This is a genomic window from Streptomyces sp. NPDC005794 (assembly GCF_042871445.1).
Lineage (GTDB): Bacteria > Actinomycetota > Actinomycetes > Streptomycetales > Streptomycetaceae > Streptomyces.
The window spans coordinates 340785-398219 of the sequence record NZ_JBIAIN010000003.1 but is presented as its reverse complement, the minus strand read 5'-3'; the positions used below and the strand labels follow the sequence as shown (position 1 = coordinate 398219).

Annotated in this window: 50 protein-coding genes and 1 pseudogene (2 of these 51 running past the window's edge); 11 read left to right on the top strand and 40 right to left on the bottom strand. The window is 70.2% G+C overall.

The window, feature by feature from the left end; all coding sequences use genetic code 11:
• The 4 genes from ACFYQ5_RS06500 to ACFYQ5_RS06485 form a co-directional block, all read right to left on the bottom strand.
• Positions 1 to 912, bottom strand: partial view of an ABC transporter permease gene (locus ACFYQ5_RS06500; RefSeq protein ID WP_389193978.1) — the 5' portion only. Its footprint begins 69 nt before the window's first position; only the first 912 of its 981 coding nucleotides appear in the window; its start codon is at positions 910 to 912; the stop codon falls past the left edge of the window.
• Positions 909 to 1964 carry an ABC transporter ATP-binding protein gene (locus ACFYQ5_RS06495; RefSeq protein WP_389193975.1) on the bottom strand — a complete coding sequence of 352 codons (1056 nt, stop codon included), beginning with the start codon at positions 1962 to 1964 and terminating at the stop codon, positions 909 to 911. The genes ACFYQ5_RS06500 and ACFYQ5_RS06495 overlap by 4 nt, the downstream gene beginning before the upstream one ends.
• Positions 1965 to 2097: 133 nt before the next feature.
• Positions 2098 to 3777 (bottom strand): ABC transporter substrate-binding protein, encoded by a 1680-nt coding sequence (locus ACFYQ5_RS06490; protein ID WP_389193972.1) that lies wholly within the window; start codon positions 3775 to 3777, stop codon positions 2098 to 2100.
• A gap of 126 nt (positions 3778 to 3903) precedes the next feature.
• The gene (locus tag ACFYQ5_RS06485; RefSeq protein ID WP_389193969.1) at positions 3904 to 4878 is read right to left on the bottom strand and encodes a LacI family DNA-binding transcriptional regulator; all 975 of its coding nucleotides are present in this window, start codon (positions 4876 to 4878) and stop codon (positions 3904 to 3906) included.
• Positions 4879 to 5157: 279 nt separating this feature from the next.
• Here ACFYQ5_RS06485 and ACFYQ5_RS06480 point away from each other — a divergent pair, with 279 nt between their 5' ends.
• Positions 5158 to 7026 (top strand): ricin-type beta-trefoil lectin domain protein, encoded by a 1869-nt coding sequence (locus ACFYQ5_RS06480; RefSeq protein ID WP_389193966.1) that lies wholly within the window; start codon positions 5158 to 5160, stop codon positions 7024 to 7026.
• A 15-nt stretch (positions 7027 to 7041) separates the two neighbouring features.
• Here ACFYQ5_RS06480 and ACFYQ5_RS06475 read toward each other — a convergent pair whose 3' ends face one another.
• The 8 genes and pseudogenes from ACFYQ5_RS06475 to ACFYQ5_RS06440 all read right to left on the bottom strand — a co-directional run bounded on the left by ACFYQ5_RS06475 (position 7042) and on the right by ACFYQ5_RS06440 (position 14161).
• Positions 7042 to 7464 carry a hypothetical protein gene (locus tag ACFYQ5_RS06475; protein WP_389193963.1) on the bottom strand — a complete coding sequence of 141 codons (423 nt, stop codon included), beginning with the start codon at positions 7462 to 7464 and terminating at the stop codon, positions 7042 to 7044.
• A 215-nt stretch (positions 7465 to 7679) separates the two neighbouring features.
• Positions 7680 to 9287, bottom strand: a complete 1608-nt coding sequence (gene cimA / locus ACFYQ5_RS06470) for a citramalate synthase (RefSeq protein WP_389193960.1) — start codon at positions 9285 to 9287, stop codon at positions 7680 to 7682.
• A gap of 278 nt (positions 9288 to 9565) precedes the next feature.
• Positions 9566 to 10210, bottom strand: coding sequence for a TetR family transcriptional regulator C-terminal domain-containing protein (locus ACFYQ5_RS06465; protein WP_389193956.1), 645 nt, complete (start codon positions 10208 to 10210; stop codon positions 9566 to 9568).
• Between the two features lie 4 nt (positions 10211 to 10214).
• Positions 10215 to 10367, bottom strand: a pseudogene (locus tag ACFYQ5_RS06460) (agmatine deiminase family protein); the annotation flags it as partial.
• A gap of 227 nt (positions 10368 to 10594) precedes the next feature.
• Positions 10595 to 11698, bottom strand: a complete 1104-nt coding sequence (locus tag ACFYQ5_RS06455; protein ID WP_389193953.1) for a branched-chain amino acid aminotransferase — start codon at positions 11696 to 11698, stop codon at positions 10595 to 10597.
• A gap of 293 nt (positions 11699 to 11991) precedes the next feature.
• On the bottom strand, positions 11992 to 13035 hold the full coding sequence (locus ACFYQ5_RS06450) for a 3-isopropylmalate dehydrogenase (protein WP_389193950.1): 1044 nt from the start codon (positions 13033 to 13035) through the stop codon (positions 11992 to 11994).
• Positions 13036 to 13139: 104 nt separating this feature from the next.
• A complete protein-coding gene (locus tag ACFYQ5_RS06445) occupies positions 13140 to 13268 on the bottom strand; it encodes a hypothetical protein (protein WP_387400250.1) in 129 nt (42 codons plus the stop codon).
• Between the two features lie 293 nt (positions 13269 to 13561).
• Positions 13562 to 14161, bottom strand: coding sequence for a TetR/AcrR family transcriptional regulator (locus tag ACFYQ5_RS06440; RefSeq protein WP_389193948.1), 600 nt, complete (start codon positions 14159 to 14161; stop codon positions 13562 to 13564).
• Between the two features lie 142 nt (positions 14162 to 14303).
• Here ACFYQ5_RS06440 and ACFYQ5_RS06435 point away from each other — a divergent pair, with 142 nt between their 5' ends.
• Positions 14304 to 16595 carry a glycoside hydrolase family 3 N-terminal domain-containing protein gene (locus ACFYQ5_RS06435; protein ID WP_389193945.1) on the top strand — a complete coding sequence of 764 codons (2292 nt, stop codon included), beginning with the start codon at positions 14304 to 14306 and terminating at the stop codon, positions 16593 to 16595.
• Positions 16596 to 16716: 121 nt separating this feature from the next.
• Here ACFYQ5_RS06435 and pruA read toward each other — a convergent pair whose 3' ends face one another.
• Together pruA and ACFYQ5_RS06425 are read right to left on the bottom strand one after the other, a co-directional pair.
• Positions 16717 to 18348 carry an L-glutamate gamma-semialdehyde dehydrogenase gene (gene pruA / locus ACFYQ5_RS06430; protein ID WP_389193942.1) on the bottom strand — a complete coding sequence of 544 codons (1632 nt, stop codon included), beginning with the start codon at positions 18346 to 18348 and terminating at the stop codon, positions 16717 to 16719.
• A gap of 45 nt (positions 18349 to 18393) precedes the next feature.
• The gene (locus ACFYQ5_RS06425) at positions 18394 to 19320 is read right to left on the bottom strand and encodes a proline dehydrogenase family protein (RefSeq protein WP_389193940.1); all 927 of its coding nucleotides are present in this window, start codon (positions 19318 to 19320) and stop codon (positions 18394 to 18396) included.
• Positions 19321 to 19497: 177 nt separating this feature from the next.
• Between ACFYQ5_RS06425 and ACFYQ5_RS06420 the strand changes: the two genes are divergently transcribed.
• On the top strand, positions 19498 to 20637 hold the full coding sequence (locus ACFYQ5_RS06420; RefSeq protein WP_389193938.1) for a PucR family transcriptional regulator: 1140 nt from the start codon (positions 19498 to 19500) through the stop codon (positions 20635 to 20637).
• Between the two features lie 87 nt (positions 20638 to 20724).
• On the opposite strand, the gene serA is transcribed toward ACFYQ5_RS06420, so the two are convergent.
• From serA to ACFYQ5_RS06390, 6 genes are all read right to left on the bottom strand, one after another.
• A complete protein-coding gene (gene serA / locus ACFYQ5_RS06415; RefSeq protein WP_389193936.1) occupies positions 20725 to 22317 on the bottom strand; it encodes a phosphoglycerate dehydrogenase in 1593 nt (530 codons plus the stop codon).
• A gap of 299 nt (positions 22318 to 22616) precedes the next feature.
• A complete protein-coding gene (ilvC, locus tag ACFYQ5_RS06410) occupies positions 22617 to 23618 on the bottom strand; it encodes a ketol-acid reductoisomerase (protein ID WP_389193933.1) in 1002 nt (333 codons plus the stop codon).
• 103 nt (positions 23619 to 23721) lie between these two features.
• Entirely contained in the window at positions 23722 to 24249 is a 528-nt protein-coding gene (gene ilvN / locus ACFYQ5_RS06405) for an acetolactate synthase small subunit (protein ID WP_031091631.1), read from the bottom strand.
• Positions 24250 to 24271: 22 nt separating this feature from the next.
• The gene (locus ACFYQ5_RS06400) at positions 24272 to 26128 is read right to left on the bottom strand and encodes an acetolactate synthase large subunit (RefSeq protein WP_389193930.1); all 1857 of its coding nucleotides are present in this window, start codon (positions 26126 to 26128) and stop codon (positions 24272 to 24274) included.
• A gap of 217 nt (positions 26129 to 26345) precedes the next feature.
• Positions 26346 to 29177: a putative bifunctional diguanylate cyclase/phosphodiesterase gene (locus ACFYQ5_RS06395; protein ID WP_389193927.1), complete on the bottom strand. Its 2832-nt coding sequence runs from the start codon at positions 29175 to 29177 to the stop codon at positions 26346 to 26348.
• 264 nt (positions 29178 to 29441) lie between these two features.
• The gene (locus tag ACFYQ5_RS06390) at positions 29442 to 30392 is read right to left on the bottom strand and encodes a 2-hydroxyacid dehydrogenase (protein ID WP_389193925.1); all 951 of its coding nucleotides are present in this window, start codon (positions 30390 to 30392) and stop codon (positions 29442 to 29444) included.
• 130 nt (positions 30393 to 30522) lie between these two features.
• On the opposite strand from ACFYQ5_RS06390, the gene ACFYQ5_RS06385 reads away from it, so the two are divergent.
• From ACFYQ5_RS06385 to ACFYQ5_RS06375, 3 genes are all read left to right on the top strand, one after another.
• On the top strand, positions 30523 to 31479 hold the full coding sequence (locus ACFYQ5_RS06385; RefSeq protein ID WP_389194250.1) for an aldo/keto reductase: 957 nt from the start codon (positions 30523 to 30525) through the stop codon (positions 31477 to 31479).
• A 90-nt stretch (positions 31480 to 31569) separates the two neighbouring features.
• Positions 31570 to 32763, top strand: coding sequence for a PQQ-dependent sugar dehydrogenase (locus ACFYQ5_RS06380; protein WP_389193922.1), 1194 nt, complete (start codon positions 31570 to 31572; stop codon positions 32761 to 32763).
• Positions 32764 to 32794: 31 nt separating this feature from the next.
• Positions 32795 to 32992 carry a DUF6191 domain-containing protein gene (locus tag ACFYQ5_RS06375; RefSeq protein ID WP_389193919.1) on the top strand — a complete coding sequence of 66 codons (198 nt, stop codon included), beginning with the start codon at positions 32795 to 32797 and terminating at the stop codon, positions 32990 to 32992.
• Positions 32993 to 33182: 190 nt separating this feature from the next.
• Here ACFYQ5_RS06375 and ACFYQ5_RS06370 read toward each other — a convergent pair whose 3' ends face one another.
• From ACFYQ5_RS06370 to ACFYQ5_RS06310, 13 genes are all read right to left on the bottom strand, one after another.
• A complete protein-coding gene (locus tag ACFYQ5_RS06370) occupies positions 33183 to 33842 on the bottom strand; it encodes a hypothetical protein (RefSeq protein WP_389193916.1) in 660 nt (219 codons plus the stop codon).
• A 50-nt stretch (positions 33843 to 33892) separates the two neighbouring features.
• Positions 33893 to 34447, bottom strand: a complete 555-nt coding sequence (locus ACFYQ5_RS06365) for a GNAT family N-acetyltransferase (RefSeq protein ID WP_389193913.1) — start codon at positions 34445 to 34447, stop codon at positions 33893 to 33895.
• Between the two features lie 28 nt (positions 34448 to 34475).
• The gene (locus ACFYQ5_RS06360; protein WP_389194275.1) at positions 34476 to 34667 is read right to left on the bottom strand and encodes a hypothetical protein; all 192 of its coding nucleotides are present in this window, start codon (positions 34665 to 34667) and stop codon (positions 34476 to 34478) included.
• A gap of 159 nt (positions 34668 to 34826) precedes the next feature.
• Positions 34827 to 36938 carry a phosphocholine-specific phospholipase C gene (locus ACFYQ5_RS06355; RefSeq protein WP_389193910.1) on the bottom strand — a complete coding sequence of 704 codons (2112 nt, stop codon included), beginning with the start codon at positions 36936 to 36938 and terminating at the stop codon, positions 34827 to 34829.
• Between the two features lie 168 nt (positions 36939 to 37106).
• Complete coding sequence (gene gatB, locus ACFYQ5_RS06350; RefSeq protein ID WP_389193904.1) at positions 37107 to 38615, bottom strand: Asp-tRNA(Asn)/Glu-tRNA(Gln) amidotransferase subunit GatB; 1509 nt, start codon at positions 38613 to 38615, stop codon at positions 37107 to 37109.
• 16 nt (positions 38616 to 38631) lie between these two features.
• Complete coding sequence (locus tag ACFYQ5_RS06345; RefSeq protein WP_136329351.1) at positions 38632 to 38874, bottom strand: hypothetical protein; 243 nt, start codon at positions 38872 to 38874, stop codon at positions 38632 to 38634.
• Entirely contained in the window at positions 38871 to 40373 is a 1503-nt protein-coding gene (gene gatA / locus ACFYQ5_RS06340; RefSeq protein ID WP_389193901.1) for an Asp-tRNA(Asn)/Glu-tRNA(Gln) amidotransferase subunit GatA, read from the bottom strand. Before gatA ends, ACFYQ5_RS06345 begins: the two co-directional genes overlap by 4 nt.
• Before the next feature lie 5 nt (positions 40374 to 40378).
• Complete coding sequence (gene gatC, locus ACFYQ5_RS06335; RefSeq protein ID WP_014153935.1) at positions 40379 to 40675, bottom strand: Asp-tRNA(Asn)/Glu-tRNA(Gln) amidotransferase subunit GatC; 297 nt, start codon at positions 40673 to 40675, stop codon at positions 40379 to 40381.
• A gap of 319 nt (positions 40676 to 40994) precedes the next feature.
• Positions 40995 to 43133, bottom strand: a complete 2139-nt coding sequence (locus ACFYQ5_RS06330) for a putative bifunctional diguanylate cyclase/phosphodiesterase (protein ID WP_389193898.1) — start codon at positions 43131 to 43133, stop codon at positions 40995 to 40997.
• Positions 43134 to 43458: 325 nt separating this feature from the next.
• Complete coding sequence (gene ligA / locus ACFYQ5_RS06325; protein ID WP_389193895.1) at positions 43459 to 45654, bottom strand: NAD-dependent DNA ligase LigA; 2196 nt, start codon at positions 45652 to 45654, stop codon at positions 43459 to 43461.
• Positions 45655 to 45711: 57 nt separating this feature from the next.
• Positions 45712 to 46737, bottom strand: coding sequence for a methionine synthase (locus tag ACFYQ5_RS06320; RefSeq protein WP_389193892.1), 1026 nt, complete (start codon positions 46735 to 46737; stop codon positions 45712 to 45714).
• Between the two features lie 33 nt (positions 46738 to 46770).
• Positions 46771 to 47460: an SDR family oxidoreductase gene (locus tag ACFYQ5_RS06315; RefSeq protein WP_389193890.1), complete on the bottom strand. Its 690-nt coding sequence runs from the start codon at positions 47458 to 47460 to the stop codon at positions 46771 to 46773.
• Positions 47461 to 47475: 15 nt separating this feature from the next.
• On the bottom strand, positions 47476 to 48015 hold the full coding sequence (locus ACFYQ5_RS06310; protein WP_389193887.1) for a TIGR00730 family Rossman fold protein: 540 nt from the start codon (positions 48013 to 48015) through the stop codon (positions 47476 to 47478).
• Positions 48016 to 48095: 80 nt separating this feature from the next.
• On the opposite strand from ACFYQ5_RS06310, the gene ACFYQ5_RS06305 reads away from it, so the two are divergent.
• Positions 48096 to 48431, top strand: coding sequence for a DUF427 domain-containing protein (locus tag ACFYQ5_RS06305; RefSeq protein ID WP_389193884.1), 336 nt, complete (start codon positions 48096 to 48098; stop codon positions 48429 to 48431).
• A gap of 61 nt (positions 48432 to 48492) precedes the next feature.
• Entirely contained in the window at positions 48493 to 49293 is an 801-nt protein-coding gene (locus ACFYQ5_RS06300) for an alpha/beta fold hydrolase (protein ID WP_389193881.1), read from the top strand.
• 77 nt (positions 49294 to 49370) lie between these two features.
• Here the strand turns inward: ACFYQ5_RS06300 and ACFYQ5_RS06295 are convergent, their stop codons facing one another.
• The gene (locus ACFYQ5_RS06295; RefSeq protein ID WP_389193879.1) at positions 49371 to 49847 is read right to left on the bottom strand and encodes an ATP-binding protein; all 477 of its coding nucleotides are present in this window, start codon (positions 49845 to 49847) and stop codon (positions 49371 to 49373) included.
• Positions 49848 to 50145: 298 nt separating this feature from the next.
• On the opposite strand from ACFYQ5_RS06295, the gene ACFYQ5_RS06290 reads away from it, so the two are divergent.
• Both ACFYQ5_RS06290 and ACFYQ5_RS06285 read left to right on the top strand, forming a co-directional pair.
• Positions 50146 to 51000, top strand: coding sequence for a helix-turn-helix domain-containing protein (locus tag ACFYQ5_RS06290; RefSeq protein WP_389193877.1), 855 nt, complete (start codon positions 50146 to 50148; stop codon positions 50998 to 51000).
• A gap of 13 nt (positions 51001 to 51013) precedes the next feature.
• A complete protein-coding gene (locus ACFYQ5_RS06285) occupies positions 51014 to 51217 on the top strand; it encodes a DUF397 domain-containing protein (RefSeq protein WP_389193874.1) in 204 nt (67 codons plus the stop codon).
• A 95-nt stretch (positions 51218 to 51312) separates the two neighbouring features.
• On the opposite strand, the gene ACFYQ5_RS06280 is transcribed toward ACFYQ5_RS06285, so the two are convergent.
• From ACFYQ5_RS06280 to mnmA, 4 genes are all read right to left on the bottom strand, one after another.
• Positions 51313 to 51450: a hypothetical protein gene (locus ACFYQ5_RS06280; protein ID WP_389193872.1), complete on the bottom strand. Its 138-nt coding sequence runs from the start codon at positions 51448 to 51450 to the stop codon at positions 51313 to 51315.
• A gap of 12 nt (positions 51451 to 51462) precedes the next feature.
• Complete coding sequence (locus tag ACFYQ5_RS06275; protein WP_389193869.1) at positions 51463 to 52293, bottom strand: RloB family protein; 831 nt, start codon at positions 52291 to 52293, stop codon at positions 51463 to 51465.
• Complete coding sequence (locus ACFYQ5_RS06270) at positions 52290 to 53549, bottom strand: ATP/GTP-binding protein (protein WP_389193867.1); 1260 nt, start codon at positions 53547 to 53549, stop codon at positions 52290 to 52292. The genes ACFYQ5_RS06275 and ACFYQ5_RS06270 overlap by 4 nt, the downstream gene beginning before the upstream one ends.
• Before the next feature lie 110 nt (positions 53550 to 53659).
• Positions 53660 to 54793 carry a tRNA 2-thiouridine(34) synthase MnmA gene (gene mnmA / locus ACFYQ5_RS06265; protein ID WP_389193864.1) on the bottom strand — a complete coding sequence of 378 codons (1134 nt, stop codon included), beginning with the start codon at positions 54791 to 54793 and terminating at the stop codon, positions 53660 to 53662.
• Between the two features lie 61 nt (positions 54794 to 54854).
• Between mnmA and ACFYQ5_RS06260 the strand changes: the two genes are divergently transcribed.
• Positions 54855 to 55547, top strand: a complete 693-nt coding sequence (locus ACFYQ5_RS06260) for an N-acetylmuramoyl-L-alanine amidase (RefSeq protein ID WP_389193861.1) — start codon at positions 54855 to 54857, stop codon at positions 55545 to 55547.
• Here the strand turns inward: ACFYQ5_RS06260 and ACFYQ5_RS06255 are convergent.
• The gene (locus tag ACFYQ5_RS06255) at positions 55540 to 56709 is read right to left on the bottom strand and encodes a cysteine desulfurase family protein (RefSeq protein WP_389193858.1); all 1170 of its coding nucleotides are present in this window, start codon (positions 56707 to 56709) and stop codon (positions 55540 to 55542) included. The two genes, ACFYQ5_RS06260 and ACFYQ5_RS06255, sit on opposite strands and share 8 nt — an antisense overlap.
• A gap of 175 nt (positions 56710 to 56884) precedes the next feature.
• Positions 56885 to 57435 carry the end of a protein kinase gene (locus ACFYQ5_RS06250; protein WP_389193855.1) on the bottom strand. It continues 1288 nt past the right edge of the window, so only the last 551 of its 1839 coding nucleotides appear in the window; its start codon lies off the right edge, out of view — the gene reads right to left on this strand; the stop codon is at positions 56885 to 56887.

Sequence of the window (57435 nt, the reverse complement as noted above, 5' to 3'; positions counted from 1 at the left end):
CACGGAGAGCGTGATGATCAGGAAGACGCCCTGCATCAGCGGGTAGTCCTTGGCTCCGACGGCCTGGAACAGCTGGAAGCCGATGCCCGGGTAGGAGAAGACCATCTCGACCAGCAGGGTGCCGCCGACGATGAAGCCCAGTGAGAGGGCGAAGCCGGAGATGTTGGGCAGGACGGCGTTGCGCGCGGCGTACGAGAACATCACGCGGCGCTCGGACAGCCCCTTGGCCTGCGCCACCATGACGTAGTCCTCGGAGGAGACGGTCACCATCATGTTGCGCATGCCGAGGATCCAGCCGGCGATGGCGCTCAGCACGATCGTCACCCCGGGGAGCACCCCGTGGTACAGCGCGCTGGAGATGAACGGCCAGTCGAAGGCCGGGACCAGGGAGTTGTCGTACCCTCCGGCGGCCGGGAAGATCTGCCACTTCACCGCGAACAGCGCGATGGCGATGAGGCCGAGCCAGAAGTACGGGATGGCCGAGATGAAGGTGGTCACGGGCAGCAGTCCGTCCAGCCAGGATCCGCGCCGCCAGCCGCTGTAGACGCCGATGCCGGTGCCGAGCAGGAAGCTGATCAGGGTGGTGATGCCGACCAGCGCGAGCGTCCAGGGCAACGACGCGGAGATCACCTCACTGACCGGGGTCGGAAAGAAGGTGAAGGACAGGCCGAGGTCGCCGTCGAACAGGTGGGACCAGTAGTCGGTGTACTGCGACCAGACGGACTGCTTCTCGTCGAGCCCGAACAGCGCCTTCAGGGAGGCGATGGCGGTGGTGTCGAGCTGCCCCTGGTAGCGGCTCATCAGGGCCTCGACCGGGTCACCCGGCATCAGGCGCGGGATCAGGAAGTTGATGGTGATGGCGGCCCACGCGGTCACCGCGTAGAAGGCCAGCCGCTGGAGGACGTACTTCACTTCGCTGCTCCCTCGGCGGTGGTGCCGTCGTACAGCCAGCAGGCGGCCCACTGGCCGTCCGCCAGGTCGAAGCGCGGCGGCAGTTCGGTGCGGCAGCGCTCCATGGCCTTCGGGCAGCGGGGGTGGAAGCGGCAGCCGTCCGGCGGGGCGATCAGTGAGGGCGGCTCGCCGCTTCCGGTCTCTTCCTGCGCCTCCTCGTCCGCCACCCGGTCCGGGTCCGGCGCGGAGGCGATCAGCAGCTGGGTGTAGGGGTGCGCGGGGTGCTGGGTGACGGTCTCGCTGTCACCGCCCTCGACGATCCGGCCCGCGTACATCACCAGGGTCGTGTCCGCGAAGTAGCGGGCGGACGCGATGTCGTGGGTGATGTAGAGGATCGCGAGGTGCAGGCGCTCCTTGAGGTCGCGCAGCAGGTTGAGGACGCCGAGCCGGATCGGCACGTCCAGCATCGACACCGGCTCGTCGGCCAGCAGCACCTGAGGGTCGGCGCCGAGCGCGCGCGCGATCGCGACGCGCTGGCGCTGCCCTCCCGACAGCTCGTGCGGGAACTTGTCCAGGAACTGATGAGGAGGTGTCAGCTGGACGCGTTCGAGCAGAGCGGTCAGGTTCTTCGCCAGGTCCGCTTCCCCGTTCCCCGCCCGGTCGTGGATCCTGAGCGCCCGGGTCAGGTGGTAGCGCACGGTGTGCACCGGGTTGAGCGAGGCGAACGGGTCCTGGAAGATCAGCTGGACCTGCTTGACGTATCTGCGGAAGGACCGGCCACGCCCGGCCTTCACCGCCGTGCCGCCCAGGTGTATCTCGCCCTCGGTGAGCGGGTACAGCTGGGCGAGCAGCCGTGCGACGGTGGACTTTCCGGAGCCCGACTCCCCCACCAGCGCCGTGACGGTGCCGCGCCGGAGCTTCAGCGAGACGTCGTCGACGGCATGGACGGTGCGGCGCCTGCGGGCGAGGAGGTCGCCGGCGGTGCGCCGTACGGGGAAGTGCTTGGTCACTCCGCGTGCTTCGAGCACCACGTCGTTCGTGGTGCGCACGTCTGCGGACTGTTCGGTGGTCATGGACGGTACTTCCCCGTACTCAGAGGTCGCGCGGATGGGTGGGGCGGCGTCGCCTGCCGATGGGCAGCGCCTGGCGGCGTCGGCGTCGCTCGACGACGCTCCGGCGACGCCGCCCCCCGGTGGCCGGCCCCTCTCACTTGGCGGGCTTCAGGTTCAGCACGACTTCCAGCGCGTCGGGCTGGGTGTGCTGCGGCGCTGCGTACGGGTCCTGCTCGGTCGGCCAGCCCACCCAGTTCTTCGTGGAGTACTCGGCACCGATGGGGGCGGCGGCCGTCGGGATGATCGGGGCCTGCTCGACCATGATCTTCTGCAGGGCGTTCATGGCCTTGGTGCGCGTGGCGTCGTCCGTGGCGTTGGCGTACTCCTTGAGCGCCGCGGTGGCCTCGGGGCTCTTGAAGCGGCCGAAGTTGCCGAGCTGGGCGCTCTTGCCGATGGGCTGGAGGATCGCCCCGTCCATGATGTTCTGGTACATGTCGTACGGCGTGGCGCCGCTGTTGGTCCAGTGCAGGGTGGCGTCGAAGTTGCCGCTGGCGACGTCGTTGCCCCACGCCTCGGCGGTCTGCGTCTTGACCTTGGCCTCGATGCCGAGCTTCTTGATGTTGTCCTTGATGATGGAGAGCCCGGTGATGTAGTCGTTCCAGCCGGCCGGGTCGGTGAAGGTCAGCTCCACCGGCTTGCCGCCCGGGTCCTTCAGGACGCCGCCGCTGAGCTTGAACCCGGCCTCGTCGAGGATCTTCTTGGCCCCCGCGACATCGGGCTTCGTGGTGGCGTTCTTGTACTCGGGCGCGAGGAACGGGTCACCGGCGGGCAGCGGGATGCCGGTGGGGTTGCTGATCTCCGGGTAGAGGGTCGCCTGGGCCTGCACGTGGATCGCCTTGCGGTCGACGACCATGGCCATCGCCTTGCGCAGGGCCGGGTTGTCGAACGGCTTGCGGGCGGTGTTGAACCACAGGCCGTGGATGCCGAGCCCCGAGGGGAACCACAGCTTGTGGTTCTTCGGGTCCTTGGCGACGTACAGCTGCTTGTAGTTCGGCATGAAGACGAACGACCACTCGAGCTTGCCGTTCGCCAGGGCCGTCGTCGCCGCGCTGTTGTCGTTGTACGCGGAGTAGCGCAGCTCCTTGACCTTGGTCTCGCCCTTCCAGTAGGTGGGCGTGGCGGTCAGCGTGGTGGTCTGCGGGGTGAAGGTCTTCAGCTTGTACGGGCCGGAGCCGACCGGGGTGCGGTTGGGCCAGGTCTCCGGGTTCTCGACCTTCTCCCAGATGTGCTTGGGCACGACGTACGTCGTGATGATCTTGTTCTGGTTGACGAACTGGGACTCCTTGAAGGTCAGTACGACCTTCTCTCCCTCGACCGTGATGCCGTCGTACGGGATGCCGTTGCCGTTGAGCGCCGGGTGCTTCTTGAGCAGTTCGAAGGTGAACGCCACGTCGGCCGCGGTCAGCGGCCTGCCGTCGGCCCACTTGGCCCGCTTGTCGAGCGTGAAGGTGAGCTCGGTGAAGTTGGACTCCCAGTCCCACGCGGTCGCCAGCCACGGGTCCGCCTTGTCGGTGGGACGGATCTGGTTCGTCATCGCCAGCGGCTCGTAGATCATGAACCGGTAGCCGAGCGTGGCGCTCGCCGAGGTCGCGAGGAACGGGTTGCTGTTGTTCGTCTGCGGTCCGTCCGGCTTGCCGAGGGTCAGAACGCCGGAGGCGCCGGCGCCTCCCCCCTTGTTGGCACCCGAGTTGGCGGACGAGCAGCCGGCGGCGAGCGCGACCACGGCGGTGGCGGCTGAGAGCGCTCTCAGGGTGTGACGACGGCGTACGGACATGGCGACTCCAGGAGGACTGCGGGTCTGGGAGATCCGGGGTGTGGCAGCGCGCGCTCGACGCGCCGGGTGCTGGTGCGGCTGGTTTCGGGGAGGGATACGGACGGACGACCGGCGGGGCCGGGTCCGTTACGGCGCCGAGTGGCGCACGACCAGTTCGGTGGGCAGCACGACCGGGCCGTCCGGTACGGCGGTGCCGCCGAGGTGGGAGAGCAGCAGACGGGCCGCCACCTCGCCCATCTGCCGGGCCGGCTGGCGCACGGTGGTCAGCGGCGGTTCGGTGTGTTCGGCCATCGGGATGTCGTCGAAACCGACCACCGCGATGTCGTCGGGCACCCGGCGGCCGGCTGCCCTCAGGGCCCGCAGGACCCCGGCCGCGCTGATGTCGTTGTGGGCGAAGACGGAGTCGAACCGCGTTCCCGCCGCCAGGAGTTCCTCCACGGCGAGACGGCCCTGGCGCTCGGTGAAGTCCCCGTCCACGACCAGCTCGGTGGGCAGGACCGAACGGAAACCCGCGAGCCGGTCACGTACGCAGCCGAAGTGCTGCGGACCGGTGACGACCAGGGGTCTGGTGCGCCCCGCGGCCCGAAGATGCCGGGCGGCGGACGCGCCTCCCTCGTGATTGGTGGTCACGACGGAGGGGAATTCCGGGTGGTGGCCCCTGTCGTCGATCAGGACGATCGGCAGACCGGACCGGTGGAGTGCGGTGAGCTGGTCGAGCGTGTTCTCCGGCTCGACGACGACGAGTCCGTCGAAGGCGCGCGCCGACACCTGTGCGGTGAAGCGCGCGACGGACTCGACGCCCCGGTTGCAGGTGAAGAGCAGCAGCCCGTAATCGGCGGCCTCGACGGTGTCGACGACACCCTGGAGCACTTCGCCCATCCACGGCCAGGTGAGCGAGGGGACCAGCATCCCGACGGTGCGGCTGCTGCCACGGGCCAGCCCGACGGCGCCCGAGCTGGGTACGTAGCCGAGGGCCGCGATCACTTCACGAACGCGGGCGGCCGTCGAACCGTCCACTTCTCCCTTGAAGTTGATGACCCGTGACACGGTCGTCTTGCTGACGCCGGCCTCGCGGGCGACATCGGCGATGGTGACACGCAACGGGGCCTCCAGGGACAAGGCAGGGCAGGGGTGGGAGCGGGGCTTCGGTACCGGTTCCGGAACCGGTACCGGCGTTGCGGCTGGAGTTAACCGCGCCGGAACAGGGGCGTCAATACTTCACGCCGAGATTGGTCCGTACCCATGCTCGAAGCAGGTCCGGGAGCCCTTCCATTCACTTCTTGAACATACGAACCTCTTGACGCGAACACGTAATACCCGTTCACTCACGCTCGTTCGACGGCATTTCCCCCACGCCCCTGCCGAGAAAGGCAGCAGCCCATGATTCGGACAAGCAGAGCGGTGAGAGTCCTCGTCGCGACGGCGCTCGCGACCGCGGGACTGGCCGGACTCTCCTCCGGTACCGCACAGGCCGCCGGTGAGACCGTGAACATCGCGCTGACCACCACGGACGACTCCGGCGGCCGCCATGTCACGCGTGGCCTCGAGGCACAGACACCGGTCGCCTTCGGGGCCGGCAACGGCGGCTCCGGCACGAACATCACCGTCGACGAGAACACCCGCTACCAGACCTTCACCGGCGGCGGCGCCTCGTTCACGGACACCGCGGCCTGGCTCATGAAGGGCAGCGGTGCGCTCAGCCAGGCCACCCGCGACGCGACGATGAAGAAGCTCTTCTCCCCCACGGAGGGCATCGGGCTGTCGTTCGTGCGCAATCCGATGGGCGGGTCCGACCTGGCTCGTTTCGGCTACACGTACGACGACATGCCGGCCGGACAGACGGACCCGGGCCTCGCCAACTTCTCGATCGCACACGATCTGCAGGACGTGCTGCCGCTGACCAAGCAAGCCAAGCAGCTCAACCCCGCGCTGACGACGGTCGCCTCCCCGTGGACCGCGCCCGCCTGGATGAAGGACAACGGGCAGCTCGACGGCGGCTGGCTGAAGGCCGAGAACTACGGGACGTACGCCGACTACTTCGTCAAGTACCTCCAGGCCTGGAAGGACCAGGGCGTCCCGGTCGACTACGTCACCGCGCAGAACGAGCCCACCTGCTGTTCCGGCTATCCCTCCATGAGCTGGAACGGCTCGGGCCTCGCCTACTTCACCAAGAGCGAGCTGCTGCCCGGACTCCGGTCGGCCGGCCTGTCCACCAAGGTCCTGGCGCACGACTGGAACTGGGACACCTACGACGCGTACGCCGCCGAGACGGTCGACGACGCCGCGGTGCGCAGCCATCCGAACTTCGGCGGGGTCGCCTGGCACGGCTACGGCGGTGACGTCGCCAAGCAGACGGCGGTGCACGACCGGTACCCGGAGCTGGACGCCTTCCAGACCGAGCACTCCGGCGGCACCTGGATCGCCGACCAGCAGCGCGAGGACATGCTCAACATCATCGACTACACCCGCAACTGGGCGAAGTCGGTGACCAAGTGGTCGCTGGCCGTCGACCAGAACCGCGGCCCGCACAACGGCGGCTGCGGCACCTGCGACGGGCTGATCACCGTGCACAACGGGGACAGCAGGCACGGCCAGGTCGACTACACCATCGAGTACTACACGATGGGCCACCTGACGAAGTACGTCCGGCCCGGCGCCGCCCGCATCGCCTCCACCGGCAGCTCCACCGTGCCCAACGTGGCCTGGCGCAACCCGGACGGCTCGAAGGCCCTGATCGCCTACAACGGTTCGGCGTCGGCCCAGCAGGTCACCGTCAACTGGGGCGGACAGAAGTTCACCTACTCCCTGCCCGGCCGCACCTCGGCGACGTTCACCTGGTCGGGCAGCCAGTCCGGGTCCTCGGGCAGCAGCGGCGCCCTCGCCGGGAACGGCGGCAAGTGCCTGGACGCCACGGGCAACACCGGCGCCGACGGCACCCCCGTCCAGCTCTGGGACTGCACCGGCGCGGCCAACCAGCGCTGGACGGTCGGCGCGGACGGCTCCGTGAAGACGCTGGGCGCCTGCCTGGACGTCGAATCAGGCGCGACGGCCGACGGAGCAAAGGTCCAGCTGTACACCTGCAACGGCTCCGGGGCGCAACGCTGGACGTACAACGCCTCGACGGGAGACGTGGTCAACACGGCGGCGGACAAGTGTTTGGACGTGGCCGACCGGTCCACGGCCAACGGGGCCCGCGTCCAGCTCTGGACGTGCACCGGAGCCGCCAACCAGAAGTGGCAGCTCCGGTAGGGGCGGGCCGGCCGTTCAGTGGGCCAGGGCGCCCTTGAAGGTGTTGCTGGCGTAGTCCATGGAAACGCTGTACTTTGTGCCGTCCTTGACATCGGTGGCGATCACTCGCCACCGGTTCAGGTCGCTCGACTTGTAGAACTCCTTCCAGGAGTTGCAGGTCGTGCCACCGGAGGCCGGATGGAAGCACACCCGCACGGCCAGCATGCCGGCGTTGCCCCAGCTGGTGAACTTCAGGTTGATGTCGCTGCACCGTGAGGTGGTGGTGTAGGGGCCGAAACGGTGCTCGGACTGGTCCGTTCCCATGTTGAAGGTCTTGCTGACCGCACCGTCGTAACAGGTCGCTGCCGCCGCGGTCGACGCGGTTCCGACCGTGAGCCCTCCGGCTGCCATGACCAGTCCGGCCGCTACCGCCGCCAGCCGCTTCGTCGTCTTCCTCATGTCCCGCTCTCCCTCTGGGTGCCGACACTGCGCGGATCCGCACGAGGCGCCCGGGAGACCGATCTCCCGGGCGCCTGTTCACCGCATCAGCTTCTCCGCTTCGGCCCTGGCCGGCCAGGCTGTTGCGCTCTGCCGCAACAGCCCAGGCCACGAGGGGGTCCTGCGTGCTCCGGATCGAATCCGCGACGCCGCCCCGCGCCCTCGAGACGGTCCGGCTAGTCGGTGGGCTCCACACCGGCCCGCAGCAGGCCGTAGGTGTACGCGTCCTCCAGCGCCTGCCAGGACGCGGCGATGACGTTCTCGGCCACGCCGACCGTCGCCCAGTCACCGGAGCCGTCGCCCGTGGTGATCAGCACCCGGGTGGTGGATTCGGTGCCGGTGCGGCCTTCCAGGATGCGGACCTTGTAGTCGATCAGTTCCAGCTTGGCGAGCTGCGGGTAGATCCGTTCCAGGCCGACGCGCAGCGCCCGGTCCAGGGCGTTGACCGGGCCGTTCCCCTCGGCGGTGGCGACGATCCGCTCCCCCTTGGCCCAGAGCTTCACGGTCGCCTCGTTGGCGTGGGTGCCGTCGGGGCGGTTCTCGGCGATGGCCCGCCAGGACTCGGTGCGGAAGTAACGGCGCGGCCGGCCCTCGACCTCGGCGCGCAGCAGCAGCTCGAAGGAGGCGTCGGCCGCCTCGTAGGTGTAGCCCTTGAGCTCGCGCTCCTTGACCCGCTCGACGACCCGCTGGACGAGCGCGCGGTCGCCTCCCAGGTCGATGCCGAGCTCCTTGCCCTTGAGCTCGATGGAGGCGCGGCCCGCCATGTCGGAGACGAGCATCCGCATGGTGTTGCCGACGCGCTCCGGGTCGATGTGCTGGTAGAGGTCCGGGTCCACCTTGATCGCGGAGGCGTGCAGCCCGGCCTTGTGCGCGAACGCGGAGACACCGACGTACGGCTGGTGGGTGGACGGCGTGAGGTTGACGACCTCGGCGATGGCGTGGGAGATACGGGTCATGTCGGCGAGCGCGCCCTCGTGCAGGACGGTCTTGCCGTACTTGAGCTCCAGCGCGGCGACGACCGGGAAGAGGTTGGCGTTGCCGACCCGCTCGCCGTAGCCGTTGGCGGTGCACTGCACATGGGTGGCGCCCGCGTCCACGGCGGCCAGGGTGTTGGCGACCGCGCAGCCCGTGTCGTCCTGGGCGTGGATGCCGAGCCGGGCGCCGGTGTCGGCGAGGACGGTGGAAACGACCGCCTGCACCTGTGCGGGAAGCATCCCGCCGTTGGTGTCGCAGAGGATGACCACGTCGGCGCCGGCCTCATGGGCGGTGCGCACGACCGACTTGGCGTACTCGGCGTTCGCGCGGTAGCCGTCGAAGAAGTGCTCGCAGTCGACGAAGACCCGGCGGCCCTGTTCCCGGAGGTGGGCGACGGTGTCGCGGACCATCTCGAGGTTCTCCTCCAGGGTGGTGCGCAGGGCGAGCTCCACATGACGGTCGTGGGACTTGGCGACCAGCGTGATCACCGGGGCGCCCGAGTCCAGGAGCGCCTGGACCTGCGGGTCCTCGGCTGCCTTGGCGCCGGCCCTGCGGGTGGCGCCGAAAGCGACGAGCTGGGCGTGCTCGAAGTCGATCTCCTGCTGGGCCCGGGCGAAGAACTCGGTGTCCCGGGGGTTGGCGCCGGGCCAGCCGCCCTCGATGAAGCCCACGCCGAAGTCGTCCAGATGCCGGGCAATGGTCAGCTTGTCCGCGACCGTCAGGTTGATGCCTTCACGCTGCGCACCGTCGCGCAGCGTGGTGTCGAAGACGTGGAAGGTGTCGTCGGGGGCCGTGGCCTTGGTGGTCATGCTGATCTGACTCCTGTCGGGTGAGCGGATCCGGACGAATCGGCTCCACTTGCCCCCATCCTCTCGCGTGCCTCGCTCCGGCCGTGGTGGGGGCCGGAAAACGAAAAAACCCCTCGCGGGTGCGAGAGGTATGCGCGCGGGTCTGGGGCACGTTGTCCGTTCCGTACGTGGTGGTACGGGACGGTCACTGCGGACCGGCGCGCCTGCTGCCGATAATCATGGCGAACGAGGACACGCACGCAGTCTGGCACAGCGGTGCTCCCGGGGCCCGGCCCGTCTCAGGATGCGGGCGTGACGTCCGTCGCACGGGCGGCCGCCCCGGGAGGGGTGAGTGTGTCGTCCGCGTATCCGCGCATCTGGTCCAGGACCTGCTCCCGTCCGGTGCCCGGGACACCGACGGTGACATGGACGCTGAACCCGTCCATCAGGGCCCGCAGGCGGGTCGCGGCCCGGTCGGAGTCGACGCCGCGGAACTCGCCGCGCGCGATGCCGTCGGACAGCAGTTCCACGAGGTCGCGGTGCCAGGCCTCCTCGATGGCGGCCTGCCGGGCGCGGGCATCGTCGTCGGCTTCCCGCGAGCGGTTCCAGACCTCCAGCCGGAGCGTCCAGTGCGGGTCGCGGTGGCCGTCGGGGACGTACAGCGCGATGTAGGCGTCGAGCCGCTCGCGTGCGGTGCCGGGCCCGGTGAGCCTGGCCCGGCGTTCGGCACCGAGCCGTACCTCGCTCCACTCCAGGGTCTGCAGCAGCAGCTCGTCCTTGGTACGGAAGTAGTAGAGGAGGTGTCCGCTGCTCATCTGCACCTCCCGGCCGAGCCCCGCCATGGTGAGCCCGTCGAGTCCGCGCTCGGCGACGGTGGCCATGACGGCGGCGAGCACGTCCTCCCTGGGCGGGGCGATGTTGCGGCGGCGCGGGGTACGGGGCACGGTTTCAGGTCCTGGGCTGTTGCTGCGTGACGCAGTGGATGCCTCCACCACCCGCAAAGATGGTACGGGCGTCGACGGGTGTCACCGTACGGTCCGGGAACAGGTCGCCGGATACGGCGGCCGCCTCCTCGTCCCTCGTGTCGTCGAAGGCGCAGAGGGCCGAGGGTGCCGCAGCCAGTCGGCCTTCTCGGTGCCGAGTCGGGCGTGGATCTCGTCCTCGACGTCAGCCGGTCACGTTCGGTCGGGGTCAGTCGCACGTCGCGGCACCTCCTGGCTGGAGGAGCACTCCAACCAGGTTGTGAGCGGCGCTCAAAACTCGGGACGCGGAACGACGAAGGCCGCGCCCCGGGGAGGGGCGCGGCCTTCTCACGTACGACCGGTGGCTCAGCCGAGCTCGTGCATCCAGCCGTGGGTGTCCTCGGCGATGCCGCGCTGGATGTCCAGCAGGCGCTCGCGCAGCTTGAGGGTGACCTCGCCGGGGGTGCCGTCGCCCTGGGTCCACTCGCCGTCCGCGGACTTCACGGTGCCGACGGGCGTGATGACGGCGGCGGTGCCGCAGGCGAACACCTCGGTGAGGGTGCCGTTCGCGGTGTCGGCGCGCCACTGGTCGATGGAGACGCGGCCCTCCTCGGAGGCGTAACCGAGGTCACGGGCGACGGTGAGCAGGGAGTCGCGGGTGACACCGGCGAGCAGCGAGCCGGTGAGGGAGGGGGTGACGATCCGCTTGCCGCCGTCCTCCTGCTCGTACACGAAGTAGAGGTTCATGCCGCCGAGTTCCTCGACCCACGTGTGCTCGACGGCGTCGAGGTAGGCGACCTGGTCGCAGCCCTGCGCCGCCGCCTCGGCCTGGGCGAGGAGGGAGGCGGCGTAGTTGCCGCCGGTCTTGGCGTCGCCCACGCCGCCGGGGACGGCGCGCACCCGGTCCTGGGAGAGCCAGATCGAGACCGGCTTCACACCGCCGGGGAAGTAGGCACCGGCGGGCGAGGCGATGACGAGGAAGAGGTACTCGTTGGCCGGCCGGACGCCGAGACCCACCTCGGCGGCGATCATGAACGGGCGCAGGTAGAGGGACTCCTCGCCACCGTGCGGCGGGACCCACGCCTGGTCCTGCTGGACCAGGACGTCACAGGCCTCGATGAAGGTCTCGATGGGCAGCTCCGGCATCGCGAGCCGGGCGGCGGACCGCTGGAAGCGGGCGGCGTTGGCCTCGGGGCGGAAGGTGGCGACCGCGCCGTCGGGCTGCCGGTAGGCCTTGAGCCCCTCGAAGATCTCCTGCGCGTAGTGCAGCGTCATGTTGGCCGGGTCGAGCGACAGCGGACCGTACGGCACGAGCTGCGCGTCGTGCCAGCCGCGTCCCTCGGTCCAGCTGATCGTCACCATGTGGTCGGTGAAGTGCCGGCCGAATCCGGGGTTGGCCAGGGCCGCCTCGCGCTCCGCGTCGGACAGCGGGTGCGAGGAGGGCTTGAGCTCGATCGTGGGCGTCGTCATGAGTGCGTGTCCTTCACCGGTCTTGTGTGTGATGGACCGCGCTCACGCCCGCTCCCGCCCGGCAGCGCCGGGCAGGTTGTAGGACGTCCGAGCTCTACGGCGAGCCGCGGTCCCGCGTTCGATTATCTCCCGGGGGCGGCTCTGCACGAAATGACTCGATTGCGGTGACGTTCACGGTATCGCTCGCACGACGCGAAAACGCGGTCCAGGGGTCGATGGTGGCACCCGGAGACCGCGAGGTGAAGCCGCCGGGTGCGGTTGCGACCCGGCGGCTTCCAAGGGGAGTCGTCGGGTCAGCTCGCTACTCGTACCGCGAGCGCGTCGCCGATCTCGTCGGTGGAGCGTGCGGCGGCCCCGTCGCGCTCCGCGAGATCGGCGGAGACGGCCTCCTCGACGCGCACGGCCTCGGTCTCGTAGCCGAGGTGGCGCAGCAGGAGGGCGACGGAGAGGATCGTGGCCGTCGGGTCCGCCTTGCCCTGGCCCGCGATGTCGGGCGCGGTGCCGTGCACCGGCTCGAACATGGACGGGAAGGCGCCCGTCGGGTTGATGTTGCCGGAGGCGGCCAGGCCGATGCCGCCGGTCACGGCCGCGGCGAGGTCGGTGAGGATGTCACCGAAGAGGTTGTCGGTGACGATGACGTCGAAGCGCTCCGGCTGGGTGACGAAGAAGATCGTCGCGGCGTCGACGTGCAGATAGTCGGTGGTGACCTCGGGGAACTCGGCCGCGACCTTGTCGAAGGTGTTCTTCCACAGGTGACCGGCGTACACGAGGACGTTGTTCTTGTGGACCAGCGTCAGCTTCTTGCGGGGACGGGCGGCGGCACGCGCGAAGGCGTCACGCACGACACGCTCCACGCCGTAAGCGGTGTTGACGCTCACCTCGGTGGCGACCTCGTGCTCCGTGCCCGTGCGCAGGGAACCGCCGTTGCCCGTGTACGGGCCCTCGGTGCCCTCACGGACGACGACGAAGTCGATCTCGGGACGGCCGGCCAGCGGCGTGGCGGTGTTCGGGAAGAGCTTCGACGGCCGCAGGTTGATGAAGTGGTCGAACGCGAAACGCAGCTTCAGCAGCAGCCCGCGCTCCAGCACGCCCGACGGCACGGACGGGTCTCCGATGGCGCCGAGCAGGATGGCGTCGTGGCCCTTGAGGGCTTCCAGCTCCGCGTCGGGGAGGGTCTCACCGGTGCGGTGCCATCGCTGGGCGCCGAGGTCGTACTCCTTGGTCTCCAGCTTCACATCCTGCGGGAGAACAGCGTTGAGAACCTTGAGGCCCTGGGTGACGACCTCCTGGCCGATACCGTCGCCGGGGATCACTGCGAGATCGATGCTGCGAGACATGGTGGCACCCTAGCCCTCCGTCCCACCCCATGACATTCGACGTCCACGATACGGACGTGACGACGGCCCCCGGAGGGGCGTGCGCCAGGAGGCGGAAGTCCCCCTCAGTGGCCCGTCGACCCGCCGTTGTCCCGGCGGTCGAGGGCCCGCTGCAGGGCGGCAGCGGCGTTCTTGCGCTCCGACTCGGCGGCGCGGGGGGTGTGACGGACGCGGCGGACAGTGGTCTCGGCCATGAGGGATCGACTCCTTGAGATCGCGTGGATTTCGGGATCGGGACTTCGCGCAACGGCTGCCGGGGTCGCGATGTCGATCGCGATGTCGAGATCGGGATTTCGAGACGCCTGAAGGGCGGGGAGCGTATGCCGCAGGGATTGCCTGCTTCGGCACACTCACACACGCCGGTCGCTGGATCAGCGATTCGTTCGGCTCCTACAAAGCTAGGACAGCTCAGGCCATCTGTCTCTACAACTACTCGGACTTCCTACTATCTGAGACGGCCGCACCGTCGGACCGCACCGCCGGGGCCTCAGAAGGCCACGGTGAGCTGCGCCTCGATGTGCGCGCGCAGGACGCCGGCCATGTCCGTGACGCAGTCGCTGAGCAGCCACTGCACCTGGAGTCCGTCCATCAGGGCGATCAGCTGCCGGCCCGCGGCGCCGGGGGCGATACCGGTCCGCAGCACACCTTCCAGCCGCGCCTGTTCGTAGGCGAGCTCGGCGCCCGCGACCGAGTTCTCGTAGCGGCGCACGAAATACTCGTGGGCCGGGTGATCGGCGGCCGTCGCCTCGGTGGAGACCACCGAGAACAGCTCGACGATCCCGCGCCGGGTGGAGTTCAGCTCCGCCAGCTCGGCGAACCGCCGCAGCCGCTCGACGCCCGTGGTGCCGCCCAGCGAGAGCCACTCGTCGTCCACGTCGTCACGGTGCTCCAGGACCGCGAGCAGCAGCGCCTCCTTGGTCGGGAAGTGATGCAGCAGGCCGGTGTGCGAGATGCCGCACCGGGTCGCGATCACCCGCAGCGACGCGCCCCGGTAGCCGGCCTCACCGAACAAGGACATGGCCTGGCCCAGGATTTCGCGCCGCTTCGCGCGGCCCTTCGCGTAGCCGCGCCGTGCTTCGGCCGTCACTCGCCACTCTCCCGGTCCGCCGGCATCGGTCCGGCCGGCACTTCGCTGCATCGAACGCCCATTCAACCCTCGGAAGATACTTACCAGGTGGTCGGTATTGACTCTAAGGTGAAGGCGGAACCGTGTCGCGAAAGGACCCCCCGTGTCCCCCTCCCTGCCCTATCTCGACCCCGCGCTCCCCGTCGCCGAGCGGGTCGACGACCTCCTCGGCCGCATGACCCTGGCCGAGCGGACCGGTCAGATGCTCCAGCTGAACGCCAAGGACGGAGTGCGTCACCTCATCGAGGACCTGCACGCGGGTTCGATCCTGCACGCCTCCCCCGAGCGCGTCCTGGAAGCGGCGGCGCTGACCGAGCGGACCCGGCTGCGCATCCCCCTGCTGGTCGCGGAGGACTGCATCCACGGCCACTCCTTCTGGGAGGGGGCCACGATCTACCCCACGCAGCTCGGTCTGGCCGCGACCTGGGACCCGGAGCTGGTGGAGCGCGTCGCCAGGGCCACCGCCGTCGAGGTCGCCGCGACCGGCGTCCACTGGACGTTCTCGCCGGTGCTCTGCATCACCCGGGACCTGCGCTGGGGCCGGGTCAGCGAGACCTTCGGCGAGGACCCCTTCCTGATCGGCGAGCTGGCCTCGGCGATGGTGCGCGGCTACCAGGGTGAGGGGCTCGACGACCCGACGGCGGTCCTGGCGTGCGCCAAGCACTTCGCGGGCTACTCCGAGACGCAGGGCGGCCGGGACGCGAGCGAGGCCGACATCTCCCGGCGCAAGCTGCGCTCCTGGTTCCTGCCCCCGTTCGAGCGGGTCGCCCGCGAGGGCTGCCGTACGTTCATGCTCGGCTACCAGTCCATGGACGGGGTGCCGGTCACCGTCAACGACTGGCTGCTGAACGAGGTGCTGCGCGGCGAGTGGGGCTACACCGGCACGCTGGTCACCGACTGGGACAACGTCGGCCGCATGGTGTGGGAACAGAAGATCTACGCCGACCACACCCAGGCGGCCACCGCTGCGGTCCGGGCGGGCAACGACATGGTGATGCACACCCCGCAGTTCTTCGAGGGAGCGCAGAGCGCGGTCGCCGAAGGCGCCCTGGACGAGGCGGAGATCGACGCGGCGGTGCGGCGCGTCCTGACCCTGAAGTTCGAGCTGGGCCTCTTCGAGAACCCCCGTCACCCCGACGCCGCCCGGCAGGCCGCGGTCATCGGCAGCGCCGGACACGCCGTGCTGAACCTGGAGGCCGCCCGCCGCTCCCTGGTCCTGCTCACCAACGACGGCACCCTGCCGCTGGCCGGCGGGTTCGTGCCGGGCCAGGACGGGCGGGCCGTCGCCGAGGCCGGACAGGCTCCGCGTACGGTCGCCGTCGTCGGGCCCAACGCCGATGACGCACAGACCCAGTTGGGCGACTGGGCGGGCTCCTCCGGCCAGGCGGACTGGCTGCCGGACGGCCACCCGCGCGCCATGATCCGCACCGTGCTCGACGGCTTCCGCGCGCACGTCCCGGACGGCTGGGACGTCATCGGCGCGCGCGGCGCCGACATCCTCTCCGTGGGCCCCGACCCGGAGGGCGCGTTCTTCCCGGACGGTCAGCCCCGCCCGGACGTCGTCGTCCCGGCGGACCCCTCCGAGGCCCTGATCGGTGAGGCCGTCGCCGCGGCCGAGGCCGCCGACTACGTCGTCGCCGTGGTGGGCGACCGCATCGAGCTGGTCGGCGAGGGGCGTTCGACCGCCACCCTGGAACTCGTCGGCGGTCAGGTCGCGTTGCTCGACGCACTCGCCGCGACCGGCAAGCCGCTCGTCGTCGTGGTCATCAGCTCGAAGCCACTGGTGCTTCCGCCGTCCGCCCTCGGCGCGGCCGCGGTCCTGCACGCCTTCAACCCGGGCATGCAGGGCGGCCGGGCCGTGGCCGAGGTCCTGCTCGGCCTCGTCGAGCCGTCGGGCCGGCTGCCTGTCTCCTTCGCCCGGCACGCGGGACAGCAGCCGACGTACTACAACCAGATCCGCGGCCAGCACGGCTCCCGGTACGCCGACCTCACCCAGCGTCCGGCCTTCGTGTTCGGCGAGGGGCTGAGTTACACGACCGTCGCGTACTCCGGTCTGGAGGTGCTCACGGCGCACGTCGGGGAGAACGACACGCTGAGGGCACGCGTCACCCTCCGCAACACCGGCGCGCGGCCGGCCCTGGAGACCGTGCAGGCGTACATCAGCGACACCGTGACATCCGTGACGTGGGCCGAGAAGGAGCTGAAGGCCTACCGGCAGGTGACGCTCGCCCCGGGCGAGGAGCGCGAGGTGCAGCTGGAGCTGCCCGTCTCGCAGTGCACCCTCGTGGACGCGGCGGGCCGTCGGGTCGTCGAGCCCGGGGCCTTCGACCTGCTCGTCGGTCCGTCCTCACGCGACGACGCCCTCCTGCGGGCCCGCTTCACCGTGAAGGGCTGAGGCACGCGGAGCCGTCCTGGCCGCCCCGCCGGAAATGGAAACCGCCTCCCGGCAGGCGGGGGGAGCCGGCCGGGAGGCGGAGTGCGGGGCGGGGCGCCCTGTGCGGGTGCCCCGGAGGGCGTCAGCCCTGGTGGGGGTAGGTGTAGTCGGTCGGCGCGACCAGCGTCTCCTTGATGGCGCGGGTCAGCGTCCAGCGCTGCAGGTTCTGCGGGGCGCCCGCCTTGTCGTTGGTGCCGGAGCCACGGCCGCCGCCGAAGGGCTGCTGGCCGACGACGGCACCGGTCGACTTGTCGTTGATGTAGAAGTTGCCCGCCGCGTAGCGGAGCTTGTCCATCGTGTACGCGGCCGCCGCACGATCGTTGGAGATGACCGCGCCGGTCAGCGCGTAGTCGGAGACCGACTCCATCTGCTCCAGCATCGCGTCGTACTTGTCGTCCTCGTAGACGTGGACGGCGAGGATCGGGCCGAAGTACTCGGTGGTGAAGACCTCGTTGGCCGGGTCGTCGCAGACGATGACGGTCGGGCGGACGAAGTAGCCGACGGAGTCGTCGTACGTGCCACCGGCAACGATCGTGCAGGTCGGGTCGGCCGCGGCACGGTCGATCGCGGCCTTGTTCTTCGCGAAGGAACGCGCGTCGATGACGGCGCCCATGAAGTGCGACAGGTCGGTGACGTCACCCATGGTGATGCCGTCCACCTCGGCCGCGAACTCCTCCTTGAAACCGGAGTTCCAGATGGAGGCCGGGACGTACGCGCGGGAGGACGCCGAGCACTTCTGGCCCTGGTACTCGAAGGAGCCGCGGGTCAGCGCGGTCTTCAGGACGGCGCGGTCGGCGCTCGGGTGCGCGACGACGAAGTCCTTGCCGCCGGTCTCGCCGACCAGACGCGGGTAGGTGCGGTAGTTGGCGATGTTGTTGCCGACCGTCTTCCACAGGTGCTGGAAGGTGGGGGTCGACCCGGTGAAGTGGACACCGGCCAGGTCGCGGTGGTTCAGCGCCACCTCGGAGACGGCGATGCCGTCGCCGGTGACCAGGTTGATGACGCCCTTGGGCAGCCCGGCCTCCTCCAGGAGCTGCATCAGCAGCACGGCGGCGTGGGTCTGCGTCGGGGACGGCTTCCACACCACGACGTTGCCCATGAGGGCGGGCGCGGTGGGCAGGTTCGCGGCGATGGCCGAGAAGTTGAACGGCGTGATCGCGTAGACGAAGCCTTCGAGCGGGCGGTGGTCCATGCGGTTCCACACGCCGGGGGAGTTCGCCGGCGGCTGCTCGGCGAGGATCTGGCGCGCGTAGTGCACGTTGAAGCGCCAGAAGTCGACGAGCTCACAGGGACAGTCGATCTCGGCCTGCTGCGCGGTCTTGCCCTGGCCGAGCATCGTGGAGGCGGCCAGCGTCTCGCGCCAGGGGCCGGACAGCAGCTCGGCCGCGCGCAGGATGATGGCCGCGCGGTCGTCGAAGGACATCGCACGCCAGGCCGGAGCGGCGGCGAGGGCCGCGTCGACGGCGTCCTGCGCGTCCTGCTCGGTGGCACCGGCGAAGGTGCCGATGACGGCCTTGTGGTTGTGCGGCTGCACGACGTCGACGCGCTCGCCGCCGCCCATGCGCTTCTCGCCACCGATGGTCATCGGCAGGTCGATCGGGTTCTCGGCGAGCTCCTTGAGCTTCGCCTCCAGGCGGGCTCGCTCGGCGGTGCCGGGGGCGTAGGAGTGGACCGGCTCGTTGACCGGCGCGGGGACCTGGGTGACAGCGTCCATGAGTGCCTTGTCTCCTTGGTTGAGGTGGGTGGTCGGCCGGGCAGGTCAGCCCTTGGTGACGACGGAGCGGGCGAAGAACAGCAGGTTGGCCGGCTTCTCCGCGAGGCGGCGCATGAAGTATCCGTACCAGTCGGTGCCGTACGCCGTGTAGACGCGCATCCGGTGGCCCTCGGCCGCGAGCCGGACGTGCTCCTCGCTGCGGATGCCGTACAGCATCTGGAACTCGTACTCATCCAGTTTGCGCCCGGCCTGGCGTGCGAGCTCCTGGCCGATGGCGACGAGACGGGGATCGTGGGAGCCGATCATCGGGTAGCCCTCGCCCCGCATCAGCGTCTTCAGGATGCGGACGTACGCCTTGTCGATCTCCGGCTTGTTCTGGTACGCGACGGAGGCGGGCTCCTTGTAGGCGCCCTTCACCAGACGGACCCGGCTGCCCGCGGCGGCGAGGCGGCGGGCGTCGGCCTCGGTCCGGAACAGGTAGGACTGGATCACACAGCCGGTCTGCGGGAAGTCCTTCCGCAGCTCCTCGTGGATGGCGAACATCGAGTCGAGGGTGGTGTGGTCCTCGGCGTCCAGCGTGACCGTGGTGCCGATCGCAGCGGCGGCCTCCACGACGGGGCGGACGTTGGCGAGGGCCAGCTCGTGGCCACCCTCCAGCGCCTGTCCGAACATCGACAGCTTGACGGACATCTCGGCGCGCTCGCCGAGGCCGAGCTTCTCCAGGCGGCCGATCAGCTCCAGGTATGCGTCACGGGCGGCGGCGGCCTGCTCGGGGGTGGTGATGTCCTCACCCACGACGTCGAGGGTGACCTCGAGACCCTTGGCGGCCGCGTCCTGGATGACCGGGACGACCTGCTCGACACCCTCGCCGGCGATGAAGCGGTCGACGACCTGCTTGGTGCCCGGCGCGGCCGAGACGAAACGACGCATCGTGTCGCTGCGGGACGCGGCGAGAATCACGGGACCCAGCACGGGGCACCTCCACGGAGTACGGACGAGGCCGGGCCGGTACGCGGATGAACGGACCGGGACGGCACGGAGAACCACTGTGAAATCTAGGGACCCCCGCAATCGCGTGCCATCGACAGCTGTCACGCATCCGTGTACTGGATCTCAGACATATGTCTGAAAGGGTGCGAGAATAACGGGGTGAAGGGCGATTACCAGGAGCTGGTCGATGAGATCTCCGCGCTGCTCAGCGCCCCCGCGACCCTGGAGAACCGCGATTTCGGCCTGGTCGCCTTCGGGGCCCACGACAGCGACGACGACACGGCCATGGACCCCGTCCGCACACGCTCGATCCTGACCCGGCGCTCCACCCCCGCGGTCCGCGCCTGGTTCGAGGGCTTCGGGATCACCCGGGCGACGGGCCCGGTCCGTATCCCGGCCGCCCCCGAGGCGGGGGTGTTCCGGGACCGCGTCTGTCTTCCGGTACGCCATCGGGGTGTCGTCCTGGGCTACGTGTGGCTGCTGGACGCCGACCCGGGGCCGACCGACGGGCAGTTGTCGGCGGCGATGGACGTCGCGGCCCGGATCGGCGCCCTGCTCGCCGACGAGGAGCGGGCCGGCACGGACCTGTCACGGGAATTCGGGGCGGTGCTCGTCGCCGGGCGCGGCTGGCAGCGCGACATGGCGGTGGCCGCGCTGCACGAGGCTCTCGGCGCCGACGCGGACGGTCTGCACACCGTGGTGTGTGTGACCCCGTGGCCGGGAGAGACACCGTCGGTGCGCACGGTGCCGTCGGCGGCCGCTCTCGCCGCGGTGCCCGGCGCGGGTGCCCAGGCCCTGGCCGCCCTGGTCCGGCTGCGCTCCCCCGAGGCCCTCGACCCGGCGACGACGGCCGCGGAGCGGTTGCGGGCCACCGCGGGTCCCGCCGCGACCGGCGGCCTCGCCGCTGCCCGCCGGGGTCTGACGGAGCTGGCCGACTCCTGGCACGAGGCCCTGTCCGCCGCCCGCGCGGCGTCGGCGGAATCGCGCTTCGGCCCGGTCGCCGACTGGTCGGCCATCGGTCCGTACCGGCTGCTGGCCGCCCTGCCCCGCACCCCGGACACCGCGCCGGACCCAGCCGTCCGCCCCCTGCTGACCCCGGCCCACGCCGAACTGGCCCGTACCGCCGAGGTGTTCCTCGACCGGGCCGGCCAGGCGAGCCGGACCGCCACCGAGCTGGGCATCCACCGCCAGACGCTCTACTACCGGCTCGGCCGGGTCCAGCAGCTCACCGGCCTCGACCTGAACGACGGCGAGGACAGGCTGCTGCTGCACATGGCGCTGAAGCAGGCCCGGCTGTGAGTCCCCGGCCGACGGGACCTCGCACGGCCGCGCCCGGCGGGCAGACCGAAGTCTGTCCGCCGGGCGCGGCCGTGGTGTGTCCGCCGGTCAGTCGGTGAGGTTCACCGAACGCGCCGAAGCGGCGCCGATCTCCTCGGCGATCTCGGTGAGGACCGACTGCGGGATGGTGTCGTCGACGGTGAGGACGACCAGCGCCTCACCGCCCGCGTCCTGCCGCGAGACCTGCATGCCGGCGATGTTCAGCCCGGCCTCGCCGAGGATCTTGCCGACCGCGCCCACGACGCCGGGACGGTCCTCGTAGCGCAGGACGACCATGTGGTCGGCGAGCGCCAGGTCGACGTCGTGCTCGCCGATGGCGACGATCTTCTGGAGGTGCTTGGGGCCGGCCAGCGTGCCGGAGACCGCGACCTCCTCGCCGTTCGACAGCGTGCCCCGGACGGTCACCACGTTGCGGTGGTCCGGCGACTCGGAGCTGGTGGTGAGGCGGACCTCGACACCGCGCTCCTGCGCGAAGAGCGGGGCGTTGACGTAGCTGACGGTCTCGTCGACGACGTCCTCGAACACACCCTTGAGCGCGGAGAGTTCGAGCACCTTCACGTCGTGCTGGGTGATCTCGCCGTAGACCTCGACGTCGAGACGGGCCGCGACCTCGCCCGCGAGCGCGGTGAAGATCCGGCCGAGCTTCTCGGCGAGCGGCAGGCCGGGGCGCACGTCCTCGGCGATGACGCCGCCCTGGACGTTGACCGCGTCGGGCACGAGCTCACCGGCGAGGGCCAGACGGACGGACCTGGCGACCGCGATGCCCGCCTTCTCCTGCGCCTCGTCGGTGGAGGCGCCGAGGTGCGGGGTGCAGACGACCTGGTCGAACTCGAACAGCGGGGAGTCCGTGCAGGGCTCCTTGGTGTACACGTCCAGACCGGCGCCGGCGACCCTGCCCTCCTTGAGGGCGGAGGCGAGCGCCTCCTCGTCGACGATGCCGCCGCGCGCGGCGTTGACGATGCGCACCGACGGCTTCACCTTGTGCAGCGCTTCGTCGCCGATCAGGCCGAGCGTCTCAGGGGTCTTGGGGAGGTGCACCGTGATGAAGTCGGAGACCTCGAGCAGCTCGTCCAGCGTGAGGAGCTTGACGCCCATCTGCGCGGCGCGTGCGGGCTGCACGTAGGGGTCGTACGCGACGATCTTCATGCCGAAGGCCGACATGCGCTGCGCGACCAGCACGCCGATGCGGCCGAGGCCGACGACGCCGAGGGTCTTCTCGCTGAGCTCCACACCCGTGTACTTGGAGCGCTTCCACTCGCCGTTCTTCAAGGCGGTGTTGGCCTGCGGGATGTTGCGCGCGGTGGCGACGAGCAGACCACAGGCCAGCTCGGCGGCGGTGACGATGTTGGACGTCGGCGCGTTGACGACCATCACGCCGGCCTTGGTGGCCGAGGCGACGTCGACGTTGTCCAGACCGACACCCGCGCGGGCGACGACCTTGAGCTGCTTCGCCGCGGCGATGGCCTCGGCGTCGACCTTGGTGGCGGAGCGCACCAGGATCGCGTCGACGTCGGCGATCGCGGGGAGGAGTGCGGCGCGGTCCGCGCCGTTGCAATGCCGGATCTCGAAATCCGGACCCAGAGCGTCAACCGTGGCGGGCGACAGCTCTTCGGCGATGAGTACGACAGGTTTCGAGCTCACGTGTGTCCTCACATGTCCAGTGCGGACGGCCGTCCCGACGGCCGCAGGCGGTGGAGGGGCTAGCCGCGTGGAAGACGCACGACACTGTGGGCCCTGACGCGTATATGTGTTGAGCAGTGTAGTCATGCGGCCGGGCGCTGACAGCGCCCCGGTGGAAGGATCACCCGCACGGGGTGGACGGTCTGTACAGACATACGGTGCCGTCTTCCTGCCACCCGCCCTTCCCCGCAGTGACACGGGGGTGAGGCCGGCCGTGTGCCGGGGGGCAGGCCCGTACGGACCTGCCCCCCGGCGAGAACTCAGGCGTCCTCGTTGTCGACCCAGCTCATGAGCTTGCGAAGCTCCTTGCCGGTGGTCTCCAGCAGGGACTCGCTGTCGGCCTTCTTGTACTCGTTGTACTTGGGCAGACCGTTGTGGTACTCGGCCATCCACGCCTTGGCGAAGGTGCCGTCCTGGATCTCGGCGAGGACCTTCTTCATCTCGGCCTTGGTGGCGTCCGTGATGATGCGCGGGCCGGTGACGTAGTCGCCCCACTCGGCGGTCTCCGAGATGGACCAGCGCATCTTCTCCAGGCCGCCCTCGTACATGAGGTCCACGATGAGCTTCAGCTCGTGGAGGCACTCGAAGTACGCGATCTCCGGCTGGTAACCGGCCTCGGTCAACGTCTCGAAACCGGCCTTGACGAGGGCGGCGGTGCCACCGCAGAGAACGGCCTGCTCACCGAACAGGTCGGTCTCGGTCTCCTCGGTGAAGGTCGTCTTGATGACGCCGGCGCGGGTGCCGCCGATGCCCTTCGCGTAGGAGAGGGCGAGCTCCAGGCCCTTGCCGGTGGGGTTCTGCTCGACGGCCACGATGCACGGGACGCCGCGGCCTTCCTCGTACTGGCGGCGGACCAGGTGCCCCGGGCCCTTCGGGGCGACCATGCAGACGTCGACGTTGGCCGGCGGCTTGATGAAGTCGAAGCGGATGTTCAGACCGTGGCCGAAGAACAGCGCGTCGCCGTCCTTGAGGTTGTCCTTGACGGACTCCTCGTAGACCTGGGCCTGGATCGGGTCCGGGACGAGGATCATGATGACGTCGGCCTCGGCGGCGGCCTCGGACGGGGTCACCACGCGAAGGCCCTGCTCCTCGGCCTTGGCCTTGGACTTCGAACCCTCGTGCAGACCGACACGGACGTCGACACCCGAGTCACGCAGCGACAGCGCGTGGGCGTGCCCCTGGCTGCCGTAACCAAGCACCGCGACCTTACGGCCCTGGATGATGGACAGGTCGGCATCGTCGTCGTAGAACAGCTCGGCCACTGGGTCTTCTCCTTGGTGTGCAGGTGTTGCGTCCCACCGTACGGCGGGGTGCGTGGGGTACGTTGCCGGGTCTCGCCATACGAGCGGCGAGGTTCCCGATGGGTTACGCCGTACGGTCGAGTGCGCGCAGAGAACGGTCGGTGATCGAGCGCGCGCCGCGCCCTATGGCGATGGTGCCGGACTGGACGAGTTCCTTGATGCCGAACTGCTCCAGCATCTTGAGCATGGCCTCCAGCTTGTCGGCGCCCCCTGTCGCCTCGATCGTGACGGCCTCCGGGGAGACGTCCACGGTCTTGGCGCGGAACAGCTGGACGATCTCGACGATCTGGGAGCGGGTCTCGTTGTCTGCGCGGACCTTCACCAGGACGAGCTCCCGCTGGATCGCTGCGGCGGGCTCGAGTTCGACGATCTTCAGGACGTTGACCAGCTTGTTGAGCTGCTTGGTCACCTGCTCCAGGGGCAGGCCCTCGACATTCACGACAATGGTGATGCGTGAGATGTCGGGATGTTCGGTGGTACCGACCGCGAGCGAGTCGATGTTGAAGCCGCGCCGGGAGAACAGGGCCGTGATACGGGCGAGGACACCCGGCTTGTTCTCGACCAGGACGGAGAGTGTGTGCTTGCTGGACATGGAGTCGGTCTCTCTCTGTCTCTCAGTCGTCTTCGTTGTCGCCGAAGTCGGGGCGGACACCGCGCGCTGCCATGACCTCGTCGTTGGAGGTGCCGGCGGCGACCATCGGCCACACCATGGCGTCCTCGTGGACGATGAAGTCGATGACGACCGGGCGGTCGTTGATCGCGTTGGCCTCGGCGATGACCTTGTCCAGGTCGGCCGGGTCCTCGCAGCGGATCGCGTAGCAGCCCATGGCCTCGGACAGCTTGACGAAGTCCGGCACGCGGGTGCCCTTGGCGGGGACGCCGTCCGTGTCCGTGCCGGAGTGCAGCACGGTGTTGGAGTACCGCTGGTTGTAGAACAGGGTCTGCCACTGGCGGACCATCCCGAGCGCGCCGTTGTTGATGATGGCGACCTTGATCGGGATGTTGTTGAGCGCGCAGGTGGTGAGTTCCTGGTTGGTCATCTGGAAGCAGCCGTCGCCGTCGATCGCCCAGACCGCGCGCTCGGGCATGCCGGCCTTGGCGCCCATCGCGGCCGGGACCGCGTAGCCCATGGTCCCGGCGCCGCCGGAGTTGAGCCAGGTGGCGGGCTGCTCGTACTGGATGAAGTGCGAGGCCCACATCTGGTGCTGGCCGACGCCCGCCGCGAAGATCGTTCCCTCCGGGGCGAGTTCGCCGATGCGCTGGATGACCTGCTGCGGCGAGAGGCTGCCGTCCTCCGGCAGGTCGTAGCCGACCGGGTAGGTCTCGCGCCAGCGGTTGAGGTCCTTCCACCAGGCCGCGTAGTCGCCCGCGTTGCCTTCGGTGTGCTCGGCCTGGACCGCCTGGACGAGGTCGGCGATGACCTCGCGGGCGTCACCGACGATCGGGACGTCGGCGGCGCGGTTCTTGCCGATCTCCGCCGGGTCGATGTCCGCGTGGACGATCTTTGCGTACGGGGCGAAGCTGTCCAGCTTGCCGGTGACGCGGTCGTCGAACCTGGCCCCGAGCGCGACGATCAGGTCGGCCTTCTGCAGCGCGGTGACGGCGGTGACCGAACCGTGCATGCCGGGCATTCCCACGTGCAGCGGGTGGCTGTCGGGGAAGGAGCCGAGCGCCATCAGGGTGGTGGTGACGGGCGCTCCGGTGAGCTCTGCCAGGACCTTCAGCTCGGCGGTGGCGCCGGCCTTCATGACGCCGCCGCCGACGTACAGCACCGGGCGCTTGGCCTGGGTGATGAGCTTGGCGGCCTCGCGGATCTGCTTGGCGTGCGGCTTGGTGACCGGGCGGTAGCCGGGCAGGTCCATGGCCGGCGGCCAGCTGAAGACCGTCTTCGACTGCAGCGCGTCCTTGGCGATGTCGACGAGGACCGGTCCGGGGCGGCCGGTGGAGGCGATGTGGAAGGCCTCGGCGATCGTGTGCGCGATGTCCTCGGCGCGGGTGACCAGGAAGTTGTGCTTGGTGATCGGCATCGTGATGCCGCAGATGTCGGCTTCCTGGAAGGCGTCCGTGCCGATGGCGGCGGAGGCCACCTGGCCGGTGATCGCGACCAGGGGCACGGAATCCATGGCCGCGTCGGCGATCGGGGTGACCAGGTTGGTGGCACCGGGACCCGAGGTGACCATGCAGACACCGACCTTGCCGGTGGCCTGTGCGTAACCGGTGGCCGCGTGACCGGCCCCCTGCTCGTGGCGGACCAGGATGTGACGGACCCGGGTGGAGTCCATCAGCGGGTCGTACGCCGGGAGGATGCAGCCGCCGGGCAGGCCGAATACGGTGTCGGCGCCGACTTCCTCGAGAGAACGGATGAGGGACTGCGCGCCCGTGAGGTGCTCAACGGAGGCGGAGGACGGTCCGCCGTTACGGGCCCGCGGCTGCGGGTGCTGGGCCCCGGTGGCCTGCTCGGTCATCGGCATTCTCTTCTCGAAGCTGAGGGTTTATGCGGTGTTTTTGTGGGGTTCCGAAAGGTCCCGGTGCAACAAAAAACCCCTCGTGCCGTGGGGCAAGCGAGGGGAGCGCGCCGGTGCGGTCTGCAGGGTTTCCATGAGTGACCCTGCTTCAGCCGACGCGCTTTCCAAGTACGAGAATTCGGGTGCGCATGGCATTGACCCTCTCTCCGGCACGCATTCGGTGTCAAGTGGGTGGGACGGGCGTCTCATCATGTGAGCGGTTCTGGAGCGGGATCACGCCCCCCGCGAACACCGGCTGAGCGGCCGGGGCGAGCCCCGGGACGGGGTACTTCCCCCGGATCAGGGTGCGCCGCAGCCGGTACTCGTCCAGCGGCCCGGCGAAAGCCATCCCCTGGCCGTGTGTGCACCCCATGGCACGCAGTGCGCGTACCTGTTCGGGCATGTCCACCCCGTCGGCCATCGACTGCATGCCGAGGTCCCCGGCGATGCGCAGGAGCCCACTGGTGATCTTGTGCAGCCTCGCCGACTCGACGACGCCCTCCACCAGACACCGGTCCAGTTTCAGTACGTCGATGGGGAGCCGGCGCAGGGCGTTGAGCGCGGCGTACCCGCTGCCGAAGCCGTCGAGCGCGATCCGGACACCGAGACGGCGCAGGGCGACCAGCCGCTGTTCCAGCTCGTCGAAGGAGACCCGCGGGTCGCTGTCGGCCACTTCGATCATCAGGGCGCCGGAGGGCAGCCCGTGCCGGGTCAGGAGTGCCTCGACCGACCGCGGAGGCAGGGCCCGGTCCACCAGCCGGGCGGCCGACACACGCACCGAGACGGTGACCGGATGCCCGGCCCTGGACCGGTCGGCGGCCTGCTCGACGGCCTGCTCCAGCAGCCAGGTGCCGAGCTCGGCGGCGCGGTCGCTGTCCTCGGAGACGCGCAGGAACTCGGCGGGGGTGAACAGGATGCCCTGGGCCGAGCGCCAGCGGGCCTGGGCGGCGACGGCCGCGACCGTGCCGGTGGCCAGATGGACGACGGGCTGGTGGAGCAGGGCGAATTCACCGTCGCGCAGGGCGGTGCGGAGCCGTGCCGCGAGCTCGGAGCGGCGCACGACGTCCGCCTGCATCTGGGGGGCGTAGAGCTCGACCCGGTCCTTGCCGCTCGCCTTCGCCCGGTACATGGCCAGGTCGGCGTTCCGCATGAGGTCCTTGGGCGTGATGGAGGGCTCGGCGAAGGCGACCCCGATGGAGGCGGCCACCCTGACCTCGGCGGCGCCGATCCGGTACGGCTGGGAGAGCCTGAGGCGCAGCCGGTCGGCGATGTCGTGGACCTGGTACTCCCGGGCGGCCTGGTCGCGGGTGCCGTCGCCGACGATGAGGGCGGCGAACTCGTCGCCCCCGAGGCGCGCCGCGGTGTCCGAGGTGCGTACGGAATCCTGGAGGCGGCGTGCGGCCTGGACGAGGAGCTCGTCTCCCGCCTGGTGGCCGATGGAGTCGTTGACCGCCTTGAAGCCGTCGAGATCGATGAAGAGCACTGCGGTGCCCGGATCACCCGCCCGGCGGCCCCCGAGCGCCTGGCCGACCCGGGTGGTGAAGAGGGCGCGGTTGGGCAGGTCGGTGAGCGGGTCGTGTTCGGCGTTGTGCTGGAGCTGGGCCTGCAGCCTGACCCGCTCGGTGACATCGCGGCTGTTGAGCAGCAGACCGCCCTGGTGGCGGTTGACGGTGGACTCGACGTGGAGCCAGTCGCCCGTACCCGATCTGAAGCGGCACTCGATCCGGGTGGTGGGCTCCTCGCGGGACGGCGCGGCGAGGAAGCGCCGCAGCTCGTGGATCACTCCCCCGAGGTCGTCGGGATGGATGATCGACGACAGCTCCGCGCCGATGAGGTCCTCGGCGGCGCGTCGGTAGACCCCGGCCGCCGCGGGACTGACGTAGCGGAGCGCGCCGCTGGGCTCGGCGATCATGATGACGTCGCTGGACCCCTGCACCAGGGAGCGGAAGTAGTTCTCCTTCTGGGCCAGTTCGTGGGTGAGCGCGATGTTGTCGAGGAGCATGATGGCCTGCCGGAGGACCAGCGCGAGCACGACCGTGCAGCCGGTGAGGAGCACGACCTGGTCGACCCGGCGCCCCTCCACCACGTTGTACAGGATGCCGAGGGTGCAGACCGCCGCGGCCAGATAGGGCGTGAGCGCGGCGAGGGACCCGGCGATCGGGCGGCTCGTGACCCACGGGCCCGGGCAGAGGGCTTCGACAGCGTTGTCCTGCCCTCGCCGGGCCGCCCAGGGGGCGTACGCGAGGAGCAGGGAACCGGCGAACCAGCCCGCGTCCAGCAGATGGCCCGAGTGGTACGCCGAGCGCAGCAGCGGGGCGGTGAAGAGGGCGTCGCACAGCACGGTCAGGGCGAGGCCGGCGATGGCGGTGTTGACCGCGGAACGGTTCATGCCGCCCCGTCGGAAGTGCAGTGCGAGGACCATGGAGACCAGCACGATGTCGAGCAGCGGGTAGGCCAGCGAGAGCGCCGCCCTGGCCACGCTCTCCCCCGCGGCGTTCGCGGTGTGCGCGGTGTGGGCCAGTGCGACGCTCCAGGAGAGCGTCAGCAGGGACCCTCCGATCAGCCAGGCGTCCAGCACCAGGCATACCCAGCCGGCCCGGGTGACGGGCCGCTTGGCCAGGACGAGCATCCCGACGATGACGGGCGGCGCGAAGCAGAGGAAGAAGAGGTCCGCGAGGGAGGGGGTGGGCACCTCACGCCGCAGCACCACCTCGTACCATCCCCAGACCGCGTTGCCTCCGGCGGCCATGGCCGAGGAGAGCGAGAAGAGAAGCCATGCGGGCCTGAGCGGGCTGCCGCTCGTGCGGGCGTGCAGGAAGCACGAGACCGCGGCGATCAGGGCGGCGACACTGAGACCGAAGTCACCCATGAACATGGCGACTTCCGGTGACCCCCAGCCGAAGGCGGCACCTACCGCGTATCCGGCGCAGACGGCGGCGAGGACGAGCTGGGAGCACTGCCCCGCAGCCCGTCCCGCGAGCGGCTGCCGGGAGAGCAGGGCCCCGAGGGCGCTCACCGGAGAGCCCCACCGGCAGGCCCTGGTGCCCTCGCTGCCGCCTGCCTCTCCTGCCCGCCCCGCCGCGTCGGATCGTCTCTCCACTGGCCGCACATCGCCCGTCGCCCCCTCGCGTTCCACATCCCCGGCGCCGTCCCTTCCACGGCGCAGCCCTCGTGTGGACGATACACCAGAGCCGTCACACAGGGCCATAAGCTCTCTACTCTCCGTGACCACCTGGGGTGTTGTCCGAACGCGGTGCGCCCGATCCGCTCCGGAGCGTGGTCATCCGGTGGTGCGTACGAGGTTGTCGACGGGCTCTCCCGCGGCGAACCGGGTGAGCTGTCCGGCGAGCAGCCGCTTGGCCCGGGGCAGGAACGCGGAGGTGCTGCCTCCCACATGAGGGCTGATCAGTGTGTGGGGAGCATGCCAGAGAGGATGGCCGGCGGGCAGGGGTTCGGGATCGGTCACGTCGAGCGCGGCACGCAGTCGTCCGGACTCGAGTTCGGACAACAGCGCCTCGGTGTCGACGACGGCACCCCGCGCGACGTTCACGAGCAGCGCGCCGTCCCGCATCGCGGCGAGGAAGCCGGGGCCCACCAGCCCTTGTGTGGAAGGGTTCAGCGGGGTGCACAGGATGACGACGTCGGCCTCGGGGAGCAGGACGGGAAGCTCATCGATCGCGTGTACGGGGCCGCGTGCGGTTGTCCGTGCGGAGCGTGCGACGCGCACCACCCGCGCGCACTCGAAGGGTTCGAGCCGGTCCTCGATGGCCGCGCCGATCGATCCGTAACCCACTATGAGGACGGACTTGTCGGCGAGTGCCGGATAGAAGCCGGACCTCCACTCCTCCTTGTCCTGGCCGTGCACGAAGCCGGGGACCCCGCGGAGCGAGGCGAGGACCAGGGTGAGTGCGAGCTCGGCGGTCGACGCCTCGTGCACGCCCCTGGCGTTGCACAGCCGCACTCCCGCCGGCAGCAGACCGAGTCCTGGTTCCACGTGGTCGATGCCCGCGGAGAGGGTCTGCACGACCTGGACCGCCCGCATCTCCTTGAGCGGGCGGACCGCGACCTCCGGACCTTTCATGTACGGAACGACATAGAACGCGCAGTCCGCGGGGTCCGCCGGGTAGTCCCGGCCACCGTCCCAGAGACGGTAGTTGAGACCCTCGGGGAGGCCGTCGATCTCATCGGCGGGGAACGGCAGCCATACGTCGGCAGTGGATGTAGAAGTCATGGTCAGGAGGCTATGCGAAGGGCGGGGAACGGCAGAGGTTACTTTGGGGTGCTGGTGGGCCCGTGATCATGGGGCCGAGGGAGGGTTCGGGGAGTTGGAGCGCAGGACTATCGGTGCGGCGGCGCTTGCCGTGGGTGCGGTCGGGCTGGGGTGTATGCCGATGAGCTGGGCCTACAGCACGTCGCAGCAGCGCGGTGACCGCTCGGTGCGGACCGTGCACGCCGCGCTGGACGCGGGCGTCCAACTGCTCGACACCGCGGACATGTACGGGCCCTTCACCAACGAGCTCCTCGTCGGACGGGCCCTCAAGGGCCGCCGGTACGAAGCTTTCCTCTCCACCAAGTGCGGGCTGCTGGTGGGCGATCAGCACATCGTGGCCAACGGGCGTCCCGGCTATGTGCGCCGGGCCTGCGACGCCTCGCTGCGACGGCTCCAGACCGATGTGATCGATCTCTACCAGCTGCACCGGGCCGATCCCGAGATTCCGGTCGAGGAGACCTGGGGCGCGATGGCGGACCTGGTGACCGCGGGCAAGGTGCGGGCGCTCGGACTGTGCGCGGTGGGCGCCCGGGCCGGCCGCCGGCCGGGGGCGCGGATGCACGACGGGACCATCCGGCAGCTGGAGCGGATACAGCAGGTCTTTCCCGTCAGTGCGGTCGAGGCGGAACTCTCCGTGTGGTCGCCCCAGGCCCTGGAGGATCTGCTGCCGTGGTGCGCGGCCCGGGGCGTGGGAGTGCTGGCGGCGATGCCGCTGGGCAACGGCTACCTCACGGGCACGCTCAAGCCGGGCCAGGGCTTCGAGCCGGACGATCCGCGGGCCAGGCACCCCCGCTTCACCGCGGAGATGATGGCGGCCAACCAGCCGGTGGTGGCGGGGCTGCGCAGGATCGCGGAACGGCACGACGCCACTCCGGCACAGGTGGCTCTGGCGTGGGTCCTGCGGCAGGGCCGCCATGTGGTGCCCGTGCCCGGCGCGAAGCGGGAGGAGTGGGCCGTGGAGAACGCGCGAGCGGCGGGGCTGGCGCTCACGGACCAGGACATGGCCGAGATCGCCGGACTGCCGCAGGCCCGCGGGTCGTGGGACTGACTCTCCGGGTCAATTGGCGGAGATCGGGAACCCGGTGCGGAGCGGCGGTGTAAGAACAGTGGTCGAGCGACCGTCGAAAGGATCGGTGCTGTGCAAACTCCCGTGCTGCGCAAGGGGGTGGTGGCCCTGCTCGCCTCGGCCTCCCTCCTGCTGTCCGCCTGTTCGTCCGATGACGGCCCGGCGGCCGGTGAGGGCGCCTCCTCGCCCCCGGCGGGCGCCACGTCCTCCTCCCCGGCCCCGGCGAGCCCGTCGGCGGACCCGCCGCCGGCCAAGGGATCGGTCGAGGTGGTGAAGACACTCACGGACGGTCTCGCGTCCCCCTGGGGCCTCGCGGCTCTGCCCGGGGGTGACCTGCTGGTCGCCTCGCGTGACGAGGCGACGATCACCCGGGTCGACGGGGAGAGCGGCAAGAAGACCCTGCTGGGCTCGGTGCCGGGGGTCGCGCCGGCCGGTGAGGGCGGCCTGCTCGGCCTCGCCGTCGCCCCGACGTACGGCGCGGACCATCTGGTCTACGCGTACTTCACCACCGAGTCGGACAACCGCATCGCCCGCCTCCAGTACGACGAGGAGAAGCCCGCCGGCCGGCAGCTGGGAGCCCCCGACACCATTGTCCGGGGCATCCCCAAGGGCTTCGTCCACAACGGCGGGCGGATCGCGTTCGGGCCCGACCGCATGCTGTACGCCGGCACGGGCGAGACGGGCGACACGGGTCTCGCCCAGGACACGTCGTCCCTTGCGGGCAAGATCCTTCGGATGACGCCCGACGGCGAGCCCGTGCACGGCAACCCCGAGGCCGACTCCCTGGTCTATTCGTACGGGCACCGCAATGTGCAGGGTCTGGCCTGGGACAGCGGGAAGCGGCTCTGGGCGGCGGAATTCGGCCAGGACACCTGGGACGAGCTGAATCGGATCGAGCCGGGCAAGAACTACGGCTGGCCCGATGTCGAAGGAAAACACGACGAAGGGAAAGGGGGATCGGCGTTCGTCGACCCGGTGGCCCAGTGGAAGACCTCCGAGGCGTCGCCGAGCGGTATCGCGTACGCCGAAGGATCGGTCTGGATGGCGGGGCTGCGGGGCGAGCGCCTCTGGCGGATCCCGCTGTCGGGCAAGGCGGACGGGGAACCATCGGCGGACCCCCAGGCGTTCCTCGAAGGGAAGTACGGCCGTCTGCGCACGGTGCTCGCCGCGGGTGGCGACAAGCTGTGGCTGGTCACGAGCAACACGGACGGCCGCGGTACCCCGAAGTCGGGCGACGACCGGATCCTGCTCCTGAAGGTGCGGTAGCCGGTGGGCGGAGTCGGAGGGAGCACGGCACGTGTTCAACTTCTTCGAGGAGCTGTTCGCGCCGGGCCGTAAGCACACGGCCGAGGAGCAGAAGCGGCTGGAGCTGAGCCGGGTGGACCTGGGCATCGGCGACCCGGCGCGCGGCCCGATAGACCTCACGTCCGGCAGGGTGACGCTCCGCCGGCCACCGCCCGAGGACGACCAGGACCACGACGGGCCCGGCGGTTGAGAGCGGGACCCCTACGGCCCCTCTCTCACCCCACCGCTGGTGCGGTACCGAGAGTGGGGGCACGGCTTCTTGCCGTGCCCCCACTCTCGTGCGCCAGGGGATGCCGCCGCATCGGGCGAGTGCCGCATCTCTGCGGGCGGGGGGCCTCAGGCCCGGACGACGGATGCCTCAGCCGGCTGCCGCCGGGGCCTCAGCCCCCAGCCGGTGCGGACGGCATGGCGACGAAGAGGTCGAAGTACATGCCTACGGAGATCAGCAGTCCGAGCGCTCCCAGAGCGATGCCCGCCACGGCGACGGAGCGGATCCAGCCGGCCTGGGGGTGGAGAGAGGGGGTGCCGAAGGAGGGCCGGACCAGGACGAAGATGCCGACGAGCAGCGCGAGCAACGCGAAGAGCCCGTTGACGAGGGCCGTGCTGTGCCAGGCGTCGCCGTAGAGTTCGGAGATCTGCTGGGTGGCGCTGCCGCCGCCGCCGGAGGTCTCGATCTGGCCGATCAGCGTCTCGCGCTCAGCGGCGACGCGGCCGGTCCACGCGCCCGAGAGCGAGACGATGCCGAGCCCGGCGGCCACGACGGAGGCGGCTCCGGTTCCGACCCCGGCGGCCGCGGCGGCCTCGGCCTCGTCGTAGGGGTCGGGCTCCAGATCGGTCTCCAGGCCGTCCTCCGCGGCTGCGTCGGTCGCGGCCACGTCCATCGCGGTCACGTCCGACGTGGTCACGCCCGGTGCGGCGTCGGCCGGAACGGCGTCTTCCGTGGAGCTCGCCTTCTTCGTCACGTCCGGCTCGGTGGCGGTCCCGTCGGCCGCCTTCTTCTCGGTGTCGTCAGTGGTCGCGGTGGTGGGGGAGGTGTTCATGCGCCGCACGCTAGGGGTCCTCCATGAGAACCTCCTTAACACTGAGCGCCTCAGCCCTGCCCCTTGCGCCATTCGGGGGCCAGGACGGCCCAGATCTCCTCGTCGTGGCGCTTGCCGCGGTACGGATAGGCCTCGCGCAGCACACCTTCGCGGGTCATACCGAGCCGCTCGGCCACCGCGACGCTGCGGGTGTTGGCGGAGGACGCGATCCACTCCACCCGGTGCATGCCCCGTACGCCGACGGCCCAGTCGATCAGCTTCCGTGACGCCCGGGTCACCAGGCCCCGGCCCTCCGCGGCGGCCTCCAGCCAGCAGCCGATCTCGCAGTTGCCGGCCTCCGCCTCGAATACGCGGAACAGGACGCCACCGACCAGCGTGCCGTCCAGCCAGATGCCGTAGAGCCGGCCGGTGTCGGCCGCCTGTTTGTCGGCGTACCGCTGGAGCAGCGCCCGTGCGGAGGTGAGGTCCGTGGCAGCTGCGGCGAACGGGATCCAGGGGTCGACCAGGGCGCGCGCCCGGTCCATGTGTGCCAGGAACTCCTCGGCCTGCCAGGGCTCGAGCGGGCGGAGCTCCGCACCGTCATCCCCGAGTGGCACCGTGAACACAGTGACTCTCCCTCGTCGTCGTGACGTCTCAGTGGACGCGCTGAGCGACGGTCCGGACGGCGTCGTCGGTGCGTTCCCTCGGGATTTTCGCACGCGGTGCGGTGCGGTCCGGCGGCTCGATGCTGATGCGCGGAAGCAGCCGGTCCAGCCGGGCGGGCAGCCACCAGTTCGCGCCCCCGAGCAGGTGCAAGGTGACCGTCGCGTAGGCGGTGGGGGACATGACGGGAGACATCCCACGAAGTCGCATGACCTGAGAGGCTCACTCTGTCAGCCGTTCGTGACCTTTTGCCGCTTTCGTGGGCATGGTCACATGGCTTGACTTCGCCCCCTCCGTCGCGCGGTCGGCACCTCGTCACCGCCCGCCCCCGCCTCCCGCCCGTCAGCCGGAGACGCTCGCCCTGCCGTTCTCGATGTGGCCCATCAGCCGGCGCCGGAAGGAGCCCGCTTCGTCGGCCGTCACCTCGAGGTCGTACCAGCCGTGGGCGTCGGCGGCCGAATGCACGACCGTACGGCTGCGCCCCGGCTTGACCTTGACCGTCCGGGACCAGTCCCGCAGGTCGTCCTCGTCGACGTATCCGAGGGGCCGCACGGTGTAGGTCAGCGTCCGCCTGCCGTTGTTGCGCAGCGTGAGATGCAGGTCCCGCTCGTGGGCGTCGATGCGGGAGGAGAGTTCCGCGGCGCCGTCGGACGCTCCCTCGAACTCCCGCCGGAAGCCGTTCGGCCCGGTGACCGTGAAGCGGTACCCCCCTCCGCTCAGCGGCACCGTCCACCGGGCCGAGCCCCTGACGTCCCGGTGCTGCGGAGCGGGGAACTCCCGCGCGTACGGGTAGAGCGTGAAGTGCGCGGAGGACTTGCCGGTGTTGCTGAGGTCCAGCCGCAGCCCGCCGTCCACGCGCTTCGCCTGCGCGTCGGGCTGGTAGGGCAGGGGCCGGGCAGGGCGGGCGCCCGTCTCCTGGCCGGGCATGTGCTGGACGGCCGGCGGCTTCGGCTGCCAGCGACCGCCGAACGGCGGGATCGCGGCGGGGCGCTCCGTCTCCGGCTGCCGCCGCGCACGGGTGAAGTCGAAGGCCGAGGTGAGGTCGCCGGTGACCTGACGCCGCCAGTCACCGATGTTGGGTTCCCTCACCCCCGTCCAGCGCTCCAGGAGGCGGATCACGGAGGTGTGGTCGAAGACCTCGGAGCAGACGTATCCACCGACCGTCCACGGGGAGACGACCAGCAGCGGGACCCGTACGCCGAGCCCGGTGGGCTTGCCCTCCCAGTGCTCCTCGGTCACCTCAGCGGGCGGGACCGGCGGCGGCACGTGGTCGAAGAATCCGTCGTTCTCGTCGTAGGTGATGAGGACGACGGTGCGCCGCCACACATCGGGGTTCCTACCGAGTGCGTCCAGGACCTTGTAGACGATCGTCGCGCTGTGCACCGGCGAGGAGACGCTCGGGTGCTCGGAGTCCACCGCCGACGGGACCAGGTAGGAGACCTCGGGCAGCGTTCCCGCGGCCACGTCCGCGGCGAACTCGTCGGCGAGCGTGCCCGTCCCGACCCGGCGCAGCCCTCGCTCGAACAGGCTGCGCTCGGCCGCCGTCAGGGCGGCGACGCCCTCGTCGAGCAGGCCGAGCAGCCGCTCCCGCTCGGCGGTCCCGTCCGCGTCGCGCACGGTGGCGTAGAAGGACTCCATGTAGGTGTGTCCGTCGGTCCTCGCCAGGGCCTTGCGCGCGACGGCCTTGAAGGTGGCGAAGAACTCGATCTGGTTGTCGGTGAAGTTCTCCCACTCGGTGTACGTCTTCCAGCTGCGCCCGGCCTTCTCCAACCGCTCGGCGTACGTGCCCCAGTCGTATCCGGGGTGGGTGCCCTCGTCGTACGCGTCGTTGCCCACGGCCCGCTCGCCGCTCGGCTCGTTGCCCGTCTTCCCGCTCCACAGGTGGTTGCGGTTCGGGCTGGTGGAGGTGTGGATCGAGGAGTGGTAGGCGTCGCAGACCGTGAAGGTGTCGGCGAGTTCGTAGTGCAGCGGGATGTCGCCGCGGTCGTAGTACGCCATGGTCGCGGCGGTCTTCGCGGTGACCCAGCCGTTCATCCAGCCGTCGGCCCATGCCGTGGCGCCGCCACTCCACGAGTGGTCGAGGGCGCCGATGTACTGCAGGTCCTCCTTCTGCGTTTCCGCGGCCTCGCGCACGGGGAACGGCAGCACGGTCGCACCCAGCGGCCCCGGCTGTTCGAAGACGGGCCTGCCGGAGGGAAGTTCGATCGCGTTGCGGTCGCCGAAGCCGCGTACCCCGCGCAGCGTCCCGAAGTAATGATCGAAGGAACGGTTCTCCTGCATCAGGATCACCACGTGCTCGATGGCGTCCAGCCCCGCACCACCGGACCGCTCGGCCGCGGGCTGTGCGGCGATCGCCGCCTGGAGCGACGGGGGCAGGAACGATCCCGCCGTCGCCGCGCCGAGGGCTCCGCCCCCGAGCGCGAAGAGCCGCCGCCGTGACATGTCCGTGGTCAAGTAAGCCTCCCGATTCCGTGTCTACGGCTGGAAACTAATCACGCCGGGTGGCGACGGGAAGACCGCCGTACGGACTGGCGGTGAACGTCCTACAGGCTGTCGCGGGTGTACGGAAAAGGGGCGGTGCACCCGGTCAACGGGTGCACCGCCCCCAGGGCGTGTCGGGGATCAGCCCTCGACGCCGAGCTTCTCCAGGATCAGCTCACGCACGCGCGCCGCGTCCGCCTGGCCGCGAGTCGCCTTCATGACCGCACCGACGAGCGCACCGGCCGCGGCGACCTTGCCGCCACGGATCTTGTCGGCGATCGCCGCGTTGCCCGCGATGGCCTCGTCGACGGCCGTGCCCAGCGCGCCCTCGTCGGAGACGACCTTCAGGCCGCGCTTCTCGACGACGGTGTCCGGGTCGCCCTCGCCCGCGAGGACGCCTTCGAGGACCTGGCGCGCCAGCTTGTCGTTGAGGTCGCCGGAGGTGACGAGCTCAGCCACCCGGGCGACCTGCGCCGGGGTGACCGGCAGCTCGTCCAGGCTGCGGCCGGTCTCGTTGGCGTTACGGGCGAGCTCGCCCATCCACCACTTGCGGGCCTGGTCGGAGGGAGCGCCCTCGTCCGTCGTGGCGACGATCAGGTCGACCGCGCCCGCGTTGAGGATGGACTGCATGTCGTGCTCGTTGACACCCCACTCCTCCTTCAGCCGCTTGCGGCGCAGCCGGGGCAGCTCGGGAAGCCCCTTGCGGAGCTCCTCGACCCAGGCACGGGCCGGCGCGACCGGCACCAGGTCGGGCTCGGGGAAGTAGCGGTAGTCCTCGGCGTTGTCCTTGATGCGGCCGGCCGTGGTGGAGCCGTCCTCCTCGTGGAAGTGCCGGGTCTCCTGCACGATCGTCCCGCCGGAGTTCAGCACCGCGGCGTGACGCTGGATCTCGAAGCGGGCGGCACGCTCGACGGAGCGCAGCGAGTTGACGTTCTTCGTCTCGGAGCGCGTGCCGAACTTCTCGGTGCCGTGGGGGCGCAGCGACAGGTTGACGTCGCAGCGCATCTGGCCCATCTCCATCCGGGCCTCCGAGACGCCGAGCGCCTTGATGAGCTCGCGGAGCTCGGCGACGTACGCCTTGGCGACCTCGGGGGCGCGTGCGCCGGCTCCCTCGATCGGCTTGGTGACGATCTCGATGAGCGGGATGCCCGCGCGGTTGTAGTCGAGCAGCGAGTGGGAGGCGCCGTGGATACGGCCGGTGGCACCGCCGACGTGCGTCGACTTGCCGGTGTCCTCCTCCATGTGGGCGCGCTCGATCTGCACACGGAAGATCTCGCCGTCCTCCAGCTGGACGTCCAGATAGCCGTTGAAGGCGATCGGCTCGTCGTACTGGGAGGTCTGGAAGTTCTTCGGCATGTCCGGATAGAAGTAGTTCTTCCGGGCGAAGCGGCACCACTCGGCGATCTCGCAGTTCAGCGCGAGCCCGATCTTGATGGCGGACTCGACGCCGATCTCGTTGACGACCGGGAGCGCGCCCGGCAGTCCGAGGCAGACCGGACAGGTCTGCGAGTTGGCGTCCTGCTTGAGTTCGGTGGAGCACCCGCAGAACATCTTGGTCCTGGTGCCGAGCTCCACATGGACCTCGAGGCCCATGACGGGGTCGTACGTCGCGAGGGCATCCTCGTACGACTCCAGGTCGATGACAGTCACGATGAAACTTTCCCTCTCAGCCCAGCAGGACGTCGTCGTCGCCGAGACGCTTGAGCTCGCGGTAGAGGATCGCGAGCCCGGTCACGATCGCGGCGGCGGATACGGCGGCGTCGATCAGCCGCAGCGTGTCGTTGTCCTGGCGGGCCATCCTCGCCTGCTTGACGACGCTGAGCGCGCCGAAGGCGGTGGTGCCCAGGGACACGTACACGCCGGACTTGGACTTCTTGAAGTTCTTGGCCTTCTTAGCCATTGCGCTCATAGCGACGGAGCCTCCTCAAGCAGCGGGTGCCCCCACTTTTCCACGAAAGCGGCCTCGACGGCTGCTCCGACCTTGTACAGCCGGTCGTCCTTCATGGCGGGGGCGATGATTTGCAGCCCGACCGGCAGGCCGTCCTCCGGGGCCAGGCCGCAGGGCAGCGACATGGCGGAGTTGCCGGCGAGGTTGGTCGGAATGGTGCACAGGTCCGCGAGGTACATCGCCATCGGGTCGTCGGCGCGCTCGCCGATGGGGAAGGCGGTGGTGGGCGTCGTCGGCGAGACGATGACGTCCACCTGCTCGAACGCCTTCTCGAAGTCCTGGGTGATGAGGGTGCGGACCTTCTGCGCCGAGCCGTAGTACGCGTCGTAGTAGCCGGAGCTGAGCGCGTACGTACCGAGGATGATGCGGCGCTTGACCTCGTCGCCGAAGCCGGCCTCGCGCGTGAGGGCGGTGACGTCCTCGGCGGAGCGCGTGCCGTCGTCGCCGACCCGCAGGCCGTAACGCATGGCGTCGAAGCGCGCCAGGTTCGAGGAGCACTCGGACGGCGCGATCAGGTAGTACGCCGAAAGGGCGAGGTCGAAGGACGGGCAGTCCAGCTCGACGATCGTGGCGCCGAGGGACTTCAGCAGCTCGACCGACTCGTTGAACCGCTGGACGACTCCGGCCTGGTAGCCCTCACCCGCGAACTGCTTGACCACACCGACGCGCATGCCCTGCACGGAGCCGTTGCGCGCGGCCTCGACGACCGGCGGGACCGGCGCGTCGATGGACGTCGAGTCGAGCGGGTCGTGTCCGCCGATGACCTCGTGGAGCAGCGCCGCGTCCAGGACCGTACGGGCGCAGGGGCCGCCCTGGTCGAGAGAGGACGAGAAGGCGACCATCCCGTAGCGGGAGACGCCGCCGTAGGTGGGCTTGACGCCGACGGTGCCGGTGACGGCGGCGGGCTGGCGGATGGAGCCGCCGGTGTCCGTGCCGATGGCGAGCGGCGCCTCGAAGGAGGCCAGCGCGGCGGAGGAGCCGCCGCCGGAGCCGCCCGGGATGCGGGTGAGGTCCCAGGGGTTGCCGGTGGGGCCGTAGGCGCTGTTCTCGGTGGAGGACCCCATGGCGAACTCGTCCATGTTGGTCTTGCCGAGGATGACGACGTCGGCCGCCTTCAGCTTCTTGGTGAGGGTCGCGTCGTACGGCGGGACCCAGCCCTCGAGGATCTTCGAACCGACCGTGGTCGGCATGTCCCGCGTGGTGAAGATGTCCTTGAGCGCGAGCGGGACGCCGGCCAGCGGGCCGAGCTTCTCGCCCGCCTCACGCTTGGCGTCGACGGCACGGGCCTGCGCGAGCGCGCCCTCGCGGTCGATGTGCAGGAAGGCGTGGACCTTCTCGTCGATGGCGTCGATCCGGGCCAGGTGGGCCTCGGTGACCTCGACGGCCGTCAGCTCGCCGGAGGCGATCTTCGCGGCGATCTGGGCCGCGGTGAGCTTGATGATGGTGCTGATGTCCGTCATGGCTGTTAGTCCTCCCCCAGGATCTGCGGCACCTTGAAACGCTGCTGCTCCTGGGCCGGGGCGCCGGAGAGCGCCTGCTCGGGGGTGAGCGACGGACGGACCTCGTCCGCGCGCATGACGTTGGTCAGCGGCAGCGGGTGGGAGGTCGGCGGTACGTCTTGGTCGGCGACCTCGGAGACGCGGGCGACCGCGCCGATGATGTCGTCGAGCTGACCGGCGAAGTGCTCGAGCTCTTCGCCCTTCAGCTCCAGACGCGCCAGCCGGGCGAGGTGGGCGACCTCCTCGCGCGTGATGCCAGGCATGCAGCGATCCTCAGGGTTTGGTGTGTGGTTTTGGCTGGGGGTCGGTGGCACATTTCCACCGTCCGTCCGGAGAACGGGCCGCGCGGCGTATGGTGCGTGCGATCGCAAGGCGCCGGAGCGCCCTCGTGGCGGAGCCACGTGGGCGTTTCGGCAACGCGGCGAGCGTGCGTGCCAGGCGTCGCGCGGCAGGTGGAAATGTGCCACCGACCCCCAATCCTATGGGGTCGCCGGACACCTCTGTGGCGAGCGGATCGAGCCCGGCCACCGATTGAGGACAAAACGGCCACGGGGTGGCCCTTCGTCCGCACCGCCCAGGGCCTCAGGCCGTGGCCGGGCCGGGATTCAGCGCACGCCCCGCGGACCTCGGCGCCGGTTCGGGTGCCGCCGCCGGCGCGGCCTCCCGCTCCGCCGGCCGCCGCCAGCCGTGCTCGCCACGCGCCCGCAGCCAGGCCGTCGTCTCCTGCGGCGGCATCGCGGCCGCCACCAGCCACCCCTGCACCGCGTCGCAGCTCAGGTCCCGCAGCCGCTCCCAGGTCTCGTCGTCCTCGACGCCCTCGGCGACGACGATCAGTCCGAGCGAATGGGCCAGGTCGATGGTGCAGCGGACGATCTCGGCGTCCTCATGGTCCACGGCCAGCCGTGCCACGAACGACCGGTCGATCTTGAGTTCGCTGACCGGCAGTTTGCGCAGGTGGACGAGGGAGGAGTAGCCGGTGCCGAAATCGTCGAGGGACATCTTCACCCCGTGCCCGGTCAGCGCCGCCAGCGTGTCGGCGGCCCGCTGCGGGTCCTCCAGCAGGACGTGCTCGGTTATCTCCAGTTGCAGCGCGCCGGCCGGAACGCCGTGCCTGGCGAGGCGTGCGGCGACGCTGCCCGCGAAGCCGGGGGTGTGGACGTCGCGCGGCGAGACGTTGACCGCGACGGGAACGAACAGCCCCTGCGCCCGCCACCGGGCCACCTGGGCCAGCGCGGTCTCCAGTACGTACTCGGTGAGGTGGGGCATCAGTCCGGAGGACTCCGCGATCGCGATGAACTCGTCCGGGGGGACCCGGCCGCGCTCCGGATGCACCCAGCGCACCAGCGCTTCGAGGCCGGCCACCTGGCCGTCGAACCGGACTTTGGGCTGGTAGTGGAGTTCCACCTCGCGGGCGTCGAGGGCCCGGCGGAGATCGCCCAGCAGGCCGAGCCGGTCCGGGGTGTTGCTGTCCCGCTTGGACTCGTAGACCTCCACGCCCGTACGGTCCCGCTTGGCCTGGTACATGGCCACGTCGGCCCGCCTGAGCAGTCCTTCGGCGTCCAGCGCGTGGTCGGGGTGGACGGCGACCCCCGCGCTCGCCTCCAGCACCAGTGTGAGTCCGTCGAGGTCGAGGGGTGAGGAGAGTGCGGCGACCAGATGACGGGCGATGCGCTGGGCACTGGTGGCCGATTCCGCGGTCGGCAGCAGCACGGCGAACTCGTCGCCGCCGAGCCTCGCGGCCTCCGCACCGCGCGGCAGGGCGAGCCGCAGCCGCTCCGCTATCTGCAGCAGGAGCCGGTCCCCCGCGAGATGGCCGAGGGTGTCGTTGACGGCCCGGAAGCGGTCGAGGTCGATGAGGACGAGTGCGGATCTGGTGCCCGTGCCATCGGCCTCCTCGAGCGCCGTCCAGGTCCTCTCCAGGAGCCACTGGCGGTTCGGCAGGCCGGTGAGCGGATCCCTCAGCTGTTCCTCGGCCCGTGCGCGAGCGATCCAGAGCGTGGAGTCCAGGGCGATCAGCGGGACGGCGAAGAGCGGCAGCAGTACGGGCTTGGCCGACGCCACCACACAGATCAGGGGGGCGATGCCGAGCAGGGCGACCGCGACGAGGCCCTGGCGCAGCAGTGCGGTGCGCGCGATCGTGGGCAGCCCGCCGCTCTGGGACGCCCTGGCGTACCAGAGCAGGAAGCGGGTGACGAGGAGATACGCGCCTGCGGCGAGCAGTACCTTCGGTGCGGCGTCGACGCCCCAGCGGAGCGGGTGCCACGGCATCTCGACGCTCGACACCTCGCCGAAGGCGGACAGGACGAGCGCGGCCGCCCCGATGCCGAGTATGTCCACCGCCCCGTGCAGCACCCCCTGCCACCACCGGTGGCGTCTGGCCGTACCGACGAGCACCACGACGACGAGGCTGACCAGCCAGGCGGCCACCCAGCCGTAGAGCAGCAGGACGGAAAGGGTGAGGGCGGCGCCGGAACCGGTGCCGCCCCACCAACGGTCGCGCCCGAGGGCGACCAGATGGCCCACGATGATTCCGGTGAGCAGGGCGAGCGACCAGCCCGCGGTGCCGCCGGGGAAGAGCGCGTGGCCGTCGTGGACCGTCCGGTAGAAGCCGGTCGCGAGCTGCACCACGGCGACCGCCACGACGACGGCGCCCACTTTGGACGTGAGGCCCACGAAACCTTGCAGCCGCGACACCGGTGCGGCGCTCTCGGTCGGTTTCATTCCGTCCCTCTCACAGCCGGCGGTGCCGATGTCCCATGGTGAACCCTGCTCCCATGCCACCACGACCCACATCCCACCACGCGGGCGGGCACGGCAGGGGCTCGTTCAACAGTAGGCCGACGAGGGCCTCCACGGGCAGCGCTCTGCAGGTGTTGCCCGAATGCGGCCCTGACTTCCCTCACTGTCTGATAAGTGCCGAACGGGTGATGCCGGCGGGGCGGGCCGGGTCTCCCGGCCCTCGTGTCGTCCGCCTCGTCCGTTACTTCCCTCCTCGCTCATGACCACGCGTCACCACCGTCTCGATCGCGCCTCGATCGCGCGTCGATCACGCCTCGGCGGGGACGGCGGCCTCCCGGGCCGCGTCCGGCCCCTGTTCGAGGAGTACGGCGAAGCCCTCCTCGTCGAGGACGGGCACCTTCAGCTGCATCGCCTTGTCGTACTTCGACCCCGGATTGTCGCCCACCACCACGAAGGAGGTCTTCTTGGACACGGATCCGGTGACCTTCGCCCCGCGGCTCTGGAGCGCGTCCTTCGCACCGTCCCTGGTGTGCGCGGTCAGCGTGCCGGTGACCACGACGGTGAGTCCCTCCAGCGGCCGCGGACCCTCGTCCTCACCCGCCCCCTCGTCCTCCATCCGGACCCCGGCCTCCCGCCACTTGCGCAGGATCTCGCGGTGCCAGTCCTCGGCGAACCACTGCTTGACCGAGGCGGCGATGATGGGTCCCACCCCGTCGGCCGCGGCCAGCTCCGCCTCGGACGCCTCGTCGATCCGGTCGACGGACCGGAACTGCCGGGCCAGCTCGACGGCCGCCACCGGTCCCACATGACGGATCGAGAGGCCGGTGAGGATCCGGGCGAGCGGGGCCTGTCTGGCCGCCGCGATGCCCTCCAGCATGCCGAGGGCGTTCTTCTTCGGCTCCCCCTGCTGATTGGCGAAGACCGTGGCGATCTTCTCCTCGCCCGTCTTCGGGTCGCGCTTGGGCAGCCCGCTGTCCGCGTCCAGGACGTACGCCCGGATCGGCAGAAGCTGCTCCACCGTCAGGCCGAAGAGGTCCCCCTCGTCCAGCAGCGGTGGCTCGGCCGGTTCCAGCGGCTTGGTCAGGGCAGCGGCGGCCACATACCCGAAGTGGTCGATGTCCAGACACTTACGGCCTGCGAGATAGGCCAGCCGCTCCCGCAACTGGGCCGGGCAGGAACGGGCGTTGGGACAGCGGAGGTCGATGTCGGCCTCCTTCATGGGGCGCAGCGCGGTCCCGCACTCGGGGCACTCGGACGGCATGACGAACTCCCGCTCGCTGCCGTCGCGCAGATCGACGACCGGTCCGAGGATCTCCGGGATGACGTCGCCCGCCTTGCGGAGCACCACCGTGTCGCCGATGAGGACGCCCTTGGCCTTCACCACGTTCTGGTTGTGCAGGGTGGCGAATTCGACCTCGGATCCCGCCACCTCGACCGGTTCGACCTGGGCGTACGGCGTGACCCGGCCGGTGCGTCCGACGCCGACCCGGATGTTGACCAGCTTGGTGTTGACCTCCTGCGGCGCGTACTTCCAGGCGATCGCCCAGCGCGGCGCGCGCGAGGTGGAGCCCAGCCTGCCCTGGAGCGGGATCTCGTCGAGCTTGATGACGACGCCGTCGATCTCGTGCTCGACGGACTGGCGGTTCTCGCCGAAGTAGGTGATGAACTCCCGCACCTCGTCGAGGGATTCGACCACCTTGTTGTGCTTGGCGGTCGGCAGGCCCCACTCCCTCAGCAGGTCGTACGCTTCGGAGAGCCGGTCGATGCCGAAGCCCTCGCGGGCGCCGATGCCGTGCACCACCATGTGGAGCGGGCGGCCCGCGGTGACCTTGGGGTCCTTCTGGCGCAGCGATCCGGCCGCCGCGTTGCGCGGGTTGGCGAAGGGCTTGTCGCCGGCCTCCACCAGCCGGGCGTTGAGCCCCTCGAATGCCTCCATGGGGAAGAAGACCTCGCCGCGGATCTCGACGAGCGCGGGGATCCGGTCGCCCTTGAGGCGGAGCGGGATCTCAGCGATCGTGCGGACGTTGGGGGTGATGTCCTCCCCCGTGCGCCCGTCGCCGCGGGTCGCCGCGCGGGTCAGTCTGCCGTGCTCGTAGGTGAGGTTGACGGCGAGGCCGTCCACCTTGAGCTCGCACAGGAAGTGGTACCCGCCCCTGCCCACGTCCTTGGCCACCCGCTCGGCCCAGGCCGCGAGCTCCAGGTCGTCGAAGGCGTTGTCCAGGGACAGCAGACGCTCGCGGTGCTCGACGGAGGTGAATTCCGTGGTGTAGGGGCCCGCGACCTTCTGGGTCGGCGAGTCCGGTGTGCGCAGCTCGGGGTGCTCGTCCTCGATGGCCTCCAGCGCGCGCATGAGCCGGTCGAACTCGGCGTCGTCGACGACCGGCTGGTCCTTCACGTAATACCGGAAGCGGTGCTCCTCGATCTGCTCGGCGAGAAGTGCGTGCTCTTCCTGCACTCCCGCCGGCACACCGGTCAGCTGCTGCGCCTGCTCTTCGCCGGCCATCGCCTGTTTCCTCCGTTGCCCCGTTGACTGTTCGGCCTCTTCGGCCTCGTCGACCCGTTACTCAGGGTTGTCCGCGAGCGACCTCGCGGCCCGGGCGCAGTGGGCGAGCGCGGCGCGCGCGTACGCGGGTGACGCTCCCGCCAGCCCACAGGACGGGGTGATCACGACGGACTCTCTGAGAGTCCCCGGATTCAGCCCCAGCCTGCTCCACAACGTCCTGACCCCTTCGACGCTACCGCCCGGGTCCGACAATGCGTCCGAGGCGGCGTCGAGGCCGGGAACCACGCCGAGGAAGAGCTGGGTACCGCCTTCGACGGCTTCCCCGATCGCCTCCTCCTCACGCTCGGTGAGCAGGGAGAAGTCGAAGGAGATTCCGCCCGCCCCGGCGCGCCGCAGCAGCGCGAAGGGCACCTCGGGGGCGCACGAGTGGACGACCGTGGGGCTCTCGCCGTTGACCGCAAGCAGATCGCGCAGGGTCCCCTCGACGATCTGGCGGTCCACGGCACGGTAGGTGCGGTAGCCGCTCGCCGACCTGACCCGCCCCAGCAGTACGGCGGTGAGGGAAGGTTCGTCGAGCTGGAGCACGACCTCGGCGCCGGGGATCCTGCGCCGCACCTCCGCGAGGTGCGAGCGCAGCCCCTCGGCCAGCGAGCCCGCCAGGTCGCGGCAGGCCCCCGGGTCGCCGAGCATGGCCTCGCCACCCCGCAGTTCCAGTCCCGCCGCGAGGGTCCAGGGTCCGACGGCCTGGACCTTGAGCAGTCCCTCGTACCCCTGGGTGAACTCCTCCAGCGCGTCGAGGTCCTCACCGAGCCAGGACCGGGCCCGGCGGGTGTCGCGGCCCGGGCGGTCGCTGATCCGCCAGCCGCTGGGCTCCACATGGCCGTACATCTCGACGAGCAGACCGATGGTCCGCCCGGTCATGTCCGCGCCGGGGCCCCGCGCCGGCAGTTCCGCCAGATGGGGCATGCCCTGGCCGTCGGCGAAGGACCCGGTGACGGTTCTGGCCGCCTCCCGGGCGTCTCCCCCCGGCATGGAACCGATCCCGGTGGCCGCACTCGTGCTGAACCCGCTCTTCTCGCTCACGTCGGAAGCCTACGGGCCCCGGGGCGCGGAGCCTCAGCGGCCGGGGCGGACCGTCAGGTCGTTGATCTCGGCGTCCCTCGGCAGGTCGAGCCCCAGCAGGATCGTGGTGGCCACCGACTCCGGGTCGATCCAGCGCGAGGCGTCGTATTCCTTGCCCTCCTGCTGGTGGACCTTGGCCTGCATGGGGCTGGCGGTACGGCCCGGGTAGACGGAGGTGACCCTGATCCCGTTGCCGTGCTCCTCGTGGCGCAGCGAGTCGGCGAGCGCCTTGAGCCCGTGCTTGCTGGCGGCGTACGCCCCCCACTCGGCGTGGGCGGCGAGCCCTGCGCCGGAGTTCACGAAGACGACGTGGCCGTGGGCGACGCGCAGTTGCGGAAGCAGCAGGCGCGTCAGCTCGGCCGGGGCGACGAGGTTGGCGTTGAGCTGGAAGTGCCAGGCCTTCGGAGTGAGGTCGCCGATCCTGCCGAGCTCGACGACGCCCGCGATGTGCAGCAGCGAGTCGAGGCGTTCGGGCATCGGCTGCTGCCCGAACGCCCAGGAGAGCCGGTCGGGGTTGCCGAGGTCGCCGACGAGCGTGCGGGCCCCGGGGTGCAGCGCGGCCAGTTCCTTGGCGCGTCCCGCGTCCCGGGCCAGCAGCACGAGTTCGTCGCCGCGTTCCAGGAGACGGCGGGCGACGGCCGCGCCGATGCCGGAACCGGCACCGGTGATGAGGTGAGTAGGCATGCCCTCATGCTCGCATCACTGCAGGCCGGCCGACTCCTCCAGGTAGGCCAGCGCTCCGACGCCGTCCTTCGCGAAGAAGACCAGGTCGGTGAGCGGGACCGGCAGGAAGCCCTCGTCCTCCATGCGCTGGAACTGCTGGCGCAGGCCGTCGTAGAACCCGGCGGTGTTCAGCAGGACGACGGGCTTGGTGTGCTTGCCGTGCTTCTTCAGCTCCAGGATCTCGGTCGCCTCGTCGAGCGTCCCCGTCCCGCCGACCATGATCACGATCGCGTCGGACTTCTCCAGGAGCAACGCCTTGCGCTCGGCCAGGTCCTTGGCGATCACCATCTCGTCGGCGTTCGTCCGCGCCTTGGCCGCCAGGAAGTCCACCGACACACCGACCAGCCGCCCGCCGGACTCCTGCACCCCGTCGGCGACGACCTTCATCAGCCCGCTCTCCGAACCGCCCCAGACCAGCGTGTGCCCGCCCCTGCCCAGCAGTTCGGCGAACTCGCGGGCGGGCACGGTGTAGCGGTCGTCGAGGTCGGCGGCGGAGAGGAAGACACAGATGTTCATGCGGACACCGTACGACCGGTCCCGGGAACGAAAGGAGACGGGCCGGGAAGAAACCGGCCTCCCCCTCCGCTGAACCGGGTATGACCTCCCTCACAGGACACACGATCACCGTCGGACCCGAGGCCGTGCACGTGCGCGCGGTGCACGACGGACAGGTGCTCGCCGAGAGCCGCCGCCCGCTGGTGCTGCGCGAGACGGGCTGTCCCGACCGGTACTACCTGCCGCCCGAGGACGTCCGCACCGGCCTGCTCACGGCCTCGGAGACCCGCACACACTGCCCCTTCAAGGGAGACGCGTCGTACTGGTCGCTGCCCGGCGCCGCGGATCTCGTCTGGGCCTATCCGGAGCCCAAGGAGGACGTCGCCGCGATCAGGGATCACTTCTGCTTCTACGCCACGGAAGTCGTTCCCGACTGACAGTCAAAAAACTCCTCAGCCTGAGCGATGAGTTCCGTGGGGCGCGACAGTCCACCTTCACATGGACAAGATTCTCTCCCGTGACGGCACGTCGATCGCGTACCGCCGTCGCGGCGACGGGCCGCCGGTGATCCTGGTCGGCGGCGCCCTGAGCACCTCGGCGGACGAGGCACCGCTGGCCGCCCTGCTGGCCCCGCGTTTCACGGTCGTCACGTACGACCGCCGGGGGCGCGGGGCGAGCGGCGACGGCGGACCGTGTACACCCCTCCGCGAGATCGAGGACCTGGCGGCGGTCGCGGCAGCGACCGGAGAGCGCGTCTCGCTCTTCGGCATGCTGGCGGGCGGGGCGCTGGCCTTGGAGGCGACGGCTGCGGGGCTGCCCGTGGACCTGCTCGCGGTCTACGAACCGCCGTACACACCCGGCGCCGACGGGCTCCTGCACAAGTCCCGCTGCACCACGCTGCTGCACCGGCTGCTGGAGAACGGCGACCGGGGCGGCGCCGTCGAGCTGTACCTGTCCCGCACCGGAGTACCGCAGGAGACGATCATCCGGATGCGCCGCGCCCCGCTGTGGCCCGGCCTGGAAGCGGTGGCCCACACCCTCGCGTACGACGACGCCCTGCTGGGCGACGGCTCGGTCCCCGCCGGCCGGCTCGCCTCGATCACCGCGCGCACCCTGGTGGTGACCGGTGGCTTCAGCACGGCGCGGGCGCACGAGACGACCCTCGCCCTGGCAGCGGCGATCCCCCGGGCGAGGCACCGCACGCTGACCGGCCAGACCCGCGAACTGGCACCGCACGCGATCGCGCCGGTGCTGTCGGAGTTCTTCGCCACGGACGTGTTCCTGCGCTGGGCCTCCTGAACCCGCCTCGCCGCCGCGTCCGCACAGGGGTCGGACGCGGGGCGGGGCGTATCCCGCGCACGCCGAGCAGAGATCGATCAGGTGGCGAGCCCCAGCTCGAACCACATGGTCTTCCCACCCGAGCCCCACTCTCCCTCCCCTATGGCGCATCCACCCCAGCGGTCGGCGACGAGTTCGAGGATGGCCAGGCCCCGTCCGGCCTCGGCATCGGATCCGACGGCCGGCGCGTACGGCTCGGGCAGGTCCGGGCTGAGGTCCCAGACGCTGACCCTGAGCACCGGATGCCGCCACTGGAGCCGCACCCCTGCGGGGCCCTGGGTGTGCCGCACGGAGTTGGTGGCGAGCTCGGAGGCCAACAGCTCGGCCCGATAACTCAGTTCGGAGAGCTCGTGCGCGTCGAGGACGGCCCGCAGGACGGTCCGGGCGATGCGCGGGCCACGAGGGTCGCGGGGGAACGAGAGTTCGTAACTCCAGGGGCCGGCGAACGGGATGGGAGCGGGGTGGTGGCCGTCGTACGAGTCGTACGGGGCGTGAAAGGCGGGTTCGGTCCTCACGGGCACCTCCTGCGGTGCGTGCGAGCGGATGAAGCGGGCGTGCGCCAGGGGTGGTTGCAACTTTCCGCGCCGCGAGCGACGGTGGCAATGCCGGCCCGGTCCTGCTCCCGGGCAGGCAGGGCGGATCGGTGCACTTCCATCACTAACGGTGAGTGAGTGGCGCTAAACAAAGAGTAGAGGCGGAACCCATAACGGTGCTACCAAGTCACTCCGAAGGGTTAACTTCCCTGTTCCGGTGGACCCCGGCGTTCTTGCCGGAAACACTGTGCGCGGGCCCAGCAGAGGACAAGGACGACACATGGCACCACGGCACGCCCCCACCATCCTTCAGCGCCGATTCGGCATCGAGTTGAGACGGCTCCGAGAGGCAGCGGGCATGACAGCCCCTGAGGCCGCAGGCCTGTTGGGAACCGACCGGACGGTCATCTCCAATGTGGAGGCCGGGCGCTTCGGAATCAGCGAGGAGCGCCTGCGGCGCCTGAGCAGCATCTACGAATGCGACGAACCAGATCTGATCGATGCACTGGCGGAACTGACAGGTGGCCGCAAGACGGGCTGGTGGGAGGAGTACCGAGGCAAAATCCCACCGGGCTTTCTGGATGTGTCGGCCCTGGAGCACTACGCCGTTCGCCTGCGCACGGTTCAGACAGCACACCTGCCCGGTCTGTTCCACACAGAAGACCACGCACGTGCCATCTTCGAACTCTTCGTCCCGGCGCTACCCCGCCTCGAAGTCGAACTTCGGGTGGCGCATCGCATGGCCCGTCAGTCCGTGATCACAGGAGATCACGCGATCCCGTACTCCGGCGTGATCCACGAAGCCGCGCTCAGGATGCAGCTCGGAGGTCGCAGCGCTGCGCGCACCCAACTGTCACACCTGTTGGACGCCTGCGATCGCGCCAACGTAACGTTGCTGGTCATCCCGTTCGCAGCGGGTGGTTACCCGCTCCTCGGGGACTCTTCCGTCCTCTACGCGGAGGCACCCAACCCCCACTTGGACACGGTGCAGTTGGACTCACCGACCGGGGCAGTATTCATCGACTCACCTACTCAACTGGCCAACTTCCGAACCAAACTGGACTTGGTCGAGCAGGTGGCGTTGACTCCTTCCAAGTCCAGGGACTTTATTCACTCCATCGCCAAAGAGCTGTAAGAGGGTGCATCACGTGTCCGACCTGCACTGGGTGAAGTCGTCCTACTCAGACGCGGGCGGCAACAACTGCGTTGAGGTAGCCACATTGGCTGACGGCAGCGGCGTCGCGCTCCGCGAGAGCGAGAGCCCCGGCACGACCCTGGTTGCTCGCCACGGCGCCCTGAAGGCGCTGCTGACCACCATCAAGGCGGGCGGGGTCAGCCCAAACACTCCATGAGGCGACTCGTCGCCCGAGCGGTCGAGAAGCCAGGGCTGCCGCTCCGCTCCCGGCCCCGCTCAGGCTCAGTGGCTGCGTTGGACTCGGGCGATGATCTACTGGGCGTCATCATCGAAGGCAGCCGACCCGCATAGCAGGGCCCAGGTGCGCTGATACGTGACGATGCTGTCCGCGTCGTCCATCCGGAGTTCCGCGTGCCAGTCCTCGCCGACGATCGCCCCCGGATCGGGCAACAGCTCCGTTGATCAGGTATTCACGATTCCGAGGCTCACCAGCAAACGCCAGACATCTGTGGACGGGTCACGGTCGAGGACCGGGCAATCAGGGGCGTGTCCCGATTGCGGGATCATTGGATCGCACGGCTGGGGAGCACCGTCCCCTGGTAGGCGGTGCTTCGCGGTGGACTTCACCCTGCACGTGCCGTACTCACATTGCCGGACCATGCTCCGAGCCCAGCTGACGGCGTCGGGCTCCTTCGTCTCCAACGCCGTACGGCGCTCGCCCCTGATGCTCTTGTCGTTCCTCTTGTCGAAGTTCTTGAAAGCCGGATCCGCCTGTCTCAGCGCGTCCACCACGTCTTTGCTGCTCCCGCTGCGCTTGCCTCCGAACGCTTGGAAGTGGAGCAGCAGCCACAGGTCGAACGAGGGATGCGAAAAGCAGACTTCGGTGCCCTTCTCTGCCGCTCTCTCCAGAGCCTCGGGAATGTCGTGGTGCTGGTCACGGTCGAACAGGGCCCAGGACTCGTCTTCCTGAGCCTTCGCCTGAACAGCGGTGACGACCCGTGCCGGTGTCATCCCGTTCCTGGCGTACACCGGCTGAATACGGAACCGTCGTCCGCCGGTGCGACTGCCGTCCCCGAACCGGTCATTGAGGTAGTTGAGGTAGTCCGGCTCAGTCGACTCGCCCTCGCAGCCGACGTAGAGCACCCGTTGCGCCCGTGTATCTGCGGGAAGCGGTGGAGCAGGTGCCACCAAGGGCTTCTCCTCGCCCTTACGGCTTTTTCGCTTCGGCCGCTTGCGCCCATCGGCCTGACCCTCGTCGTCGGTGTGCCCCTGCCGCCCGCCCCACGTGCTCACGCTGTTGCCTTCTCCTGCCAGGACACTTCACGGACGATCTCCCCCGCACTGACCCGTGGCACGCCTCCGTAGCGACCTCGTAGGTAGCCACGCTCCAGATTCTCGCCGTCCTTCGGGTGAGCGGCGGTCAGCGGATACAGCTCCGTCGCACCCGACCGGTCCTTGGCCGCGATCCAGACCTGGTCGCGGCCGAGCGGCCGGTCCAGTACATCTTCACCAAGCAGGGTGGCGTCGTGCGTCGTGAAGATCAGCTGTGCGTCGCGGGGGTTCGCCTGCGCGTCCTGGAAGATCCGTACGACTTCCGCCGCCAGGGTCGGGTGCAGGCTGGAGTCCAGCTCGTCCACGAGCAGCACGGCACCTTTGTCGAGCACCGAGAGCATCGGACCGAGGAACGCGAACCAGGCGTGTGTGCCGAAGGACTCCTCGGTGAGGAAGTCCAAAGGGACGTACCCGCCATCGGCTGTCCGGTGTCTCAGTCGAACGCGGCCCGTCTCCGGGTCTGTCTCCATGCCGCTGATCCCGAGGTCGGCGATGGAAAGCAGGTGCAGGACGCGCTCACGGTAGTCATGCTTCCCTCCTGGCTCAATGAGCTCTTGGGTCCACTTGGTCCGTTCCATCACGTCCTCGTCCGGAGCCACGAGCCACAGACTGTCCAGGAACCAACGGTGCAGAGCGGCGAGCTGGGGATCGTTGAGCGTGGCGCCGGTGGAAAGAAACAGGGCATCGGAGCGAGTGAGAGCTACCAGATCGTCGCGCCGCCCCGTGAAACCGTCGCTCTCGAAGACGAACTCGCCGCCGTCGGATTCAGGGCGGCCCGCCTCACGGTCGAACCATGTCTCACGCTGCCCGTGAGGATAGGCGTGGAGCCACTCCGCCTCGACACGGTCATCGGAAAGCTCGAAGCCGTACGTGAACCGTGTGCGGCCGAGGATGAGATCCACTTCGTACAAGCTCGTCTCCTCCGCGCACACCGGGTCGAGCTTGAACGGCTTGCGGGGCACCCCAGGCGACTTCGTCCAGTCCGCGAACGACGTGCGGACCGCTTGACGCATGTCGTGCAGCGCGCCGAGCATGTTGCTCTTGCCTGCGGCATTGGCGCCGAAGACACCCAGGACGGGCAGAGCGGATACGTCATTCCCCTCGTGGCGGAGCCCGGTCGCTCGGGCATCGCCGTCACCGGATGCCGATCCGATGAGCGACAGCTCGCATTCATCACGGATTGATCGGTGGTTGGCCACCCGGAAACGAAGCAGCACCCTGGGCCTCCCGACAGGACGAGGAGGCGGCCCCGTCGTGCGTACACCACTCGCGGACGATCCGCAGATGCAGCCTACGACTGCCGCCGGGGCTGTGCCAGCATCAGCGGTCAGCCGGCTGCCGCCGCCGTCTCCCTGCGCAGCGTCGTCGCGATCGTCGCCGAGCCGACCACCCTCGTGCCGTCGTACAGCACGACCGCCTGGCCGGGTGCCACGCCCCGGACCGGCTCGGTGAACGTGACGGACAGGGTGCCGTCGGTCAGCTCCGCCGTCACCTCGGTCTCGCCGCCGTGGGCGCGGAGCTGGGCGGTGTACGTGCCGGGGCCGGAGGGGGCGGTGCCGCACCAGCGGGGCTTGATCGCGGTCAGTGCCGTGACGTCGAGGGCTTCCACGGGGCCGACCGTCACCGTGTTGTTCACCGGGGAGATGTCCAGGACGTAGCGCGGCTTGCCGTCCGGGGCGGGGTGGCCGATGCGCAGGCCCTTGCGCTGGCCGATGGTGAAGCCGAAGGCACCCTCGTGGGTGCCCACCTTCGCACCGGACTCGTCGACGATGTCACCCTCCGCCGGGCCGCCGAGGCGGTTCGCGAGGAAGCCCTGGGTGTCGCCGTCGGCGATGAAGCAGATGTCGTGGCTGTCGGGCTTCTTCGCGACCGCCAGGCCCCGGCGCTCGGCCTCGGCCCGGATCTCGTCCTTGGTGGTGAGGGTGTCGCCGAGCGGGAACATCGCGTGGGCGAGCTGCTTCTCGTCCAGGACGCCGAGGACGTAGCTCTGGTCCTTGGCCATGTCCGAGGCGCGGTGCAGCTCCCGGCTGCCGTCCTCGGCGAGGACGACGGTGGCGTAGTGGCCGGTGCAGACGGCGTCGAAGCCGAGCGCGAGCGCCTTGTCGAGCAGTGCGGCGAACTTGATCTTCTCGTTGCAGCGCAGGCAGGGGTTGGGGGTGCGCCCCGCCTCGTACTCCGCGACGAAGTCGTCCACGACGTCCTCGCGGAAGCGTTCCGCCAGGTCCCATACGTAGAACGGGATGCCGATGACGTCCGCCGCGCGGCGGGCGTCCCGGGAGTCCTCGATGGTGCAACAGCCACGCGCGCCCGTACGGAAGGACTGCGGGTTCGCGGAGAGGGCGAGGTGCACACCGGTCACGTCGTGGCCTGCCTCGACGGCTCGGGCCGCGGCGACGGCGGAGTCGACTCCGCCCGACATGGCGGCGAGCACGCGGAGGGGGCGCTGGGAGGTCTGAGTCATAGCTCATCCAGAGTACGGGGCCCCGGGAACCGAATGCGCGCGGATAAGCGTTGACGACGACATGGGGACCAGAGGAATGGCCGGCGGATCCGGAAGCGGATCGCGCGGCGTCAGCAGACGCACGCTGCTGATCGGAGGTGGAGTGGCCGTCGTGGGGACGGCCGCTCTGGCCACGGAGGAGATCCGGCGCGTCTGGTGGCGGGTGCCGGGTGTGGAGAAGCCCCGCAAGGAGGGCGAGCTGGACTACGCCCCGGCGAAGTGGGTCGCGGCCTCCGAGGCGAACTTGCGGCGCGCCGACCGCCCCGACGACTACGGCGTGGACCGGGTGATCGTCCACGTCACGCAGGGCAGCTTCGCCAGCGCGGTCCGTGTCTTCCAGGACCCGGCGCACCAGGCGGCGACGCACTACATCGTCGGGCAGAACGGCCGCGTGACCCAGATGATCCGGGAGCTCGACGTGGCGTACCACGCGGGCAACCGCTCGTTCAACGAGCGCAGCATCGGCATCGAGCACGAGGGCTTCGTCGACCGCCCGCAGGACTTCACCGCGAAGATGTACGAGTCGTCCGCGCGGCTGACGGCGGAGATATGCGAGCGGCACGGGATCCCGGTGGACCGCGAGCACATCATCGGGCACGTCGAGGTGCCCGGCACGGACCACACCGATCCCGGGCCGCACTGGGACTGGCCCCGCTACATGAAGCTGGTGCGCGCCGCGTCCACGGCGGGAGCCAAGGGGGCGCGGGCTAGCTGAGCCCTGCCGTCCTGGCCCGGTCGACGGCGGGGCCGATGGCTCGTGCGACCTCCTCCACGTCCTGCCGCGTGGAGGTGTGGCCGAGCGAGAAGCGCAGGGTGCCGCGGGCCAGCGCGGGGTCGGTGCCGGTGGCCAGGAGCACATGGCTGGGCTGGGCGATGCCGGCGGTGCACGCCGACCCGGTGGAGCATTCGATGCCCTGGGCGTCGAGCAGCAGCAGGAGGGAGTCGCCCTCGCAGCCGGGGAAGGTGAAGTGGGCGTTGGCGGGCAGCCGCCCGCCGGGGGCCGGGTCGCCGCCGAGGATGGCGTCGGGGACGGCCTTCAGGACGGCCTCGGCCAGCTCGTCGCGGAGTGCGCCGATCTCGCGGGCGTAGACCTCGCGTCCGTCGGCGGCGTGCCGTCCGGCCACGGCGAACGCGGCCACGGCGGGTACGTCGAGTGTGCCGGAGCGCACATGCCGCTCCTGGCCGCCGCCGTGCAGGACGGGTACGGGGGTCTGGTCACGGCCGAGCAGCAGCGCGCCGATGCCGAACGGGCCGCCGATCTTGTGCGCGCTGACGGTCATGGCGGCCAGCCCGGAAGCGGCGAAGCCGACCTCCAGCTGCCCGAACGCCTGCACCGCGTCGGCGTGCATGGGGACCTCGAACTCGCTCGCCACCTCGGCGAGTTCACGTATCGGCATGATCGTGCCGATCTCGTTGTTGGCCCACATCACGGTGACCAGGGCGACATCGTCGGGGTCACGGGCGAGCGCCTCGCGCAGCGCCTCCGGGTGGACACGTCCGTGCGCGTCGACCGGGAGGTATTCGACGGTGGCGCCCTCGTGCTCGGCGAGCCAGTCCACGGCGTCGAGGACGGCGTGGTGCTCCACGGGGCTGGCGAGGACCCGGGTGCGCCGGGGGTCGGCGTCGCGGCGGGCCCAGTAGAGGCCCTTCACGGCGAGGTTGTCGGCCTCGGTACCGCCGGAGGTCAGGACCACCTCGCTGGGGCGGGCGCCGAGCGCGTCGGCGAGGGTCTCTCTGGACTCCTCGACGGTACGGCGGGCCCGGCGCCCGGCAGCGTGCAGGGAGGACGCGTTCCCGGTGACGGCGAGCTGCGCGGTCATCGCCGCGATCGCCTCCGGAAGCATCGGCGTGGTCGCGGCGTGGTCGAGGTAAGCCATGGTGGAGACGATTCTACGAGCCCGGGGAGCGGCGCGTGCCGGGCGCATCGCGTGACGGGCCGCACGGACGCTCCCGGGCCGGCGTGTCCGGCACCCCGGACCGGCACCCTGCCCCAGCGCACCGGCGCGTCCGGCGCCCCCGACCGGCGCCGTGACAGCGCTCGGGAGGCCCGGATCACAGCGCCGTCCAGCGTTGCGACGCCTCCCCCGCGCAGGTGTTCGCGGCGATGCCTCCGCCGAAGGCCAGGTCGAGACAGCCGCCGTTGGAGACGCTCACGATGCTGCCCCCCGATCCCGCGCGCCAGCGGCGTGCGGCGGCCTGGTCACACGCACCCACGAAGACGGCCTGGCCGAGCATGTTCGCGGACAGACACCGCCCGCCCTGCTTGTTGACGAGCTCGAAGCTTCCCCCGGACAGGGCCCGGACGGTCCAGGTGGCGCTCGGGTCGCCGCAGTCGCCGTCGTCCGTGCCGCTGTACACGGTGACGAGGCACTTGTTGTTGTCACCGTTGCGATAGCGGTGGGTCCCGGAGGGCGTGGTGGCGCCGCCTGACCCGGCGCCACCGGACGTGCTGGACCCACCGGACGTGCTGGACCCGCCGGACGTGCTGGATCCGCCGGACGCACTGGAGCCCCCGGAGTCGCTGGAGTCGCTTCCGCCGGTGCTGCCACCGGAGCCGCCGGGTCCGCCCGTACCGTCCTGGGAACCGCCCGCGTCGTCACCGC

Excerpts from the sequence above, each read along its gene's own strand:
- ACFYQ5_RS06495 (WP_389193975.1), bottom strand. The coding sequence starts at position 1,964 with ATGACCACCGAACAGTCCGCAGACGTGCGCACCACGAACGACGTGGTG.
- ACFYQ5_RS06490 (WP_389193972.1), bottom strand. The coding sequence starts at position 3,777 with ATGTCCGTACGCCGTCGTCACACCCTGAGAGCGCTCTCAGCCGCCACC.
- ACFYQ5_RS06480 (WP_389193966.1), top strand. The coding sequence starts at position 5,158 with ATGATTCGGACAAGCAGAGCGGTGAGAGTCCTCGTCGCGACGGCGCTC.
- ACFYQ5_RS06475 (WP_389193963.1), bottom strand. The coding sequence starts at position 7,464 with ATGAGGAAGACGACGAAGCGGCTGGCGGCGGTAGCGGCCGGACTGGTC.
- cimA (WP_389193960.1), bottom strand. The coding sequence starts at position 9,287 with ATGACCACCAAGGCCACGGCCCCCGACGACACCTTCCACGTCTTCGAC.
- ACFYQ5_RS06455 (WP_389193953.1), bottom strand. The coding sequence starts at position 11,698 with ATGACGACGCCCACGATCGAGCTCAAGCCCTCCTCGCACCCGCTGTCC.
- ACFYQ5_RS06450 (WP_389193950.1), bottom strand. The coding sequence starts at position 13,035 with ATGTCTCGCAGCATCGATCTCGCAGTGATCCCCGGCGACGGTATCGGC.
- ACFYQ5_RS06445 (WP_387400250.1), bottom strand. The coding sequence starts at position 13,268 with ATGGCCGAGACCACTGTCCGCCGCGTCCGTCACACCCCCCGCGCCGCC.
- pruA (WP_389193942.1), bottom strand. The coding sequence starts at position 18,348 with ATGGACGCTGTCACCCAGGTCCCCGCGCCGGTCAACGAGCCGGTCCAC.
- ilvN (WP_031091631.1), bottom strand. The coding sequence starts at position 24,249 with ATGTCCAGCAAGCACACACTCTCCGTCCTGGTCGAGAACAAGCCGGGT.
- ACFYQ5_RS06400 (WP_389193930.1), bottom strand. The coding sequence starts at position 26,128 with ATGCCGATGACCGAGCAGGCCACCGGGGCCCAGCACCCGCAGCCGCGG.
- ACFYQ5_RS06390 (WP_389193925.1), bottom strand. The coding sequence starts at position 30,392 with ATGACTTCTACATCCACTGCCGACGTATGGCTGCCGTTCCCCGCCGAT.
- ACFYQ5_RS06370 (WP_389193916.1), bottom strand. The coding sequence starts at position 33,842 with ATGAACACCTCCCCCACCACCGCGACCACTGACGACACCGAGAAGAAG.
- ACFYQ5_RS06360 (WP_389194275.1), bottom strand. The coding sequence starts at position 34,667 with ATGTCCCCCACCGCCTACGCGACGGTCACCTTGCACCTGCTCGGGGGC.
- ACFYQ5_RS06345 (WP_136329351.1), bottom strand. The coding sequence starts at position 38,874 with ATGAGCGCAATGGCTAAGAAGGCCAAGAACTTCAAGAAGTCCAAGTCC.
- gatA (WP_389193901.1), bottom strand. The coding sequence starts at position 40,373 with ATGACGGACATCAGCACCATCATCAAGCTCACCGCGGCCCAGATCGCC.
- gatC (WP_014153935.1), bottom strand. The coding sequence starts at position 40,675 with ATGCCTGGCATCACGCGCGAGGAGGTCGCCCACCTCGCCCGGCTGGCG.
- ACFYQ5_RS06330 (WP_389193898.1), bottom strand. The coding sequence starts at position 43,133 with ATGAAACCGACCGAGAGCGCCGCACCGGTGTCGCGGCTGCAAGGTTTC.
- ligA (WP_389193895.1), bottom strand. The coding sequence starts at position 45,654 with ATGGCCGGCGAAGAGCAGGCGCAGCAGCTGACCGGTGTGCCGGCGGGA.
- ACFYQ5_RS06315 (WP_389193890.1), bottom strand. The coding sequence starts at position 47,460 with ATGCCTACTCACCTCATCACCGGTGCCGGTTCCGGCATCGGCGCGGCC.
- ACFYQ5_RS06310 (WP_389193887.1), bottom strand. The coding sequence starts at position 48,015 with ATGAACATCTGTGTCTTCCTCTCCGCCGCCGACCTCGACGACCGCTAC.
- ACFYQ5_RS06305 (WP_389193884.1), top strand. The coding sequence starts at position 48,096 with ATGACCTCCCTCACAGGACACACGATCACCGTCGGACCCGAGGCCGTG.
- ACFYQ5_RS06300 (WP_389193881.1), top strand. The coding sequence starts at position 48,493 with ATGGACAAGATTCTCTCCCGTGACGGCACGTCGATCGCGTACCGCCGT.
- ACFYQ5_RS06290 (WP_389193877.1), top strand. The coding sequence starts at position 50,146 with ATGGCACCACGGCACGCCCCCACCATCCTTCAGCGCCGATTCGGCATC.
- mnmA (WP_389193864.1), bottom strand. The coding sequence starts at position 54,793 with ATGACTCAGACCTCCCAGCGCCCCCTCCGCGTGCTCGCCGCCATGTCG.
- ACFYQ5_RS06260 (WP_389193861.1), top strand. The coding sequence starts at position 54,855 with ATGGGGACCAGAGGAATGGCCGGCGGATCCGGAAGCGGATCGCGCGGC.
- ACFYQ5_RS06255 (WP_389193858.1), bottom strand. The coding sequence starts at position 56,709 with ATGGCTTACCTCGACCACGCCGCGACCACGCCGATGCTTCCGGAGGCG.